The organism is Streptomyces sp. NPDC005202 (assembly GCF_040608235.1).
In the GTDB taxonomy this organism is placed as follows: Bacteria; Actinomycetota; Actinomycetes; order Streptomycetales; family Streptomycetaceae; genus Streptomyces.
The window spans coordinates 1-56,004 of record NZ_JBEXHW010000029.1 but is presented as its reverse complement, the minus strand read 5'-3'; the positions used below and the strand labels follow the sequence as shown (position 1 = coordinate 56,004).

50 protein-coding genes, 1 tRNA gene and 12 pseudogenes (1 of these 63 only partly in view) are annotated in these 56,004 nt (G+C 69.3%); 32 read left to right on the top strand and 31 right to left on the bottom strand.

The genetic code is table 11. The annotated features are described in order from the left end of the window. A protein-coding gene (locus ABZV31_RS29995) for a DUF6227 family protein (protein WP_355899905.1) crosses the window boundary here: on the top strand, positions 1-359 show its end. 391 nt of this gene lie to the left of the window's left edge; the window shows 359 of its 750 coding nt (coding positions 392-750); its start codon lies off the left edge, out of view; it ends in the stop codon at positions 357-359. A 70-nt stretch (positions 360-429) separates the two neighbouring features. On the opposite strand, the gene ABZV31_RS29990 is transcribed toward ABZV31_RS29995, so the two are convergent. From ABZV31_RS29990 to ABZV31_RS29970, 5 genes are all read right to left on the bottom strand, one after another. Next, on the bottom strand, positions 430-684 hold the full coding sequence (locus tag ABZV31_RS29990) for a hypothetical protein (protein WP_355899904.1): 255 nt from the start codon (positions 682-684) through the stop codon (positions 430-432). Between the two features lie 104 nt (positions 685-788). Continuing rightward, positions 789-2,984 carry a fructose-specific PTS transporter subunit EIIC gene (locus ABZV31_RS29985; RefSeq protein WP_355899902.1) on the bottom strand — a complete coding sequence of 732 codons (2,196 nt, stop codon included), beginning with the start codon at positions 2,982-2,984 and terminating at the stop codon, positions 789-791. 217 nt (positions 2,985-3,201) lie between these two features. Next, complete coding sequence (gene pfkB / locus ABZV31_RS29980) at positions 3,202-4,149, bottom strand: 1-phosphofructokinase (protein WP_355899901.1); 948 nt, start codon at positions 4,147-4,149, stop codon at positions 3,202-3,204. Next, complete coding sequence (locus ABZV31_RS29975) at positions 4,146-4,907, bottom strand: DeoR/GlpR family DNA-binding transcription regulator (protein ID WP_355899899.1); 762 nt, start codon at positions 4,905-4,907, stop codon at positions 4,146-4,148. The genes pfkB and ABZV31_RS29975 overlap by 4 nt, the downstream gene beginning before the upstream one ends. A 239-nt stretch (positions 4,908-5,146) precedes the next feature. Continuing rightward, positions 5,147-6,583, bottom strand: coding sequence for an MFS transporter (locus ABZV31_RS29970; RefSeq protein ID WP_355899964.1), 1,437 nt, complete (start codon positions 6,581-6,583; stop codon positions 5,147-5,149). Between the two features lie 320 nt (positions 6,584-6,903). On the opposite strand from ABZV31_RS29970, the gene ABZV31_RS29965 reads away from it, so the two are divergent. After that, on the top strand, positions 6,904-7,869 hold the full coding sequence (locus ABZV31_RS29965) for a YafY family protein (RefSeq protein ID WP_355899897.1): 966 nt from the start codon (positions 6,904-6,906) through the stop codon (positions 7,867-7,869). Positions 7,870-8,072: 203 nt separating this feature from the next. On the opposite strand, the gene ABZV31_RS29960 is transcribed toward ABZV31_RS29965, so the two are convergent. Then, the gene (locus ABZV31_RS29960; RefSeq protein WP_355899962.1) at positions 8,073-8,678 is read right to left on the bottom strand and encodes a TetR family transcriptional regulator; all 606 of its coding nucleotides are present in this window, start codon (positions 8,676-8,678) and stop codon (positions 8,073-8,075) included. A gap of 360 nt (positions 8,679-9,038) precedes the next feature. On the opposite strand from ABZV31_RS29960, the pseudogene ABZV31_RS29955 reads away from it, so the two are divergent. Then, a pseudogene (locus tag ABZV31_RS29955) lies at positions 9,039-9,113 on the top strand (IS5/IS1182 family transposase); the annotation flags it as partial. Positions 9,114-9,408: 295 nt separating this feature from the next. Here the strand turns inward: ABZV31_RS29955 and ABZV31_RS29950 are convergent. Together ABZV31_RS29950 and ABZV31_RS29945 are read right to left on the bottom strand one after the other, a co-directional pair. Further along, positions 9,409-10,407 carry a sigma-70 family RNA polymerase sigma factor gene (locus ABZV31_RS29950; RefSeq protein ID WP_355899895.1) on the bottom strand — a complete coding sequence of 333 codons (999 nt, stop codon included), beginning with the start codon at positions 10,405-10,407 and terminating at the stop codon, positions 9,409-9,411. 446 nt (positions 10,408-10,853) lie between these two features. Further along, positions 10,854-11,645 carry a class III extradiol ring-cleavage dioxygenase gene (locus ABZV31_RS29945; protein ID WP_355899893.1) on the bottom strand — a complete coding sequence of 264 codons (792 nt, stop codon included), beginning with the start codon at positions 11,643-11,645 and terminating at the stop codon, positions 10,854-10,856. A gap of 107 nt (positions 11,646-11,752) precedes the next feature. On the opposite strand from ABZV31_RS29945, the gene ABZV31_RS29940 reads away from it, so the two are divergent. Next, positions 11,753-12,286 (top strand): MarR family transcriptional regulator, encoded by a 534-nt coding sequence (locus ABZV31_RS29940; RefSeq protein ID WP_355899891.1) that lies wholly within the window; start codon positions 11,753-11,755, stop codon positions 12,284-12,286. A gap of 95 nt (positions 12,287-12,381) precedes the next feature. Here the strand turns inward: ABZV31_RS29940 and ABZV31_RS29935 are convergent, their stop codons facing one another. Together ABZV31_RS29935 and ABZV31_RS29930 are read right to left on the bottom strand one after the other, a co-directional pair. Next, on the bottom strand, positions 12,382-13,917 hold the full coding sequence (locus ABZV31_RS29935) for an MFS transporter (RefSeq protein WP_355899889.1): 1,536 nt from the start codon (positions 13,915-13,917) through the stop codon (positions 12,382-12,384). A gap of 347 nt (positions 13,918-14,264) precedes the next feature. Beyond that, the gene (locus tag ABZV31_RS29930) at positions 14,265-14,909 is read right to left on the bottom strand and encodes a TetR/AcrR family transcriptional regulator (RefSeq protein WP_355899887.1); all 645 of its coding nucleotides are present in this window, start codon (positions 14,907-14,909) and stop codon (positions 14,265-14,267) included. A gap of 272 nt (positions 14,910-15,181) precedes the next feature. Between ABZV31_RS29930 and ABZV31_RS29925 the strand changes: the two genes are divergently transcribed. From ABZV31_RS29925 to ABZV31_RS29915, 3 genes are all read left to right on the top strand, one after another. Further along, positions 15,182-16,468 carry a M6 family metalloprotease domain-containing protein gene (locus ABZV31_RS29925; protein ID WP_355899885.1) on the top strand — a complete coding sequence of 429 codons (1,287 nt, stop codon included), beginning with the start codon at positions 15,182-15,184 and terminating at the stop codon, positions 16,466-16,468. 232 nt (positions 16,469-16,700) lie between these two features. Then, positions 16,701-18,419, top strand: a complete 1,719-nt coding sequence (locus tag ABZV31_RS29920) for an IclR family transcriptional regulator C-terminal domain-containing protein (protein WP_355899883.1) — start codon at positions 16,701-16,703, stop codon at positions 18,417-18,419. Positions 18,420-18,499: 80 nt separating this feature from the next. After that, positions 18,500-18,572: transfer RNA gene (locus ABZV31_RS29915), tRNA-Arg, on the top strand. Between the two features lie 71 nt (positions 18,573-18,643). On the opposite strand, the gene ABZV31_RS29910 is transcribed toward ABZV31_RS29915, so the two are convergent. From ABZV31_RS29910 to ABZV31_RS29860, 11 genes are all read right to left on the bottom strand, one after another. Then, positions 18,644-19,795, bottom strand: coding sequence for a site-specific integrase (locus ABZV31_RS29910; RefSeq protein WP_355899881.1), 1,152 nt, complete (start codon positions 19,793-19,795; stop codon positions 18,644-18,646). Further along, a complete protein-coding gene (locus tag ABZV31_RS29905) occupies positions 19,795-19,977 on the bottom strand; it encodes a helix-turn-helix domain-containing protein (RefSeq protein WP_030250171.1) in 183 nt (60 codons plus the stop codon). Before ABZV31_RS29905 ends, ABZV31_RS29910 begins: the two co-directional genes overlap by 1 nt. Further along, on the bottom strand, positions 19,970-21,283 hold the full coding sequence (locus ABZV31_RS29900) for a replication initiator (protein WP_355899879.1): 1,314 nt from the start codon (positions 21,281-21,283) through the stop codon (positions 19,970-19,972). Before ABZV31_RS29900 ends, ABZV31_RS29905 begins: the two co-directional genes overlap by 8 nt. A 139-nt stretch (positions 21,284-21,422) precedes the next feature. Continuing rightward, positions 21,423-21,668, bottom strand: coding sequence for a SpdD protein (locus ABZV31_RS29895; protein WP_355899960.1), 246 nt, complete (start codon positions 21,666-21,668; stop codon positions 21,423-21,425). A gap of 25 nt (positions 21,669-21,693) precedes the next feature. Further along, positions 21,694-21,888, bottom strand: coding sequence for a hypothetical protein (locus ABZV31_RS29890; protein WP_355899877.1), 195 nt, complete (start codon positions 21,886-21,888; stop codon positions 21,694-21,696). A 12-nt stretch (positions 21,889-21,900) separates the two neighbouring features. Next, on the bottom strand, positions 21,901-22,092 hold the full coding sequence (locus ABZV31_RS29885; RefSeq protein ID WP_355899875.1) for a mobile element transfer protein: 192 nt from the start codon (positions 22,090-22,092) through the stop codon (positions 21,901-21,903). Between the two features lie 2 nt (positions 22,093-22,094). Then, entirely contained in the window at positions 22,095-22,280 is a 186-nt protein-coding gene (locus tag ABZV31_RS29880) for a hypothetical protein (RefSeq protein ID WP_355899873.1), read from the bottom strand. Positions 22,281-22,283: 3 nt separating this feature from the next. Beyond that, positions 22,284-22,937 carry a DUF2637 domain-containing protein gene (locus ABZV31_RS29875; RefSeq protein ID WP_355899871.1) on the bottom strand — a complete coding sequence of 218 codons (654 nt, stop codon included), beginning with the start codon at positions 22,935-22,937 and terminating at the stop codon, positions 22,284-22,286. Between the two features lie 89 nt (positions 22,938-23,026). After that, a complete protein-coding gene (locus ABZV31_RS29870) occupies positions 23,027-24,403 on the bottom strand; it encodes an FtsK/SpoIIIE domain-containing protein (protein ID WP_355899870.1) in 1,377 nt (458 codons plus the stop codon). After that, a complete protein-coding gene (locus ABZV31_RS29865; protein WP_355899868.1) occupies positions 24,403-24,759 on the bottom strand; it encodes a hypothetical protein in 357 nt (118 codons plus the stop codon). Before ABZV31_RS29865 ends, ABZV31_RS29870 begins: the two co-directional genes overlap by 1 nt. Before the next feature lie 166 nt (positions 24,760-24,925). Beyond that, a complete protein-coding gene (locus tag ABZV31_RS29860; protein ID WP_355899866.1) occupies positions 24,926-25,714 on the bottom strand; it encodes a GntR family transcriptional regulator in 789 nt (262 codons plus the stop codon). A 107-nt stretch (positions 25,715-25,821) separates the two neighbouring features. Here ABZV31_RS29860 and ABZV31_RS29855 point away from each other — a divergent pair, with 107 nt between their 5' ends. The 8 genes and pseudogenes from ABZV31_RS29855 to ABZV31_RS29820 all read left to right on the top strand — a co-directional run bounded on the left by ABZV31_RS29855 (position 25,822) and on the right by ABZV31_RS29820 (position 30,385). After that, entirely contained in the window at positions 25,822-26,229 is a 408-nt protein-coding gene (locus ABZV31_RS29855; protein WP_355899865.1) for an NUDIX hydrolase, read from the top strand. 46 nt (positions 26,230-26,275) lie between these two features. Then, positions 26,276-26,704, top strand: a complete 429-nt coding sequence (locus ABZV31_RS29850) for an ATP-binding protein (protein WP_355899863.1) — start codon at positions 26,276-26,278, stop codon at positions 26,702-26,704. Positions 26,705-26,838: 134 nt separating this feature from the next. Further along, positions 26,839-27,045, top strand: coding sequence for a hypothetical protein (locus ABZV31_RS29845; protein ID WP_355899862.1), 207 nt, complete (start codon positions 26,839-26,841; stop codon positions 27,043-27,045). 173 nt (positions 27,046-27,218) lie between these two features. Next, positions 27,219-27,527 carry a transposase gene (locus ABZV31_RS29840; RefSeq protein WP_355899860.1) on the top strand — a complete coding sequence of 103 codons (309 nt, stop codon included), beginning with the start codon at positions 27,219-27,221 and terminating at the stop codon, positions 27,525-27,527. 52 nt (positions 27,528-27,579) lie between these two features. Continuing rightward, a pseudogene (locus ABZV31_RS29835) lies at positions 27,580-28,535 on the top strand (IS3 family transposase); the annotation flags it as partial. A gap of 29 nt (positions 28,536-28,564) precedes the next feature. Beyond that, positions 28,565-28,840: pseudogene (locus tag ABZV31_RS29830) on the top strand (hypothetical protein); the annotation flags it as partial. A gap of 516 nt (positions 28,841-29,356) precedes the next feature. Beyond that, positions 29,357-29,779, top strand: a complete 423-nt coding sequence (locus ABZV31_RS29825) for a hypothetical protein (protein WP_355899858.1) — start codon at positions 29,357-29,359, stop codon at positions 29,777-29,779. 63 nt (positions 29,780-29,842) lie between these two features. Beyond that, complete coding sequence (locus ABZV31_RS29820; protein WP_355899857.1) at positions 29,843-30,385, top strand: DUF4231 domain-containing protein; 543 nt, start codon at positions 29,843-29,845, stop codon at positions 30,383-30,385. 393 nt (positions 30,386-30,778) lie between these two features. On the opposite strand, the gene ABZV31_RS29815 is transcribed toward ABZV31_RS29820, so the two are convergent. Then, positions 30,779-31,456, bottom strand: coding sequence for a GAP family protein (locus ABZV31_RS29815; RefSeq protein WP_355899855.1), 678 nt, complete (start codon positions 31,454-31,456; stop codon positions 30,779-30,781). Positions 31,457-32,530: 1,074 nt separating this feature from the next. Between ABZV31_RS29815 and ABZV31_RS29810 the strand changes: the two genes are divergently transcribed. The 3 genes from ABZV31_RS29810 to ABZV31_RS29800 are packed head-to-tail and all read left to right on the top strand — an operon-like array spanning position 32,531 to position 34,904. After that, positions 32,531-32,947: a hypothetical protein gene (locus tag ABZV31_RS29810; RefSeq protein ID WP_355899853.1), complete on the top strand. Its 417-nt coding sequence runs from the start codon at positions 32,531-32,533 to the stop codon at positions 32,945-32,947. 51 nt (positions 32,948-32,998) lie between these two features. Further along, complete coding sequence (locus tag ABZV31_RS29805) at positions 32,999-34,387, top strand: Dyp-type peroxidase (RefSeq protein ID WP_355899852.1); 1,389 nt, start codon at positions 32,999-33,001, stop codon at positions 34,385-34,387. Positions 34,388-34,424: 37 nt separating this feature from the next. Next, on the top strand, positions 34,425-34,904 hold the full coding sequence (locus ABZV31_RS29800) for a hypothetical protein (RefSeq protein WP_355899850.1): 480 nt from the start codon (positions 34,425-34,427) through the stop codon (positions 34,902-34,904). Positions 34,905-35,789: 885 nt separating this feature from the next. On the opposite strand, the pseudogene ABZV31_RS29795 reads toward ABZV31_RS29800, so the two are convergent. Beyond that, positions 35,790-36,122, bottom strand: a pseudogene (locus ABZV31_RS29795) (tyrosine-type recombinase/integrase); the annotation flags it as partial. A 64-nt stretch (positions 36,123-36,186) separates the two neighbouring features. Between ABZV31_RS29795 and ABZV31_RS29790 the strand changes: the two are divergent. The 3 genes and pseudogenes from ABZV31_RS29790 to ABZV31_RS29780 form a co-directional block, all read left to right on the top strand. After that, positions 36,187-36,435 (top strand): annotated as a pseudogene (locus tag ABZV31_RS29790) (DUF3631 domain-containing protein); the annotation flags it as partial. 191 nt (positions 36,436-36,626) lie between these two features. Continuing rightward, positions 36,627-37,277, top strand: coding sequence for a plasmid mobilization relaxosome protein MobC (gene mobC, locus ABZV31_RS29785; RefSeq protein ID WP_355899958.1), 651 nt, complete (start codon positions 36,627-36,629; stop codon positions 37,275-37,277). Further along, positions 37,277-37,759: pseudogene (locus ABZV31_RS29780) on the top strand (mobilization protein); the annotation flags it as partial. The gene mobC and the pseudogene ABZV31_RS29780, both read left to right, overlap by 1 nt. 12 nt (positions 37,760-37,771) lie before the next feature. On the opposite strand, the pseudogene tgmC reads toward ABZV31_RS29780, so the two are convergent. Both tgmC and ABZV31_RS29770 read right to left on the bottom strand, forming a co-directional pair. Then, a pseudogene (gene tgmC / locus ABZV31_RS29775) lies at positions 37,772-38,833 on the bottom strand (ATP-grasp peptide maturase system methyltransferase); the annotation flags it as partial. Continuing rightward, positions 38,823-39,560: an ATP-grasp ribosomal peptide maturase gene (locus ABZV31_RS29770; RefSeq protein ID WP_355899956.1), complete on the bottom strand. Its 738-nt coding sequence runs from the start codon at positions 39,558-39,560 to the stop codon at positions 38,823-38,825. The gene ABZV31_RS29770 and the pseudogene tgmC, both read right to left, overlap by 11 nt. An 81-nt stretch (positions 39,561-39,641) precedes the next feature. Here ABZV31_RS29770 and ABZV31_RS29765 point away from each other — a divergent pair, with 81 nt between their 5' ends. Both ABZV31_RS29765 and ABZV31_RS29760 read left to right on the top strand, forming a co-directional pair. Then, a complete protein-coding gene (locus tag ABZV31_RS29765; RefSeq protein ID WP_355899848.1) occupies positions 39,642-40,250 on the top strand; it encodes a hypothetical protein in 609 nt (202 codons plus the stop codon). Beyond that, entirely contained in the window at positions 40,235-40,762 is a 528-nt protein-coding gene (locus ABZV31_RS29760) for a GNAT family N-acetyltransferase (RefSeq protein WP_355899847.1), read from the top strand. Before ABZV31_RS29765 ends, ABZV31_RS29760 begins: the two co-directional genes overlap by 16 nt. 295 nt (positions 40,763-41,057) lie before the next feature. Here ABZV31_RS29760 and ABZV31_RS29755 read toward each other — a convergent pair whose 3' ends face one another. Then, positions 41,058-41,735: a GAP family protein gene (locus ABZV31_RS29755; RefSeq protein ID WP_355899845.1), complete on the bottom strand. Its 678-nt coding sequence runs from the start codon at positions 41,733-41,735 to the stop codon at positions 41,058-41,060. A gap of 505 nt (positions 41,736-42,240) precedes the next feature. Between ABZV31_RS29755 and ABZV31_RS29750 the strand changes: the two genes are divergently transcribed. The 3 genes from ABZV31_RS29750 to ABZV31_RS29740 all read left to right on the top strand — a co-directional run bounded on the left by ABZV31_RS29750 (position 42,241) and on the right by ABZV31_RS29740 (position 45,511). Then, on the top strand, positions 42,241-42,828 hold the full coding sequence (locus tag ABZV31_RS29750) for a hypothetical protein (RefSeq protein ID WP_355899843.1): 588 nt from the start codon (positions 42,241-42,243) through the stop codon (positions 42,826-42,828). Between the two features lie 117 nt (positions 42,829-42,945). Then, the gene (locus ABZV31_RS29745) at positions 42,946-44,298 is read left to right on the top strand and encodes a Dyp-type peroxidase (protein WP_355899841.1); all 1,353 of its coding nucleotides are present in this window, start codon (positions 42,946-42,948) and stop codon (positions 44,296-44,298) included. Between the two features lie 55 nt (positions 44,299-44,353). Next, a complete protein-coding gene (locus ABZV31_RS29740) occupies positions 44,354-45,511 on the top strand; it encodes a catalase family protein (protein WP_355899839.1) in 1,158 nt (385 codons plus the stop codon). Between the two features lie 447 nt (positions 45,512-45,958). Here ABZV31_RS29740 and ABZV31_RS29735 read toward each other — a convergent pair whose 3' ends face one another. Continuing rightward, a complete protein-coding gene (locus ABZV31_RS29735; RefSeq protein WP_355899954.1) occupies positions 45,959-47,362 on the bottom strand; it encodes a tyrosine-type recombinase/integrase in 1,404 nt (467 codons plus the stop codon). A gap of 15 nt (positions 47,363-47,377) precedes the next feature. Further along, a pseudogene (locus tag ABZV31_RS29730) lies at positions 47,378-47,767 on the bottom strand (Arm DNA-binding domain-containing protein); the annotation flags it as partial. Between the two features lie 73 nt (positions 47,768-47,840). Between ABZV31_RS29730 and ABZV31_RS29725 the strand changes: the two are divergent. From ABZV31_RS29725 to ABZV31_RS29715, 3 genes and pseudogenes are all read left to right on the top strand, one after another. Continuing rightward, positions 47,841-48,853 (top strand): annotated as a pseudogene (locus ABZV31_RS29725) (transposase); the annotation flags it as partial. 198 nt (positions 48,854-49,051) lie between these two features. Further along, positions 49,052-49,728: pseudogene (locus ABZV31_RS29720) on the top strand (haloacid dehalogenase-like hydrolase). 57 nt (positions 49,729-49,785) lie between these two features. Further along, positions 49,786-50,751, top strand: a complete 966-nt coding sequence (locus tag ABZV31_RS29715; RefSeq protein ID WP_355899837.1) for an FAD-dependent oxidoreductase — start codon at positions 49,786-49,788, stop codon at positions 50,749-50,751. Positions 50,752-51,148: 397 nt separating this feature from the next. Here the strand turns inward: ABZV31_RS29715 and ABZV31_RS29710 are convergent, their stop codons facing one another. Together ABZV31_RS29710 and ABZV31_RS29705 are read right to left on the bottom strand one after the other, a co-directional pair. Then, complete coding sequence (locus ABZV31_RS29710; protein ID WP_355899835.1) at positions 51,149-51,679, bottom strand: hypothetical protein; 531 nt, start codon at positions 51,677-51,679, stop codon at positions 51,149-51,151. A gap of 7 nt (positions 51,680-51,686) precedes the next feature. Beyond that, positions 51,687-52,427: a DNA/RNA non-specific endonuclease gene (locus ABZV31_RS29705; protein ID WP_355899833.1), complete on the bottom strand. Its 741-nt coding sequence runs from the start codon at positions 52,425-52,427 to the stop codon at positions 51,687-51,689. A 105-nt stretch (positions 52,428-52,532) separates the two neighbouring features. Here ABZV31_RS29705 and ABZV31_RS29700 point away from each other — a divergent pair, with 105 nt between their 5' ends. The 3 genes and pseudogenes from ABZV31_RS29700 (at position 52,533) to ABZV31_RS29690 (ending at position 55,629) form a co-directional block, all read left to right on the top strand. Beyond that, a complete protein-coding gene (locus ABZV31_RS29700; protein ID WP_355899831.1) occupies positions 52,533-53,963 on the top strand; it encodes a phage tail tape measure protein in 1,431 nt (476 codons plus the stop codon). Next, positions 53,909-54,289: pseudogene (locus ABZV31_RS29695) on the top strand (MFS transporter); the annotation flags it as partial. The gene ABZV31_RS29700 and the pseudogene ABZV31_RS29695, both read left to right, overlap by 55 nt. Positions 54,290-54,432: 143 nt before the next feature. Continuing rightward, the gene (locus ABZV31_RS29690) at positions 54,433-55,629 is read left to right on the top strand and encodes a TIGR03118 family protein (protein ID WP_355899830.1); all 1,197 of its coding nucleotides are present in this window, start codon (positions 54,433-54,435) and stop codon (positions 55,627-55,629) included. Between the two features lie 33 nt (positions 55,630-55,662). Here the strand turns inward: ABZV31_RS29690 and ABZV31_RS29685 are convergent. Beyond that, positions 55,663-55,812 (bottom strand): annotated as a pseudogene (locus ABZV31_RS29685) (GNAT family N-acetyltransferase); the annotation flags it as partial. Between the last annotated feature and the right edge of the window lie 192 nt (positions 55,813-56,004).

Here is a 56,004-nt window from a genome sequence, read left to right as displayed (position 1 = left end):
CGACGATCCCCGAGGCACGGCACGCGTACGTACCGGACGACTCGGCCGACCACGCGCGCCGGCTACTGCGGCGGGCGGAGAACCCGGACCGGCCGGGCACGGACGTCGCCTCCCTGCTGGCGACGGCGTCCGCCCACCAGATCACCCAGGCCTTCGGCCGCCCCTGCCGCGCGGGCCGCGCCCCGGGGCTGTGCTTCTCGCTCTACGAGCACGCGTTCCTGCTCTGCGACGGCATGGAGATCTCCCTCTGGGAGGTCGAGCACACAGCGACACCGGACGGACGCCACATGTGCGAGGTGTACACGACGGAGGACGCGGCCCGGGACGCGATGGAGCGCAGGGCGGCGCAGGTCTCCTGAAAGACTGTTGCGCCCTGAGGGCCTGTTGCGCCCTGTGAGCCTCCCTGTGGGCCTGTTGCGCCCTGTAGGCCTACCGACCGTCGCTCAGCTGCCGTACCAGGCCCGCGAACGCGTCCCTCTCCGCCGGGGTCAGCTCCACCGACTCCCGTCGCGGGCCGGACAAAGGCTGGGTCGGGAGCGCCGGGAGGGCGGGGGTGGGGTGCCACTGAGCGGTCTCGAGCCGACTACGGTGCCGGATGCGGGCCAGAACGATCATGGAGGCAACGGTCAGCACGGCGGGGACGGCCACGCCTATCCACATGAGAGTCGGGACATGCTCGGGCATGTTCTCCGGTACGACATCACGGTCCGGGACAAAAGTCCCGGACCGTGATGTCTCTCGCAGGTGCCGTGAACAACTCACAGCACTCTAAAGGGACGAGGCGCCGCTCACGCCGCCACCGGCTGCTTCGTGTCCGCCGTCGGGGCCTGCGGGCCCTCGCCCGTCCCCTGGGCCGCCGCATCCGTTGCCGGCTTGCGCAGGGCCTTGAGGGCGACCACCAGAGCCGTCGTCACGCAGACGCCCGACGCGATGGCGATCAGGTAGAGGAACGGGTTGCCGATCAGCGGGACCACGAAGATGCCGCCGTGCGGGGCGCGCAGGGTGGCGCCGAAGGCCATCGACAGGGCACCGGTGACCGCGCCGCCCACCATCGAGGACGGGATGACGCGCAGCGGGTCGGCCGCCGCGAACGGGATCGCGCCCTCGGAGATGAACGAGGCGCCCAGCACCCAGGCGGCCTTGCCGTTCTCGCGCTCGGTCCGCGTGAACAGCTTGCCGCGGACCGTCGTGGCCAGGGCCATCGCCAGCGGCGGGACCATGCCCGCCGCCATCACCGCGGCCATGATCTTCATCGCGGAGTCGCTCGGGTTGGACACCGCGATGCCGGCCGTGGCGAAGGTGTACGCGACCTTGTTGACCGGGCCGCCGAGGTCGAAGCACATCATCAGGCCGAGCAGGGCGCCGAGCAGGACGGCGTTGGTGCCGGTGAGGCCGTTGAGCCAGTCGGTCAGGCCCTTCTGCGCGGAGGCGATGGGTTTGCCGACCACCACGAACATCAGGAACCCGACGACCGCCGAGGCGATCAGCGGGATCACCACCACCGGCATGATGCCGCGCACCGCCGCGGGGATCTGCACCTTCTGGATCGCCATCACCACACCACCGGCGAGCAGACCGGCCACCAGGCCGCCGAGGAAGCCCGCGTTGATGGTGAGGGCGATCGAGCCGCCGACGAAGCCGGGCACGAGGCCGGGGCGGTCCGCCATGCCGTAGGCGATGTAGCCGGCCAGGACCGGGACCAGGAAGCCGAAGGACACCACGCCGATCTGGAAGAGCAGCGCGGCCCAGCTGTCGGCCTGGGTCCAGATGAAGTGGTCCATGACCGACGGCGCCTTGTTGATCTTGTAGCCGCCGATCGCGAAGCCGAGGGCGATCAGCAGACCGCCCGCCGCGACGAACGGGACCATGTAACTGACGCCGGACATCAGCCACTTGCGCAGCTTGGTGCCGTAGCCCTCGCCCGCGTCGCCGGCCCGCTCGACCGGCGTGCCACCGGGAGCCGCCGCCGCGGTCACCTCGCCGCGCGCGGCCTTCTGACGCACCTCGGCGATCAGTTCGCCGGGGCGGTTGATGCCCGCCTTCACGCCGACGTCGACGGTCGGCTTCCCGGCGAAGCGGTCCTTGTCGCGTACGGGGACGTCGTGCGCGAAGATCACGCCGTCCGCCGCCGCGATCACGGCCGGGTCGAGCCGGGTGTAGCCCGCCGAGCCCTGCGTTTCGACGGCGACCTCGACGCCCGCCTCACGGCCCGCGTTCTCCAGCGACTCGGCCGCCATGTAGGTGTGGGCGATGCCGGTCGGGCAGGAGGTGACGACGACGATCCGGAACGGACGCTCGCCGGACGCACCGGACGCACCGGACGGGGCGCCCGGCGCCGGGGCGGACCCGTCCGCGACGGTCGCGCCCGGCGCCGGGGCCGCGCTGCCCGCTGCGGCGTCGGCGGAGGCCGCCCCCGACGCCGCAGCGGTGTCTTCTGAGGCGCCCGCGGACGCCTTCGCGCCGGCAGCGGCGCCCGACGCGCCCTTGGCACCCTCGGCCACCTGGGCACCCTCGGCACCCTTGGCACCCTCGGCCGCCGGGGCCTCGTCCCCGCGGATCAGCGCGGCCGCGGCCGCCGCGTCGTCCACCGACCGCAGCGCGGAGGTGAACTCGGCGTTCATCAGCTGCCGGGCCAGCGACGACAGGATCGTCAGGTGGGCGTCGTCGGCGCCGGCCGGCGCGGCGATCAGGAAGATCAGGTCGGCAGGGCCGTCCGCGGCGCCGAAGTCGATGCCGGCGGCGCTGCGGCCGAAGGCGAGCGTCGGCTCGGTGACGTGCTCGCTGCGGCAGTGCGGGATGCCGATGCCGCCGTCGAGGCCGGTCGGCATCTGCGCCTCACGTGCGGCCACGTCGGCGAGGAAGCCCTCCAGGTCGGTCACCCGGCCCAGGGCCACCATGCGTTCGGCGAGGGCGCGCGCCGCCGCTTCCTTGGTATCGGCGGACAGGTCGAGATCGACCAGGTCCGCGGTGATCATGTCGCTCATCGCGGGCTCCTTCGCACGCGTATCGCCCGGGGAGTGGGGTGGGCGGGAGTGGGGACGGGGGTGCTGTGGGGGTGCGGGGGTGTGGGGGTGCGGGGGGTGTGGGGGGCGTGGCCACAGGTGGCGGGTAACGAGGGGCCTCGCCACCTCCGGGCCGGTTGGAGGAACCTCGGCGCCGGTTCGGGAAACGCCCGGTGAGACGTCGTACGAACACGAACGGTCATGACACCGGCTCCTTCAACACGCGGTTGGCCGGCACCTCGGCCGTGACCGTCACCGCTGCCGGGTCCAGGTCGTCGGGCGTCGGCATCACGCTGCCCGGCAGCTGGACGGCGGCTGCACCGTGCGCGACGGCGGAGGCGAGAGCCTCCGGGCCGCTGCCGCCGGCGATCAGGAAGCCGGCGAGGGAGGAGTCGCCCGCGCCGACGTTGCTGCGGACGACGTCGACGTGCGCGCTGCCGAACCAGGCGCCCGCGCCGTCCACCAGCAGTTGCCCGTCGGCGCCCAGGCTCGCGAGCACGGCGTGCGCGCCCCGCTCGCGCAGCTCCTCGGCCGCCTTCACCGCGTCGCCCACCGTCACCAGGGGGCGCCCGACGGCTTCGGCGAGCTCCTCGGCGTTCGGCTTCACCACGTCAGGGCCCTCGCGGAGCGCCTCCAGCAGCGCGGGCCCCGAGGTGTCCAGCGCGATGCGTACGCCCGCGGCGTGCGCCCGCGCGACCAGGTCGGCGTACCAGGACGGAGCCAGGCCCCGCGGGAGGCTGCCGCAGCAGGCGATCCAGTCGGCGTCGCGCGACTGCCGCCGCACGGTCTCCAGGAGCAACTCCTGCTCCCCCGCGGAGAGTTCGGGGCCCGGCGCGTTGATCTTGGTCAGGACGCCGTCCGCCTCCGCGAGGGCGATGTTCGAGCGGGTGGCCCCGGCGACCGGGACCGGCGCGACCTCGATGCCCTGCGCGTCGAGCAGGTCGGCGACGAGCGCCCCCGGCGCACCGCCCAGGGGCAGCACGGCGACCGTGCGCCGCCCGGCGGCGGCGACGGCGCGCGAGACGTTCACGCCCTTGCCGCCCGGGTCCATGCGTTCGCCGGTGGCCCGGATGACCTCGCCACGGTCGAGCGACGGGACCTCGTAGGTGCGGTCCAGGGACGGGTTGGGGGTGACGGTGAGGATCATGCGCGCACTACTTCCGTGCCGCCGCGCTCGATGGCGGCGGCGTCTTCGGGGCTCAACCCGCTGTCGGTGATCAGCAGGTCCACGTCGCTCAGGCCGCCGAAGCGGGCGAAGTGCTCCTGGCCGTGCTTGGTGGAGTCGGCGAGCAGCACCACGCGGCGGGCGGCGGCGATCGCCGCGCGCTTCACCGCGGCCTCGGCGAGGTCGGGGGTGGTCAGACCGTGCTCGGCGGAGAAGCCGTTGGCGGCGACGAACAGCACGTCGGCGCGGATCTCGCCGTAGGCACGCAGTGCCCAGGCGTCCACGGCGGCGCGGGTACGGTGCCGTACGCGGCCGCCGACGAGGTGGAGCTGCATGCCCGGGTGGTCCGCGAGGCGGGCCGCGATGGGCAGGCTGTGCGTGACGACGGTGAGCGACGCCTCCAGCGGCAGGGCGGCGGCCAGGCGGGCGACCGTCGAACCGGCGTCGAGGATCATCGTGCCCTCGCCCGGCAGCTCCGCGAGGGCCGCCTTCGCGATGCGGTCCTTCTCGTCGGCGGCCGTCGACTCGCGCTCGGCGAGGTCCGGCTCGAAGTCGAGGCGGCCGACCGGGATGGCACCACCGTGCACCCGGCGCACCAGGCCGGCGCGGTCGAGGGCCTTGAGGTCCCGGCGGATCGTCTCCGCCGTCACCTGGAACTCCTCGGCGAGCGACACGACGTCCACCCGGCCGCCGTCACGGGCGAGCCGGAGGATCTCCTGCTGTCGCTCCGGTGCGTACATGTCCGTTCGCCTCCGACTGATGCCCGAACTTGTGGTTTCACTCGAGACTACGCCCGGATTTCTGGAAAGTAAACAGGTTCGGACTTCAATCGGGCATGAACGGACTTTCCGTCACCTCCGAGGTGTCCGGGGACGGCACGGCACTCGGACCGCCATCGACCATCGAGTACCCGGATGGACCCGGATACGGCGAAGGGCCCGGCACCTCGACCGGTACCGGACCCTTCGACGGCTCGCGCTCAGGCCACGAGTTCGCGTTCCCGCTCCTTGGCCGGGAACTGGTCCTCGGCGCCCTCCACGTGCTGCGCCGACCGCTTCGGCAGGGCGGACATCAGGACGAAGACCAGGCCCATCACCGCGGCCACCCAGCCCAGCGCGTGCTGGAAGGCGTGCACGAAGGCCGGGCCCACCTCGGCCGGAGTCAGCCGGTCGCCGATCACGCCGAAGAACACCACCGACACCAGGCCGAGTCCCAGCGCGTTGCCCATCTGCTGCACGGTGTTGATCAGGCCCGACGCCGAACCCGAGTGCTCGCGCGGCACCTCCGACAGCACCGCGTCCGTCAGCGGGGCGACGATCAGGCCCATGCCGGCGCCCATGACGACCAGCGGGAGCGCCATCTGCCAGGAGGCGATGCGGAGGCCGTACCGCTCGGACTCCCAGATGTAGAGCAGGACGCCGGCCGCCATCACCAGCGCGCCCGCCTGGAGCACCTTGCGGCCGAAGCGCGGGACCAGCTTCTGCACGGACATTCCGGCCGCCGTGGAGACCGCGATCGAGAACGGGACGCCGGTCAGCCCCGCCCGCAGCGGGCTCCAGCCCAGCCCGACCTGCATGTACAGCGTCCAGACGAGGAAGAAGACGCCGAGCGCGACGCCGAAGACCGTCTGTACGGCGATGCCCGCCGCGAAGCTCTTCACCCGGAACAACGACAGCTCGACCAGCGGGGACCCGTCCCGGGCCGCCTTCCGCTTCTCGTACGCCACCAGCGCCGCGAAGACCACGAGCGCGCCCGCCATCGACGCATGGCCCCACAGCGGCCAGCCCAGCTCCCGGCCCCGGGTCAGCGGATACAGCAGCATCAGCAGACCCAGCGTGACGAGGGCGACCCCCACGAGGTCCAGCTTCAGCGCCCGCGGGGCCTTGGACTCGGTGATGAAGCGGCTGCCGAGGAAGAAGGCCGCGATGCCGACCGGGAGGTTGATCAGGAAGATCGGGCGCCATTCGAGGCCGAACAGGTTCCATTCGGTGAGCAGCGCGCCGAGCAGCGGGCCGGAGACCGCGCCCAGGCCGACGATCGCGCCGAACAGGCCGAAGACCTTGCCGCGTTCGTGCGCCGGAAAGGTGGCGTGCACGATCGACAGCACCTGCGGGACCATCATCGCCGCCATGCCGCCCTGCAGGATCCGGGAGGCGACCAGCATCTCCGGGTTGGCGGCGAAGCCGCACAGGGCGGAGGCGAGCGTGAAGCCTCCGATGCCGACGAGGAACAGCCGCTTGCGGCCGTGGATGTCGCCGAGACGTCCACCGGTGATCAGCCCGGCGGCGAAGGCGAGGGCGTAACCGGCGGTGATCCACTGGATCTGGCTGAAGGACGCGCCGGCGTCCCGCTGAATGGAGGGGATCGCGATGTTGACGATCGTGACGTCCACGAGGTCCATGAAGGCCGCGGTCATCACGATGGCGAGGGCGAACCAGCGGCGACGGTCGCCTGCGGCGGGCTGAGCAGCCTCGGCCGGGGCCCACTGAGCAGCCTCGGCCGGGGCCCGCTGAGCAGCCTCGGCCGGGGCCCGCTGAGCAGCCTCGGCCGGGGCCCGCTGAGCAGCCTCGGCCGGGGCCCGCTGAGCAGCCTCGGCTGCGGCCGGATCAGCGGCGGCGGCTGCGGCCGGATCAGCGGTGAGGGTTGGCGTGGTCTCGGTCTCGGTGGAGGTCATGTCTTCAAGCTAGGAGCCCATTAGGTCGGATCATGTCCTAGTTCTGCGGCATCCTCGGATTCATGACGACGGACACTCCGGCCCGGCTCCTTCAGCTCCTCTCCCTCCTGCAGACGCCCCGCGAATGGCCCGGAGGTGAGCTCGCCGAGCGGCTCGGGGTGTCCCGTCGTACCGTGCGGCGGGACATCGACCGGTTGCGGGAGCTGGGCTATCCGGTGCAGGCGACCAAGGGGGCCGACGGGGGTTATCGGCTGGTCGCGGGGAAGGCGATGCCGCCGCTCGTGCTCGACGACGAGGAGGCGGTGGCGATCGCGGTCGGGCTGCGTGCGGGGGCGGGGCACGCGGTCGAGGGGCTGGACGAGGCGTCCGTGCGGGCCCTGGCGAAACTGGAGCAGGTGCTGCCGTCCCGGCTGCGGCACCGCGTCTCCACGCTTCAGGCCGCGACGACGCCGCTGACCAGTGGAGACGGGGCGAGCATCGCGCCCGAGACGCTGACCGTCATGGCGTCCACCGTGGCGGCGCGGGAGCGGTTGCGGTTCTCGTACCGCGCCGGGGACGGGACCGAGACGCGGCGCCTGACCGAGCCGTATCGGCTGGTGTCGACCGGGCGGCGCTGGTATCTCGTGGCGTACGACCTCGACCGCGCGGACTGGAGGACGTTTCGGGTCGACCGGGTGAGCGAGCCGTGTGCGACCGGGGCGCGGTTCGCTCCGCGGGAACTGCCGACGGGGAGTGCGGCGGAGTATCTGCGGCAGTCGGTGTACCGGCGGCAGGAGACGTACGCGTTCACGGTGACGTTCGCGGAGTCCGCCGAGGTGGTCGGGGGGCGGTTGCCGGCGTGGCTCGGCGCTCCCGAACCGCTCGGCAGCCGTGGCTGCCGCCTGCATGCGACCACCGGCGACCCCGTGCAGTGGCTGGCGGTCCGGCTGGCGATGCTGGGGTGCGAGTTCACGGTGGAGGAACCGCAGGAACTCGTGGAGTGCGCAAGGGAGTTGGGCGCACGGCTGACGCGGGCCGCCGGCGGGTGAGCCTGCGCCCACGGGGGCGTGCCGGGTGGCCGTGGGGGTGGGTTGCCTCCGGCGGTTGGGCCGGTGCGCCTTTGGGTGCGCGGTGGGTCGGGCCGACCTGGAGCAGCCCCAGGGGCGGCGAGGGAGGCGCGGGCGGCACGTCGTCGGCACCGGGCTGCGTGCCCCCTCGGCGGCCGCGGGGATCATCGGGGCCCGGCCGGCTGTCAGCCCGGCCCGGTCTGCCAGGTGAAGTCCCGCAGGGCTGCGAGGTTGCGCAGGGCGAGTGCGGCTGGGCCGTCGGGGCCGTCGGCTTGGGCGTCCGAGGTTGCCCAGGCCTCGACGGCCACCCGGATTGCGGCACTCGCCACGGCGGCGGCGAAGCGGAGTTCCGGGGTGATGGGGGGCGCGTCGGCAACGTTGTCGTCACGTTGCGTGGCCCGAGTTGCCAGCACCTCCGCCAGCGTCCGCTCCGACGCCTGGCACACCCCCGCCCACACCTTGCGCACTGCCGGACTCGTGTCCGCCAGGCGGATCAAGGTGCGGGCCCACTCCCAGGACGCCGCCGAGACGCCGGGGCCGGGGGTCAGGGTGTGGCGTACCGCGTGCTCCAGGGCCTGGGGCACGGGGAGGTCGGCGGGGGCCGCGCGGACCGCTTCCGTCCAGCGTTGGGCGCCCGCCGTGTAGAGGGGGGAGACCGCCTCCTCCTTGGTGGCGAAGTAGCGGTAGAAGGTGCGTGGGGCGATGCCGGCGGCCTGGGCGATGTCCTCGGCGCGGGTGGCGCGCAGGCCCTGGGTGACGAAGAGGCGGGCCGCCGCGCGGGCGATCTCCATGCGGGTGGCGGCCTTGCGGCGCTCGGTCAGGGAGGTCGTCGAGGGGGTTTGCTTACGGGCGGGGGTGGAGCTGCTCACATCGGCAGGCTATGCCTCTGTGGCACAATCTGCCATCTGGCGGGCCACCCCGGGGTTCAGGTCCGGGGTGCCCCGCCTTCTCCACGTGCCTGCGCGGAGCGCAAGCAACGCGGAGCGCAAGCAACGCGGAGCGCGGAGCGCAAGCAACGCGGAGCGCGGAGCGCAAGCAACGCGGAGCGCAAGCAAACCCCGCGCGCTGCCCGGCCGGACCGCCGACATCAGGCTCATCAGCGCCTGGCGGCCGCAGGTCAACCGTCGCCACCGGGTCCCGATCCGGCGGCAGTGGCCCATCTGCGCTGCGGCCACACGTTCGCACAGCTCGCGGCCGGGTTCGGCATCGGACTGGCCACCGCCCACCCACGCGGAGCGCAAGCAACGCGGAGCGCAAGCAACGCGGAGGGCAGGCAAAAAGGAACGCAGGCAAAGCGGAGCCGGGCTCCGGCGCTCGGGGGAAAGGCGCCGAAGCCCGGCTCGGGGAGAGTCCCGGCGCCGGGGGGATTGCGTCGGGACGTGGTTCAAGGAGTCTCGGGGGACATGGCCCCGGAGTCGAACTCCTGGGCCCTGAAGGTTTGTTCCCAGGGCCCCGTCGATTGAAGCGGCGGTACATCGCCATGTTTGCGCGGGCTTTCGCCACCGGGCGTACGCGGTCGCGTCACGCCGCCGCGTCGAAGCCGGTGTCGCGGGCCAGCTTCTTCAGTTCCAGCAGTGCGTGCTTCTCGATCTGGCGGATGCGCTCGCGCGTCAGACCGTGCTCCTTACCGACCTCGGTCAGCGTGCGCTCGCGGCCGTCCTCGATGCCGTACCGCATCTTGATGATGGAGGCCGTGCGCTGGTCGAGGCGGCTGATCAGGTCGTCGAGCTCCTCGCTGCGCAGCAGCGTCAGCACCGACTGCTCGGGCGACACCGCGGAGGTGTCCTCCAGGAGGTCGCCGAACTGGGTCTCGCCCTCGTCGTCCACCGGCATGTTCAGCGAGACCGGGTCGCGCGCCCAGTCGAGGACGTCCGAGATGCGCTCCGGCGTCGAGCCGAGCTCGGCGGCGATCTCCACGGGCTCCGGTTCCCGTCCGTGCTCCCGGTTGAACTCTCGCTGGACGCGGCGGATGCGGCCCAGCTCCTCCACAAGGTGGACGGGCAGGCGGATCGTGCGGGACTGGTCGGCTATCGACCGCGTGATCGCCTGGCGGATCCACCAGGTGGCGTACGTCGAGAACTTGAAGCCCTTGCGGTAGTCGAACTTCTCCACCGCGCGCACCAGGCCGGCGTTGCCCTCCTGGATCAGGTCGAGCAGGGGCAGGCCGCTGCGCGGGTAGCGCCGGGCGACGGCGACGACCAGGCGGAGGTTGGAGCGGATGAAGACGTCCTTGGCCCGCTCTCCCTCGGCGACCAGGCTTTCGAGCTCCTCGCGGGTGGCGTCCGTCCTGGACTCCTCGAACCCGTCGAGGATCTGCCGAGCGAACACACCCGCCTCGATGATCTGGGACAGCTCGACCTCCTTGGCGGCGTCGAGCAGCGGTGTACGCGCGATCTCGTCGAGGTACATGCCGACCAGGTCGCGATCGGCGATCTCGCCGTCATGGGCGCGAACACTGCTTGCCACGTCGACCGTCTCGCCGTTGGCGGACTGACGACGGGCGACGGCACGGGTTGCCATGCGTGCTCCCTTGCGATGGTGGGTCAGCGGGCGGTCCTTGGGACGCTTGGCACTCTCCTCGGGACTCTCCTCGGGTGCCCCGCGTCCGACGGAAACAACGACTGGAATCCGGACAGAATTCCCAACCCGCCCCCCAATTTTTCTGATCATGCAGTACCCTGTGGCGCCGCAGGTCGCCGTGCGTTGCCGTCGACACCTACGGAGTCGCAGGTCAGGGCGGGAGTCGAGAGCCCCCACAGGTCCTCACGGTCCCCCGCGACCACTCCGTACATGAGACGCCCGTCACACTCGACACCGCCGTCCCCACCGCGGGAGAGCGTCGCCCTCGGCCGATCTCCCACCCTCAATGACGGGGCGTACCGGCGGAAGGTTGCCGCAAACCCGGACTCTCAGGAGATTCCCAGACTCTCCACACCCAGGTCTTACGCATCCCGCGCGCGCACGTCTCAGCCGAACTGCAGCGACCGCTTCGCCATTCCCATCCAGAAGCCCTCGATCACGGACTTCTGCGCGTCCAGCTCGCCGCCGGCCTCCGCCGCACCCATGGTCACGAACAGCGGGGCGAAGTGCTCGGTGCGCGGGTGGGCGTACCGGCCGGCCGGGGCCTTGTTCAGGAAGTCCAGCAGCGCGTCCCAGTCGCGGGCCTCCAGGGCGCGCCGGCCCCAGTCGTCGAACTCCGACGACCAACTCGGCACCCCCTGGCCGGCGTGGCGCAGGGCGGCCAGGTTGTGAGTGAAGAAGCCGGAGCCGACGATCAGCACGCCCTCGTCGCGCAGCGGCGCCAGCCTGCGGCCGATCTCCATGAGCTTCACCGGGTCCAGGGTCGGCATGGAGATCTGCAGGACGGGGATGTCGGCGGCGGGGAACATCTCGACGAGCGGGACATAGGCACCGTGGTCGAGGCCGCGGTCGGGGATGTCCTGCACCGGCATGCCCGGGGCGCGCAGCAACTTCCGTACGCTCGCGGCGAGTTCGGGGGCACCGGGGGCGGCGTACTTCACCTGGTAGTAGTGCTCCGGGAAGCCCCAGAAGTCGTAGACGAGGGGGACTGTCTCGGTGGCGCCCAGGGCGAGCGGGGCCTCCTCCCAGTGGGCGGAGACCATGAGGATCGCCCTGGGGCGGGGCAGGGCGGCGGACCAGGCGGCGAGTTCGCCGGGCCAGACGGGATCGTCGGCGAGCGGCGGGGCGCCGTGGCTGAGGTAGAGGGTGGGCATGCGCTCCTGGGTGGCGGCGGACATGGCGGCGACTCCCTGCGGATCTATTGCTTGAACTCTAAAGCTTTGTCCTCACGAGAGTACGTCCGTTTTGTTTAATATTCAAGGAGCAGGCTCGTACAGTGGAATGCATGAACACGGCACCCGCACCCGCATCCGCACCCCACTCCGCTCCCGCCGAGGCCCACCGCTGGCTCACCGCCGAGGAGCAGCGCGTCTGGCGCTCCTACCTGCACGCCACCACCCTCCTCGAGGACCACCTCGACCGTCAGCTGCAGCGCGACGCGGGCATGCCCCACATCTACTACGGCCTCCTCGTCCAGCTCGCCGAGGCCCCGCGCCGCCGGCTGCGGATGACCGAACTGGCCATGAACGCCAAGATCACCCGCTCCCGCCTCTCGCACGCGATCGCTCGCCTGGAGAAGAACGGCTGGGTCCGCCGCGAGGACTGTCCCTCCGACAAGCGGGGCCAGTTCGCGGTGCTGACCGACCAGGGCTACGACGTGCTGCGGCGCACCGCGCCCGGTCATGTGGCCGCCGTACGCCAGGCGCTGTTCGACCGGCTCACCCCCGAACAGCAGAAGTCCCTCGGCGAGATCATGCAGATGGTCGCCGAGGGACTCCAGCCGAACGAAGCAGGCGCGGACCTGCCCTGGCTCCGCTGAGCGGGAGCCGGGGCAGGTCCTGGGGGCGTACATCCGTAGGGCGTTCCCGCCCCTCCTGGACGTACGCGGTGGCCCGAAGGAGTACGCCGGGAGCGTCAGTGGGCGACGACCGGCACCGCCACCTCGTCCTCGACGCCCTCGCCGGAGCCGGAGCCCGTGACGGTGGTGCTGCCCGGGCGGCCGGCGCTCACGAAGGTCACCGCGATCACCGCGGCGAGGACCAGGATGCCGACGGCGAACCAGATGGCGTTGGTGTAGCCGTGCACCATGCCCTCCAGCTGGACCAGCTGCCGCTGCGGCTTGGTCGTGGCGGTCGCGATGTGGTCCTTGATGTACGCGGTCGTCGCGGAGGCGGCGATCGTGTTCAGCAGTGCCGTGCCGATGGCGCCGCCCACCTGCTGCGAGGTGTTGACCATCGCGGAGGCCACACCGGCGTCGCGCGGCTCGACGCCCTGGGTGGCCAGGGACATGGCCGGCATGAACGCCGTACCCATGCCGAGGCCGAGCAGCAGCATCGACGGCAGCACGAGCGAGGCGTACGACGAGCCGATCTCGAGCTGCGTCAACAGGAACATGCCGGCCGCGGCGACCAGGAAGCCCGGGCCCATCAGCAGCCGCGGCGCGACGCGGGTCATCAGCCGGGTGCCGATCTGGGTGGAACCGGTGATCATGCCCGCGATCATCGGCAGGAAGGCGAAACCGGTCCTGATCGGCGAGTAGCCCTTGACGACCTGCAGGTAGTAGGTCAGGAACAGGAACGTGCCGAACATCGCGATGATCGCGAGGCCGAGGGAGAGGTAGACGCCGCCGCGGTTGCGGTCGGTGACCACGCGCAGCGGCAGCAGCGGGGCCTTGACCCGGGCCTCGGTGAGGACGAAGGCCAGCAGGAGAACGGCCGACGCGACGAAGAGGGAGACGGTCACGGAGTCGCCCCAGCCGTCGGACTCGGCGCGGGTGAAGCCGTAGACCAGGGAGACCAGACCGAGGGTCGACAGCAGCACACCGGGGATGTCGAGCGGGGAGCGGTTGCGGCCGCCCTCCGGCTCCCGGATGACGAAGTAGGCGCCGGCGGCCGCGACGATCGCGAACGGGATGTTGACGAAGAACGTCCAGCGCCAGTCTTGGTACTCGGTCAGCACGCCGCCGAGGATGAAGCCAACGGCGCCGCCGCCACCGGCGATCGCACCGTAGATGCCGAACGCCTTGGCGCGCTCCTTGGCGTCCGTGAACATCACGGCGAGCAGGGAGAGCGCGGCGGGGGCGAGGAGGGCGCCGAAGACGCCCTGCAGGGCACGGGCGCCGAACATCATCGCGCCGGTCGTGGCCGCGCCGCCGAGCGCGGAGGCCGCGGCGAAGCCGGTCAGCCCGATGACGAAGGCGCGCTTGCGGCCCCACAGGTCGGCGATGCGGCCGCCGAACAGCAGCAGACCGCCGAAGGCCAGGGCGTAGGCCGTGACGACCCACTGCCGGTTGCCGTCGGAGATGCCGAGGTCCTGCTGGGCGGAGGGCAGGGCGATGTTCACGATGGTCGCGTCCAGGACGACCATCAGCTGCGCGAGCGCGATGAAGACAAGGGCTTTCCAGCGGCCCGCGTCGGGAGCGCCGTAAGCCTTCGAGGCTGTTTCAGACATGGGGGTACCCACTTCGGGACTTCGTGACGGAAAAAGGGTGAGAACAAGGGACGGCGCGTCGGCGGTGACGGCCGTGAAGTCTGTCGTCGGTTCGGACGGGTGGACTCAGTGACGCAGCGACTCACTGACGCCGTGGCTCAGTGACGCAGCGACTCACTGACGCCGTGGCCCAGTGACGCAGCGACTCACTGACTCAGTGGCTCATGACGGAGCGACTCGCCACTCAGTGGGCTGGCTCAGTGGCTTGGTTGCTCCGTGGCTCGGTTGCTCCGTGTTCCGTGGCTCGGTTGCTCAGTGACTCAGCGACTCAGCGACTCACTGACGCAGTGGCTCAGGGACGTAGTGGTTCAGGATTGGCGCAGGTCCTCCATGGTCGCGGCCGTGCCCGGCAGGACGGAGCGGGCCGGGGCCCGCAGCCCGTCCAGGAACAGCTGCAGGTGTCGGTGGACGAAGCGGTCGATGCTGCCGCAGCCCGTGCCGGCCGGGGGCCGGGAGAGCTGGGCCACGGCGACCATGACGTCGCCGACGCCCACGTCGGGGCGGAGCTGGCCGGCCGCCTTGGCCCGGTCCATGACCTCCTCGACGAGGTGCTCGATCCGCTCGCGTGCGGCTTCCAGATCGGGGTGGTGCTGGTCGAAGGTTCTGGCGACCATCGGGCACAGCGCGCTGATCCGCTCGTCGGCGGCGGCGTGCACGAAGCGCTCCAGGGCATCGAAGGCGTCGCCGGTCTCCGCGAGCGCCTGCTCGGCCGCCTGCACCGTACGGTCCATAACGGAGCAGACGACCTCGCGGACGAGGGCGTCGCGGTCCGGGAAGTTGCGGTACACCGTGGCGTTGCCGACACCGGCCCGGCGGGCGATCTCGTCGAACGGCACGTCGGGGCCGTACTCGACGAACATCTCCCGGGCGGCGGCGGTGATCCGCTCCCGGTTGCGCAGGGCGTCGGCGCGCGGCCGGGCCACCTTGCGTTGCGCGGGGGTCGCGGTCTGCACGACGTACTCCTGGTGTCGGTCGACTGTCGTTGCTCTGCTCTCGCGATCCGGGGAAGGAGTCCCCGTTTCGCTCGGACACAGGGCTAAACGGGGAAAGGATCCCCGTTTATTTCCCACCCCCGAAAAGATTCCCTGTGACCTGAGTCACACCCTTCCGGGCCGAGGGTCCCACGATCGGTCGGCTCCAGCGCGCGCCCAACGCCCCGTCGACACAGGGTGATCGAAAGGGTGCAGCCAGAGACCGGCGGCTGCCTGGAGCGAAAGGTCCACGCATGCAGCCGCAGCCGACCCGCCGCCGGATACGCAAGCGCCGTGCGGCAGCCCTCGCGTCCGTGGCCGCACTGACCCTCGCGGTCAGCACCTCGGCGGGGACGGGGCACCTCACGGCCGGCTTCACGCGGGCCGACCCGGGATCGACCGCCCTGGCCCGCTCCCCCGCCCTCAACCCTTGCATGATCAGCGGCGCCCCGGCCGTGCAGATGTCGGAGGGCATGCCGACCCCGGGCGCCTACGCCCGCTCCACCGGCACCGTCCACGCCCTGACCGTGATGGTCGACTTCTCCGACGCGCCCGGCCAGGGCAGCGCCCTCGACCGCTACCACGAGTTCTTCCCGCAGACCCAGGAGTGGTTCCGCACCGCCTCCTACGGCCGGCTGGACTACCGCCCCGAGACCCCGATCCCGCAGTGGCTGCGCATGCCCAAGCCCTTCAAGGCGTACGGCATAGAGCGCGGCGCCCCCTTCGACCCCGGCTATCGCCGGCTGGTCCAGGACATCGTGGCGGCCGCCGACCCGACGGTGGACTTCCAGGACTACGACCTGCTGAACGTGCTGATGACCCCGAACGCGGGCCCGTCCGCGCTGGACACGGTCCTGTCGGTGACGTTCGCGGGCAACACGGAGGCCCCGGTCGCCGACGGCATCTCGGTGGCGAACGCGTCCTTCGTCTACTCCCGCCAGGACGACGGCTCCGGCTCCTACGCCCGCACCGGCTACCGGGTCCTGCCCCACGAGAACGGCCACGTCTTCGGCCTGCCCGACCTGTACACCCAGGAGGGCGGCGGCGCGGTCGGCCACTGGGACATCATGAGCGAGGACTGGGGGGCCAACAACGACCTGCTCGGCTGGCACAAGTGGAAGCTGGGCTGGCTGGACGCCTCGCAGGTGAGCTGTGCGGCGGCCCGGGGACCGAAGGAGTACACGCTGACCCCGCTGGAGCGCGCGGGCGGTCCCAAGCTCGTCTTCGTCCCCGTCGACGGCCGTACGGGGTACGCCGTCGAACTGCGCACCCGCGGGGGCAACGACGAGACCGTGTGCCAACCGGGCGTCCTGATCTACAAGGTCGACGCGGACATCGACACCGGCCGCGGCCCGATCACGGTCTACGACGCCCACCGCAACTCCGGCGGCTGCACCCGCAGCCCGAACGTCCACGCGGAGCTTTCCGACGCGCCCTTCGCGCCGGGCGAGTCCTTCAAGGACCCGCGGTCCGGAATCCGGATCGACGTGACGAGTGCGGACCTCGCGGGGAACTACCGGGTGCGGGTGACGCGGGGGTAGGGCGTAGGGGGGTGGGGGACGCGGGGGTGCGGGTGATGCGGGCGCAGGGGGCGCGGGGGATGCGGGGATGGGAGTGCGGGGGACACTGGGGGGAAGGGGTGGGTTGGGTGGGTGCGGGCGACACGGGGGTGGGGCGAGAGCCGTACGACCCGGCGAGGGGCCGGTTCCGGCCGCTGGCAGGGGCCGCCCGGGATTACCGTAGGCCTGCTGCGACCGCCGTACCGGAGAACCGATGCCCTCGAACACCACGACGGATGCCCACGGGGCTGCCGGCGCCGACTCCCCCGAGCAACCGGCCGCACCGGCCGTACCCGCCGAGGCGGTCACCCCGCTGATGCGGGGCGTCGCGGTGCTGCAGCAGCTGACGGAGGCCGGCGGAACGCTGAGCCTGAGCGGCCTGGAGCGGGCCACGGGCCTCGCACGCTCCACGGTGGACCGGATCGCGGCGACGCTCGCCCGCATGGGGTACGTCCGTCTCGACGGCCGGGACGCCGTGCTCACGCCCCGCCTGATGGAACTGGGCAACGCCTATCTGGCCGCCCTGCGCCTTCCGGCGCTGCTCGACGCGCGCGCCGACGCCCTCGCCGACGAGCTGGACGAGTCGGTGTCGCTGGCGGTCGGCGACCGGGACGGCATCCGCTTCATCCACCAGGCGGCCCGGCGCCGGGCGATGTCCCTGAGCTTCCGCATCGGCGACCTGCTCCCCGCGGAGCGCACCGCGCCGGGCCCGCTGTTCGCGACGGAGTGGACGGACAAGGACTGGCGGCGGTGGCGCGACCGGCGGGCGGCGGACCCGGAGGACAGGAGCTTTCCGGCCATACCGCCGCGGGTGCCTTCGGGGGCGTCGGCGGGTTCGGTGAGCGACTTCGAGCAGCGCACCGCACAAGCCCTACGCGAGGACTGGTCGTTGGACGACCAGCTGATCGAACCGGGCCTGGTCGCCGTCTCCGTCCCCGTACGAGACCCGGACACGGACCGGATCGCGTGCGTGGCGAGCGTGGTGAGCAACACGAGCCGCCACTCGGCCGAGGACCTGCGCGACACACTGCTGCCGCGCCTGAGGGCGACGGTCGCGGCAATGGAACGGGACCTGCGCGAGGCCCCGCCCCCGGAACCGGCGCCGCCCCCCTCGGACCTGGCGACCTGGACGGCCGCGTCGAAACAGGAACTGGGCCGGGAGTTCGTCGAATCCCTGGCCCGCGGTCTGACCGTGCTGACGGCCTTCGGCGAGGGCAGGGCCGCCCTGACACTGGCGGAGGTGGCCAAGGCGACGGGGCTGGCGCGGGCGACGGCGCGCAGGGCGCTGATCACGTACGAGCATCTGGGCCTGGTGACGCAGGAGAAGAACCATACGTTCACGCTCACTCCCCGGCTGCTGTCCCTGGGCTTCCCTCCCCTGTCCCGCACGTCGCTCCCCCGGATCGCGCAACCGCACCTGGAGGACCTGGCCGCGCGCGTCCACGAGTCGGCGTCCCTCGCGGTGCTGACGCCCTCCGGCGAGGAGATCCAGTACACGGCCCGGGCGGCCACGAGCCGCATCATGAGCGTGAACATCACGGTGGGGACGCGCCTGCCGGCGTACGCCACGGCACTGGGCCGGGTCCTGCTGGCGGACGTACCGGAGCCGGAGCGCGCCCTGGGCACGGTGTCCCCGCTCACCCCCCGGACGACGACGGACCCCGCGGCACTGTCCCGCGCCCTCGCCGAGACGGCGGCCCAGGGCTACGCCCTGGTCGACGAGGAACTGGAAGAGGGCCTGCGCTCCCTCGCGGTCCCGATCCGTGACCGAGCGGGCACGGTGGTGGCCGCGGCGAACGTGGCGATGCACGCGGCCAGCCACACACGCGAGCAGTGCGTCGAGGAGCTCCTCCCGGCCCTGCGGTCGGCGGCCACCCGCATCGAGGCAGACCTCCACATGGCCTCCCGCTTCACCCACGTCCCCCTGACCTGACCACCGACGTCCCCCACCTGCCACCGCCCGGATCCGGTACGCTGACGCCTGTGGCCCACACGGCCACGATCCGCCTTCGCGCCTTCGTAGCTCAGGGGATAGAGCACCGCTCTCCTAAAGCGGGTGTCGCAGGTTCGAATCCTGCCGGGGGCACAAGGGAAAGGGCCCCGGACCGATCATGGTCCGGGGCCTTTGACATCTACTTCTGACATCAACGCCGGTGATTACTGACGACCGGGGCGTCTCCTGAGCAGGCGGTCCATGTGGCTCATGGCCTCGCGCTGGGTGTCCTGCACGACGTGCGTGTACACGTCCATGGTGATGCTGATCTGGGAGTGCCCGAGGATCTCCATCACGACCCGGGGAGCGACCCCGGCCGCGGTAAGGAGGGTGGCCGTGCCGTGGCGCGCGTCGTGCAGCCGGATCACACGGAGGCCGGCGGACTGGGCGATGCGGGTGAAGGAGCGGTAGACGTTGCGCGGCTCGACCGGGCGGCCGGTGCGGGTGGTGAAGACGTAGTCGGAGTCCTGCCACTTCTCCCCCGCCTTCGCGCGGGCAGCTGCCTGCCGCATGCGGTGCCAGCGCAGGGGCGCGATGCAGAGAGCAGGGAGCGGGACAGCACGGCGACGGCGGCTCTTCGGGTCGTCGTCGTAGAGGACACCACGGCGGCGCTGCGTCTGCTGGCGGACGTAGAGGACGCGGTTGTCCAGGTCGAGGTCAGTCCAGCGGAGGCCGACGATCTCTCCCCGGCGGAGGCCCATGGCGATGGCGAGCACGAAGGCCGCGTAAAGCGGGTCCTTACGGGAGGCGGCGAGGAAGTCGAGCGTTTCGTCCAGCGTCCAAGGCTTCAGCTCACGTGTGTCCGTGCGAGGCGGTTCGACGAGCTTGGCGACATTCCGCGTGATCAGCTCCTCGCGGCAGGCCGAGGACAGCGCCGAGCGGAGAACTCGGTGCGACTCCTTGGCGGTTGCCGCCGTGGTCTCCTTCTCCAGGCGGACGAGGAAGCGGCGCACATCGGCAACGCCGAGAGATTCGAGCCGCTTGGCACCAAGCAGAGGCACCAGGTAGAGCCGCACGTGCGTCTCGTACTTGTCGTACGTGCTGAGCTTGCGCCGAGGCTTGATCACGTTGTCCAGCCAGTACGGCAGCCACTCGGAGAGCTTTGCCGACTTGGTGGGCACGGGCACGCCCTGGTCCACCTTGTCGAGCAGCTCACGGCGCTTGGCGTCGCACTCGGCCCAGGTCTTGCCGTAGGCGAACTTGCGGGCACGGGTGCCGTCCGGCTGGAGGACGTAGACCGCGCACTGAAAGCGGCCGTCCTTGCGCTTGGTGATGGTGCCCGCGCCGTTGGGGTTCCGCTTGCGTTGCTGGGCCATCAGGCAGCCGCCTCCAGTTCGTTGGTGATGTACTCGCGGACAGCCCGTGCCGGGATACGGCGGCACCGGCCGATGGTGATCGAGGGCAGGCGACGAGAGCGGATCAGGTCGTAGACCGTGGACCGGCCGAGCTTCAACCGCGCCATCACGTCGGGCACCGTCAGCAGCTCGTCGTCATGCATGGGTGGGCTCTCCTTCCGTTCCGGGGGCGGGTTCGAGGGATGCGGCAAGCCAGGCTTCGGCGGACGACAGGCCGGTTCCGGCGAAGACCCAGTGCGCGAGGACGTACGTCGTGTCGGACTCGGGTCCGTTGGCCGCCGCCGCTTGGGCTCGGCGCCATTCGGCTCGGGCGTTGCGGAGGGCGCCGAGGGTGGTGGAGTAGCGGCGGGACTTGGTGGAGAAGTGGCCGCGGAAGCCGAGCATGTGGGCCCAGGCGCGCAGGCGGAGGTGTTCGAGGTCCTTGCGTGCGCCAAGGGTCCATGCAGTCCGGATCAGGCGGCGGGCGTGGTCGCTGATGTCGAGCTGGGCCAGCTCGGCGACGAACTTCAGCGGCCGGTCGAGGGCGCCCGTCGCTGTCTCGGCGCCCTTGGTGGCGTACTTGGCGATGTACGCGGCCACGGCCCGCTCGGTCAGCTCCTGGCCGCCGCTGAAGTCGGCACCACGGATGGTCCGGACGTCGAGCTGACGGCCGAAGGTGAACGCGTGCGCGCGTCCGTCGATGACCGGCCCGTCCACGCGGACTTTGGCGTTGGCGGCGCGGATGGCGTCCGTCAGCAGCTCGGCGGTCGCCCAGGCCGGTGGCGGGGTGTCTCCGCCGCCGGGACCGTCGAGACGGATGACGGCGTGGAAGTGGACGGCGCCGCGCTTCTGGTACTCGGCGACCTTGGCGAAGGACACGCGCGCGTGGTCGCGGAACCTCCGCTGTGACAGCCCCGCGCGCTTGGCGACCTCTCGGCGCAGGTAGACCGAGAAGCGGCGCCAGAGCGCACCGGCGTGCGCGTTCCACAGAACGGCCGCTTCGTAGTCGTACGTGTCCGGGTCCAGCGGGGTACCGAGGTCGGCGTCGTCCTGGTCGTGGAGGGCGCCGCAACGGCAGGGGCGAACGGTGCCGGCCGGGCCGGTCGGGCGGTTGTGCACCGGGCCGAAGCTGGGGGCGGTGAAGGTGGCGAAGACGCGCGGGTGTGCGGCGACGTGTTCGGGGACGCCCTTGCCGCCGCGCAGGCCGGAGGTGATCAGGTGGAAGGTATCGCGGCGGTAGACCTCGGCGCAGGCCGGGCAGCGGGTCGTGCGGCGGTTGTTGCAGCGGACCAGGAGCTGACCGACAGGGAGGGCCGACGAGTTGAGGTGCTGGAGGACGCGGCCGATCTCGCCGGTACGCGTGTCCACGTCGTACTCGGTGCGGTGGCCGTCGAGGCGGATCGGGTTGGTGCAGCCGCCGAGCCCGGAGAGCTGCCGGAGGATACCCGGCAGGGTGCCGTGCTGGGCCATCCTTGCGAGTTCCGGGAGCGGGGGCGGGGTGGTGCGGGTGAAGATGGCTGTCTCCTTCTGACTGGCTCGGTCGAGAGGGATGGGCCCCGGGGCGGCGGATGCTTGGTCGTGTCGTGCCGCCCCGGGTGTCAGGCGCCGGTCAGCGCCGGTGGTGTTCGCGGAGCAGGGAGCGCAGGACCACGGCGGCTATGTGCACGGAGATGGCCGAGACGGCGACGGCGGCCAGGAGCGCGGTGAGGACCACGCCGCCCGCGACCACGGTGGCAACCGCGCCGGTGCTGACGGAGATCGGCGGGAGTGCTCGGCGTACGGGTGCCGGATCGGCGGGTGTATGGGTGTGCGCTGGCGGCGGGGTGGGGTTGTCGGGGTACTTGGGCAGGAACACAGCGAAGCTCTCCTCATCTACTCGTCTAGTCATGTGTGCCGTTTATGACGTCCACGCCGGAGCGGGTGCCGGATTTGATGGCGGGCGCCATGAAGGTGTGCGAGAGCCAGAAGCCGAAGAGGGCGATCACGACGACGATCCATGTGCGGACGCCGAGGAACTTGACCGCTCCCCAGGCGAACAGGCCGAGGACGAAGACGAGCGGCAGGCTGACGGTCAAGGGACGTTCCTTTCAGCGCACGGGGCAGCGATGGGTGCGGGCGGCCAGCTCGGCGGCGGCGCGGCTGTCGTAGTCGGCGGAGAAGCCGCAGCGCGGAGCCGTGCAGGCGGCGGTGTGCTTCTCACGGCCCCTGCTGTCGTTGAACGTGCCGACCTGTACGGGGCCGATGCGGGTGACGTCGCGGAAGCGGCGGTTCGCGGTCACTGTCAGTCCTCCAGTCGCGGGTTCGTGGCGGGGAAGTCGTTGAGGATCCGGGCCGCTTCTGCGGGGTCCGAGGTGAGCTCGGCGGCGGCTTCGGCGAGGAGCCGAGCGAGTGCCGTCCGGCCGCTCACGGCCATCTGGCGAGCCGCGTCGAGGTAGTCAGAGGCGGTGTTGAAGTTGAAGAGGGGCACAGGTCAGCTCCCTGTAGGGGTGAGGTGGGTGGCGATGGCTTCGGCCATGGGCGCGGGGACGCCGAGCCGGGCGCGCAGGGTGGGGACGTCGATAGGGGTTCCGGTGCGGGTGCGGTGTTCGTTGGCGACCTTGCGGGCGTGTTCGACGAGGGCGGCCGGGACGGGCACGGCGGGACGCTCGGGCGGTAGCTCTACGGGAGCCGGTTGCGCAGGAGGTTCGGGCGAGGCTTCGGGCGCGTCCTCCTGGTTCTCAATGTCCTTGGGTGCCTCGGCATTGGGCTCATCCGTCGTCGTCGGCGCGGTGTGTGCGAGGAGGGTTCCGCCGAGGAAGGCGACCGCGGACCAGCCCGCGACGAGGATGCGCAGCCAGGCCGGCACCTGGTGCATGTCGAGCAGTCCGGCCGTGGCGACGTTCGCGCCGAGGGAGGCGGCGAGCGCGATGACGAACCAGCACCACCCGGCCGCTTTCGCGTCACTGGCCCGCAGCCGACGCCAGGCGGCGACCAGCAGCAGGTCAACTGAGATGGGATAGGCCCACGCTTTCCAACCGTCCTGCCCGGCCGCCGAGGCGATGTCGTGCAGGTGGGCGAAGGACAGCGCTGCGGCAATGACCGCCTGGACGAGCACCGCGTCCACGCGGGCCAATTGGGCGCGCACGATGCGGCTCCTTCCGGGTTCAGGCATGGGAGGGGTAGGGACTTGGCGTGAGGCGGTCACGCCGACCGAGGGCGGGACAGGTGGGAAGGTCAGTCGGTCACCGGGAGCGGCCGGGCAGCCGGAGCCGCCTTCTCGACCGGTCGCGCGGGCACGTAAGGCCGGAACGGCTTGAGGGAGGGCACGTCAGGCACGAGGTGGGCCGAGTCCTGGCACATCTCGGCGGCGTCGCCGAGGGAGAGATACGGCGTGCGGATGCGGGACCAGCCACCGGAGGTGTCTCCCGCAACGGCCAGGCCGGGGCGCTCGGGGGCGATGGCGCAGGCAGCCATGACCGCCTCGGGTGCGATGTCGCCGAGCGCCATCTTGGCCGACGCCTCATCGTTCACACGGTGGCAGACACGGCCGGTCAACTGGGCCCGGAGCATCGTGGCGCCCTTACCCAGTTCGGCGCCGAAGCGCTGCCCGCACACTTCCAGATAGATGCCGGCGGCGCGGCCGAGCTGGGCGAGACGGATGAGCTGGGTGACCATATCGTCGCGCCGTTCTTCCTCCTTCTTCGTGGCGACGAGGAACAGTTCGGCTACCTCGTCCACGAACAGCACAATTGGAACTGGGCGTTCGCTCTCGGGCAGTCCCCAGATGTCCGAGGTGATCTCCTCCTCCGGAGTGTCCGGCGCAATGCCCTGCCGGGCCTTGATCAGGTCGTATCGGTCTTCCATCTCCTTGACGAGCGCGGGCAGCAGTTCGGCCGCTTGTTCAGGGTCGGTGGCCAGGGCCGAGAGCCGCGCGGCGAACGGCGCCAGCTCCACACCCCGCTTGCAGTCGACGCCGACCAGGGCGACCGGTTGCCGGGCGAGTCCGGCGATCAGGTGACGCAGATACATGGACTTGCCCGACAGCGTGGCCCCAAGGGTCAGTTGGTGCGGGATGGTCCGGTAGTCGCGCACGAATGGTGTGGCATCCTCCCGCAGTGCCACCGGCACCTTGAGGAACCCTTCCTCGACCTTGCGGGGCATCCGGACCTTGCGCAGGACGTCGAAGCCGACGAGCCGCAGTTCGACCACGCCCGGCTTGATGGTCGTCACGTAGACGGCATGCACTCCCCAGGCGTGCCGCAGCCGTTCAGCCGAGGCGGCGACATCGGCGGGTTCCTGTCCCGGAGCGAGCCTCAGCCGAAGCCGCAGCCCGGTCGACGTGGGCCGGATGATCCCCCGACGCGGCGGAACGGGACGGACCTCCCGCCGGGTGGTGGCCTTGACCGCGAGGACCCGCAACCGGGACGGCGCCACGGTCAGCCCGCACGCCTCCATGACAGAGCTGTACGAGCTGAGCAGTCGGACCGTTGATATCGGCAGACCGATCGTGGACCAGTAGACGCCCGGGTGTCGGGCCCGGGCGTAGGCGGCCCCGCCGCCAAGCGCGGCGACAGGACCACCCACCTCCAGAAGCGTCGTCAGGTTGGTCATCAGGCAGCGGCCCCCGATGCGGCCGGGAACGCGGCCGGAGTCACGGCGGCGGCGCGGAACGCGATGCCGTGCCGCTGCTGCCCGTTGAAGACGCTCTCCCACGGCCGGGCCACCAGTCCCGGCAGCGAGACCGGCGCCCCCAGGGTCAGCCCTTCCGAGATGCCGCCCTCCGGGACGGTGACCTTGATCAGCGACGACTCGCCGTCCTCGATGTAGACGACGCCGATCGTCATCAGCGCCTCACCGCTGTTCGCGTCCTTGGCGATCTCGCCGGTCTGCCGGTCGCGGACCTTGGGCTCGGGCGCCTCGGTCAGCAGGATCGTTGCGGCCGAGGTCTCCACACGGATGGTGCGCAAGGCACACTCCTATCTACTCGTCTATACATGATGCGTTGTGCGGACCCGATCTCCGGGATCGCGCGACTACCTTGCCACACAACTTGCCCACTCGTCTATACGAGTAAGCGTGTTGGGGTGTACGAGTTCGAGGAAGCAGTCCCGCGCACCACCGTCGCTCACGCGATCACGTCGCCGGGAGCTGGTACGACAGGACATACGCGTCCGCCGCCATCACCGTGTCGCAGACCTCCACGGCCCGCCCCTCGGTGTCGAAGGCGGTCCGGATCAGGTGGATGACCGGCACGCCGGAGGCCAGCCGGAGCGTCTTGACCTCAGCAGGCGAGGGCATACGAGCCCGGATCTCCTCTTCGAAGTGGTCGAGCCGGTGACCCAGCTCTTCGAGACGGGCGTAGATGCCGCCGGGGCCGGGGTTGGGCTCGGCGATCGGCGTACCGCGTGCGATGTCGAGCGGCAGATACGACGTGGCGAACTCGACCGGCCGTCCGTCGAGCAGGTACCGGCGCCGACGGGCGAGTACCCGCCGGACGGAGCCGAGGCGGGCGGAGACGTCTTGGCTGGCCTTCTCCTCCTTGACCTCCAGGCTGTCGACCTGCGGGTGACTGCCGGCGGCGTTGGCCTCCACGATGAACGCGGACTTCCCCTGCTCCCTGTGTCGCCGGGCGAACCGGTCGGAGGCCAGACGCCGCACGGGCGGCCGTGGTCGCACGAACACGCCCTTGCCGTGCTCGGCGTGCACCAGGCCCTCGCCCTGGAGGATGGAGAAGGAGTTCCGGACCGTCATACGGGAAACGCCGTAGTGCTCGACAAGGTCAGCTTCGGAGGGCAGCTTGTCGCCCTCCTTGAATCGCCCGCGGTCAATGGCCTCGCGCAGCTGGTCGGCGATCTGCCTGAAGACCGCACGATCGCTCGTAGGGTCGAGATCGCCGAGGAGGCCGGAAGGGAGAGGGCTCACGAGTACTCCTTTAGGTATCTAGACGAGTGGCTGAGTCTTGTTGCTACGGTGGAGAGCCTAGCCATCCGAGAGGGCAGAGGAACGTGACCACTGACCGTCCGCACTCCGTGAGCGTTGCCGGAGTCGTCATCGACGACCAGGGCCGGGCCCTCTTGATCCAGCGCCGTGACAACGGCCACTGGGAGCCCCCGGGCGGAGTCCTCGAACGCGAGGAGACCATCCCCGAAGCTCTCCAGCGCGAAGTCCTCGAAGAGACCGGAATCAAGATCGCGCTTCCCGCGACCCTGACCGGCGTCTACAAGAACATGAAGGGCTTGATCGTCTCGCTGGTCTTCCGCTGCGAGGCCGCCGACGGCAGCCCCACCACGGGTGACGAGACCCGCGCACTGCGTTGGGTCACCCGTGAAGAGGTCACCGAGCTTGCCGACGAGGCGTACGCGATTCGCGTCCTGGACGCCATGGACGCGGCGTCTCCGCCCGCTATCCGCGCCCACGACGGCGTGAAACTCGTCTAGCCCGAACCCGCTGCACATGGCGGCCTATCAGCACGAAGGAACTTGTATGCACGAGTATACGAGTCAAATTCGGACTTGGGGACTCACTTGCCCAGGTTTTCCGGAAGAGGTCAGCCGGGCCCGCCGCTGGACGCGGGACATCCTGCGCGGCTCACCCCTGGCCGACGACGCCGAGCTGATCGTCAGCGAGCTGAGCGCGAACGCGATCCTGCACACGGCGAGCGGCCAGGCATCCGGCCGCTTCCACCTGGCGCTCGCTGTCTCACCGCAGGTGATCGCGCTGTCGGTCACGGACGACGGCGGGACGGACTCCGCCCCGAAGGTCGAGCACCCCGGGGAGGACGCCGTGCACGGCAGAGGCTTAGGGATGGTCAGCGCGATCGCACACCGGGTCGTCGTCCACGACAGCCACGGCGGCTACACGGTCACCGCGGAACTCTTCACGCAGCCCAGGCCAGGAGGACGCCCGTGCTGACGTCGACCAGGGCTGAAGAGTCGACCGCAGGCGGACAGCACGCCTCATACCGATGCTGGGCTGCCGCCTACCCCCTGCACGAGATCCGATCCATCTCACTGGGATCGCACCGCGCCGCAAGCCCCCGCCTGGCATTGCGCTGGCTCCGGGAGCGCACGAGCCACATCACGGACCAGCTCGACACCGCATACGCCAGGCCAGGCCGCCACTGGCTCAGCGACGAACCGGAGCAAGAACGAGCCCTCGCGTACCTGGCCACCGGAACGGCCTACCAGCTCACCCTGTACGACGACAGCACCCGCTACGTACTCGTGGCCAACCTCCGAGGAACGGCATCGTGAAGGGCCCCGTTCCCGGCTACTGGTGCGAATGCTGGACGGAAGATCTCAGCGACGAGCGGCCGCCGGCACTCCTGGCATCCTTCGACGCCTACTCGGCACCGCAGGGGTCTGCTGCACGATCGGGTGACATCTGAACTGGCTTGCCCTGCGGGGCGGGTGGGAAGGATGTCGCTGTGCCCAAGCCTTATCCGGAAGAGTTCCGCGAGGATGTCGTACGGGTCGCGAGGAACCGCGGCCCGGGCGTGACGGTCGAGCAGGTGGCCGCCGACTTCGGAGTACACGCGATGACGCTGTGGAAGTGGATGCGCCGCGCGGACATCGACGACGGGACAAAGCCCGGAACGTCCAGCCAGGACAACGCGGAACTACGCGAAGCACGTCGGCGGATCAAGCTGCTGGAGCAGGAGAACGAGGTCCTGCGCCGGGCCGCGGCCTACCTGTCGCAGGCGAATCTCCCGGGAAAAGGATCTACCCGCTCGTGAAAGAGCTGGCCGTGGACGGGGTGCCCGTCACGGTGACGTACGCGAAGCACGTCGGCGGATCAAGCTGCTGGAGCAGGAGAACGAGGTCCTGCGCCGGGCCGCGGCCTACCTGTCGCAGGCGAATCTCCCGGGAAAAGGATCTACCCGCTCGTGAAAGAGCTGGCCGTGGACGGGGTGCCCGTCACGGTGACGTGCCGGGTCCTGAAGCTCGCCAGACAGCCCTACTACCGCTGGCTCGACAAGCCGGTGACCGGTGCCGAGTTCGAAGAAGCCGCTCGAGCCAACGCGTTGTTCGACGCCCACCGCGAGGACCCGGAGTTCGGCTACCGCTTCCTGGCCGACGAAGCACGCGGCTTGGGGGCTGGCATGGCGGACCGGACCGCGTGGCGGATCTGCCGGGACAACCGTTGGTGGAGCGTCTTCGGGAAGAAACGCGGCCGGACCAAGAAGGCCGGTCCTCCGGTGCACGACGACCTCGTCCGCCGTGACTTCACCGCGACCGGTCCGAACCGGCTGTGGCTCACCGACATCACCGAACATCCCACAGGGGAAGGGAAGTTGTATCTCTGCGCGGTCAAGGACGTCTTCAGCAAGAGGATCGTGGGCTACTCGATCGACGCGCGGATGAAGTCCCGTCTTGCCGTCGCCGCGCTGGACAACGCCGTGGCCCGCCGTAACCACGTCGCCGGGTGCATTCTGCACAGCGATCGCGGATCGCAGTTCCGGTCCCGGAAGTTCGTCCGGGCGCTCAACGGCCACCAAATGACCGGTTCGATAGGGAGGGTCGGGGCGGCCGGCGACAACGCGGCCATGGAGTCCTTCTTCAGCCTGCTGCAGAAGAACGTCCTCGACCGCCGGCAGTGGGCCACCCGTCAGGAACTGCGGATCGCGATCGTGACCTGGATCGAGAAGACCTACCACCGACGCCGCAGACAAGCCTCGCTCGGCCGGCTGACCCCCGTCGAATTCGAGACCGTCATGACCACACCGGCCCTCCAGGCCGCGTAACCACACCTGTCACCCAACCCTGCAGCAGACCCCAGGCCGACAGATGGGTCGCGGTCGCACTCCGCACCATTTCTCCAGCACTCGACCCCCACGCCTCCGACGAGGCATGGACCTGGCTATACGAAGGCCGCATCCAGACCAGACGAGCCCTCTTGCGCGCCGAGCCCTGCACCATTTCCATCATCCAGGCCAGCACTCGGGTCACATGGGCCATCCGACCGGCGCTCTTCCTTCCTCTCGCCCACCGCGGGGGCGCCGAACTGCCAGCCTGCGCCTACGAGTTCAAGCCCCGACCAACAGACTGAGTTACAACTTTCTCTACGGGTTCAAGGCACCCGGCTGCGCTGCCGCTCCGCCGGGCGCGCTTCCCGGCTCCGCTCCGCGCTGCGCTCCTGCCTTCGGCCCGCTCCGCGCGCGCTGCGCCGACGCGCGCCCACGTGTGGATAGGACCGGAGGCCATGAGTCGAGCACCGCAGGATGCGGCCACGGTCAGAACGTGCCTCCGGCGGGGGCGCTCAGGCTCCGAGATGGATGGGGCGCCGTCTGCGAGTGCCGGCCGCGGAGTGGCGCGCGCGGGGAGCTCCCATCCCGCCTGCCATCGACCCAGGCAGAGCCGAGCAGACGCGGCCCCTGGCGTCCAGGTCGTTCGTACAGTGGCGCGCTCCACCTGGACGCCAGGGACCACGCCCGCTCCACGGTGTGTGGGTCGACGGCAGACGGGATGGGAGCTGGGGAGAGTGGTTGGTTAAGGAAAGTGGCTCCAGCGAACCGCTCCGGGGTGAAGACTGACCAACAGAACCAGTCAGGGTGGGGAGGCCAGCATGCCCACGGCAACCTTTCGCATCGGCGGTACCGAGATCCTTCACGAGGACCGCAAGCGAGCGATAGCCCGCCTAGCTGGAGACCTTCAACCGCTCGGTGTCGAGTGCCACCTCAACTACAGGCCGCCGGAACCGGGACGACGTGGGGTTACCTGGTTTGAGGTCCTCTACATCTACTTGGGCACGAAAGCACTCGAAAGCCTCACGAGCTACGCATTCGATGCGCTGGCAGAGCAGACGCTGGGACGCGTGATCAACTGGGCGAAGGATCGGTTCCGGCGGGGCGAGACCACTCGGCCGCAGTCGATCACCGTCTATGGCCCGGACAACAATCCCTTGATCACCGTAAAGATCCGCAGCGCCGAGCAGATCGAGATCGAGGATCACCGTTCGGCACCATCTGACGACGAGGTTGAGCAGTGACGGCGCTCCAGGGCTGAGCTGCCGAGTTGACTGCATCATTCGACCACCGATGTACTTCCAAGCATGTCAGGAACGGATGACGGTCAGTCACTCGAAGCTCACCCCGCCGTCTCCCGGCCGGTGGTCGCGGCGCAGAACTACGTGGAGGGAAGGCTGACTCGGTACCAGAAGTGGTACGACAAGAAGGCCGTTAAGACGAAGGCGATGCATCTCCGGATGAGGACGATATCCGTCGTCGGAGGAGCCTTGGTCCCCGTGTTAGTCAACCTTGACCTGTCATTCGCGAAACTTACGGCTACGGTGTTGAGTTTGATCGTTGTCGGCTCCGTCTCCTTGGAGAGCGTGTACCGCTACCGCGAACAGTGGAAGAACTACCGGTCGACCGAACAGCTCCTTGGGCATGAACGGATCTACTTCGAAACCAAGGTGGGGCCGTACTCAGGGCTCTCGGAGAACGAAGCCTTCACGACCTTGGTCGCCCGTGTAGAGAGCGCGATCGCCAACGAGAACTCTGCGACCCTCAACGTGATGACCTTGGGCGGCCAGGTAAGCGCTGACGTTCAAACGCCGCCCGGTATCCCAGGTGCCCGGCGAGAGCTTCAGTAGACCGGGCGTGCCACTCGTGCGCCAGAACAGGCGGGGACGCACGGGGGACCGTGGTACGCATTGTGAGGACTGGCCGCAAGGCGAGGTGAGTGAGTCTGTCAAGACCCCCTCGACCTTCTGACACCAGCGTCTGACACCAACAAGGGCGAACGGGAGCGATCGACGCTGAACCTCTACGCACTGTCCGTCGAGCTACTGCACGGGATGCGCGACATCGGCGTCCACCAGTGATCGACCTGATAGGGATGAGGCCAGACCTCAAAAGTTGGGTACCGCGCGGGGCGCCACCTTCAGCCGAGGGCTGGCACTCGGCCAACTTGACTCGGTCATTGAGACACCGCCCACCTTGTGACTTCGTCTCCCACACTCGTGTGGGACTGAAAGTGCAGGTTCTCAGGTGGCGAGGATGGTGATTCCGTCGCCGAGGAGCTTGAGGCCGAGTACGAAGAAGAGGACGGCCATGACGGCGACGTTGTGCTGCCCGGCCCAGTCTCGCCAGTTGGTAAGGATGCCTTTGGCTCGGTCGCCCATGAGCAGGTAGACGGCGAGTGGTGCGAGTACGCCGAGGGAGGCGATGACGACGAAGATCGCGAGTGTGCCGATCTGCTGTGGCACGGAGATCCCGGCGGAGCTGATCGAGGCACCTGCGGCGATGGTCAGTGGCGTGTTCTTGAGGTTGGCAGCAGAGAACAGCAGCCCCAGGCCCAGGATCTTCATGGGGGTGAAGCGGTCGATCGCACCCATCCACTTCGGGAGCTGTGCCTGTGAGGGATCTTTGGGGCGACGGTGCCATTGGCGGGCGCCGAAGAGGGCGAGAAGGGCACCCAGGGCGAGTTTGAGGGCTCCGACCCAGGTGGCTGGGTGCTTGTCAGTTGAGGCGCCGCCTGAGCCACCGATGGCCAGCATGAGCGCGCCGAGCGCGGCGAGCCCCAGAACCCAGCCGAGGGCGAACAGCAGCCCGTTGAGGCGTCCCTGCGGGGTGGCCAGGATGAGGATGATCGCCACGATCGGTAGTGGGCTGACCGCGACACCGGCAGCCAGGCCCAGCACATCACCGACAGCGTGTCCCACGACTGCCTCCAGGGAGACGGACGGATGATCCGGAGCGGACTGCCCCGGGTCGGCCGGCTCGCGGCTGGCATGACTAGAGGGGGCGCGGTCCTTCTTCGCCATCGTGGGGGTACCCGAGCCCGGCGGCCATCGACCGGCGGCGAACGGGTGACCTGACCAGGCGGGATGTCCGGGGGCGGGTCTTCAGCGCGCGTGGAGTGTTGGCCTGTGCCTACGGTGGTGTGTGAGGCGGCACCCCGGCTGCCAGCGAGGTTTCGAGACGGCCGGTGCTGCCATGGCAGGCGGCTGAAGACTGACGCGGATGTTTCAGCCGCGTAGGCCCAGAAGGTCCGTACGACGAGCGCAGCATGCCTCTCCCGGCTGCTCAGAGCAGAAGTGATTTCTCATGTCGCCGCAATTCGTTGAATACACGCCGGATGTGGAAATCCTGGAGCCTGGCTTCGATGAGAGCGTAAAGACGATCGCCGCCAGGACTGAGGAGTACATCACTCAGTCGGTGAGCGCCGAAGGCATCGGTCAGGCAGTGCGGGACGCCCACGCCAAGGGCTACGGACTGGTCAGGGGCGAGGTGGAGATCCTCGGCGGGCTGCCCGCCGAGTACGCGCAGGGGATCTATGCGACGCCTGGCCGGCACGACGCTCTGGTGCGATTCTCCAACGGCTCACCCCATGCTGGCGCCGACGCCCGGCTGGGGCGCGCGACGGGCCTGGCGCTGAAGATGTTCGATGTCGACGGCCCGACCCTGCTGGAGGACGAGCCCGACAGCCGGACGTTCGACTACAACACGATCAACGCCCCGGTCTTCTTCTGCAACACCGCGCGGCACTACATCGTCATCCAGGAGTTGTTCCTCAACGCCAGGGCCTATTTCGCCGAAGGCAAGCGCGGCCGGCACCGCTTCTACCGCGAGTATTTGACCGGCAAGGGCACGCTCAACGCGGACGAATGGGCGTGGGAGGAGTTCTTGACGTTCCTCGTCGTCGCGCAGCGGCCCTTGGTCAACGTCCTGCTGGCGACCTACACCACGATGGGGGCGGTCCGGCACGGCGACCGGCGGGAGTGGTGGAGCGACAGATGGACACCTCGTCGGCGAGTGAGGTGTACAGGCCCGCGCTTGTGGCCGAGCTGCGCGCCCGCCCTTACACCTTCGACCTCCAGGTCCAGCTGTGTGCCGACCTGGAGCGCATGCCGGTGGAGGATCTCACCGTGGAGTGGCCCGAGAAGCTGTCCCCGTACGTCACGGTCGCCAAGCTCCGCTTCGCGCAGCAGGACATTTCCGGGGAGGACAACCTGCGGCGGATGGACGGGCTGTCCTTCACTCCGTGGCGGGTGACCGAGGCCCACCGGCCTTTGGGCAGCATGATGCGGGCCCGCAAGGAGGTCTACCGCGCCTCCTCCGTCCTGCGCCACCAGCTGAACCACCAAGAGCGACGCGAACCGCGCAGCGCCGATGACGTGCTGCCGCTGACGCCTGTCCCCCCACACCACTGACGGACGCGCTGCCGGGCAGACATCCACAGGAAGGCACGGTGACAGACCGCGATGGCAGAACAGGCGAGCAAGGCCGAAACGCAGGTGCTGGACCTGGACGACATCCAAGGCACCCTGCTCAGGCAGCGGCCGACTCCCTTCGCCGGGACCTTTGTCCTCCTGCGTATCGACGACGCCGCGGACGGCCGCCGGATGCTCGCGCGCCTGCTGCCCTACGTCGCTTCGGCGGCCCGCTGGTGGGACCCGCCGAGCCAGGCGTGGCTGACTGTCGCCCTCAGTCATGCCGGGTTGCGCGCCCTGGGGGTGCCTCAGGCGTCCCTGGACAGCTTCCCGGAGGCCTTCCGTGAGGGTATGGCAGCCCGCGCCGACCGGCTCGGTGACACCGGTGATAGCAGCCCCGAGCACTGGGATCCGCCGCTGGGCAGCAGCGACGTTCACCTTGCCGTTTCGGTCTTCGCCCGGGATGCCGAGGGACTGGAGTCCCTGCTGGAGACCGGGCGGGAAGCCCTGCGCGGGCTGCCGGGCGTGCAGGTGATCTACCGGCTGGACGCGGCCCAGCTGCCGACCAAGCGGACCCACCTGGGCTTCGTGGACGGCATCGGCGAACCCGACGTCGAAGGCGCGGGCGTGGCCAACATCTTCCAGGCAAAGGGCCAGGACTACGGATATATGCCCGGCTTCGGCCCCACCATCAAGGCCGGCGAGTTCGTCCTCGGCTACGAGAACCAGCTGGGTCGGCTTCCTTCGATGCCACAGCCCGACGTACTGGGCCGTAACGGTACCTACGTGGCCTTCCGCAAGATCTACCTGAAGGTCGCCGACTACCGCCGCTACCTCCACGACAACTCCTCCTCCGCGGAGGAGGGGGAACTCCTTGCGGCCAAGATGGTCGGGCGCTGGCCCAGCGGCGCACCCCTGGTCCTCGCCCCCGACCACGACGACCCGGAACTAGCCGGCGACCCCACCCGTGTCAACGACTTCGCCTACGGTGACCAGGACCCCGCCGGTCTGCGCTGCCCCGTGGGCGCGCACATCCGCCGCATGAACCCGCGTGACTCCCTCGGCGACACGCTCGTGGACGTACGCATCCACCGTGCGCTGCGTCGCGGCGCACCGTACGGCCCCATGCTTCCCGAAGGACAACTGGAGGACGACGGCGTCGATCGCGGCATCGTCTTCTTCTTCATGGGTGCGGAACTGGTACGGCAGTACGAGTTCCTCAAGGCCCAGTGGGCCAACGACGGTGACTTCGTCGGCCTCGGCACCGAAAAGGACCCGGTGGTGGGCGACAACGACGGGACCGGAACTTTCACGATCCCGCGCAAGCCCGTACGACGCCGGCTCCAGCAACTGCCCCGCTTCACTGTGACCAAGGGAGGCGAATACCTCTTCATGCCAGGCCTTCGTGCCCTGACATGGATCACTCAGCTCGACACCTGATACGGACTGCCGGCCGTCTCCCAGAAAGGCACCCGAGATGACCACCAACGTCGACAAGCCAAGCCGCCCCGGTCTGAGTTCCGGCCGGACCAACGAATTCACCCTCATCTTCGACGTGAAGCCAGGGGAGGGGCAGCAGATCCGCGAGATCTTCCAAAAGCCTGGCTTCAAGGAACGCAGCAGGGAGCTGGCGGCTCGCGTCGGCACGCTTCACGACCTGCGCTGGGTCCTCTTCGATGACGACAAACGCCTGTTGTTCGCCACGAACTTCGACGGCGACTGGGACGCCTACATCGATGACTTCGGCGCCCAGGTACCCGAGGTCTTCGACGCCATCCTGGGGCACGTCGTGGATTACCCCGGTATCAAGGACCCCAGCATCAAGGACTTCGTCGTCGCCCACCAAACCACGGCCGTCGCCTACTTCCGCTCCACCCCTGACGCCACAACCAAGGAGATCCAGAAAGCACTACGCGTACAAGAAGCCTTCCAACACCTGCTGGACGAAGCGAACTGACACGTTCAGGGCCGCAGCACAGCGTGGCTGCGAGTGCAGCGGCGCCGGAAGCACGCCGCCAGGGAAACATCACCAGTACTGGCTTGGGCATCCAGGGCCTGCCTGCAAGCAAGGGAAGCTGCTCTACAGTCGACGAGAGCTGCCGATTGAGCACCTCTGGGTCCGTGAAGTAGTCGGTCTCTGACATCCACGGCTGACATCAACGACGCCGGACTGGGGTGTACACCAGCGGCTGTGTCCGGCCGTCGCACCAGTCGACGACAGCCGCCGGAACGAGCTGGAATCGAACTCCTAAAGCGGGTGTCGCAGGTTCGAATCCTGCCGGGGGCACAGAGAAACACCTGGTCAGAGGCCCTTCCGTCCATCGGACGGGAGGGCCTTCGTACTCGCAGCACACATATGGCACACATGCGGCTGCGGGCAGAGGTGGGGAGCTGTGCGAGATGCCCGCGAACGACGAGCTGGCCCGGCGCCGGTACGAGAAGCTGGTCGAGCGGCTTGAGTCGCTGATGCGGGCCGCTCTGAAGCCCGAGTACGAGGGCTACTACGGACAGCTGATCCTCGGCGCGGACGATCTTGCGGAGATGGGCGACCTCAAGGACGTCCGGCGTGCCGCCAGGGAGGCGGGACGGCGTCTCGGCTGGAAGACGACCACGCGCCTCGTCGGTGGGAGGCTCTTCGTCCTCGACGAGCGGGAGGTGCCCGAGAGGATCGAGCGGTTGGCTGGGGATGCGGCCGCTGCTGCGATGGACCGGTTCTGGGAGGAAAGCCGCCGGCCGCGACTGACCTGCTCCCCCGTGGGACGCAAGGGGCTACGCCACCGCGTCAGTGCGGTGGGGTGGCCCCCATTTCAGTTACGGCTCCCCGGCACGGATCAGGCACACATCACGCGGCGGCTTCCTCCAGGACGGCCACCGCCTCGGCGGCCTCACGGGCGTTCCTCTCCGCCTTCTCCAGCTTGGCCTTCGCCTTGGCCAGCTGCTTGGCGCGGCGCTTGTGCATCTTCTTCGAGACCTCGTCCAGGCGGTCCGGGAAGAGGTGCCCGTACGTGTCCAGGGTCAGCGTCGCTAACTTGTGGCCCAGCATCGTCTGTACGACGTTGACGTCCGCGCCACTGGCGATGGCGAGCGAGGCTGCCGTATGGCGCAGCTTGTGCGGGGTGACCTTGAGGTCCCCCAGCCCGGCCTTCACGACCGCCGGCGCGATTTACCGGCGCCGAGCGTGACCATCTGGCCACCCCCGCCGACGTGGCCGCGTACCTCGGGGTGCCGGTGAAGACGGCAACCTGCTGCGGGACTTCGGCATCCGCCCCGCCAACTACCGGTTCGACAAAGGCAGGCAGGCCAAGGCGTACGCCCGCAACCGGTTCCTCGACGCCTGGGCCCAACACTGACCCGGTCTCGCCGAGGCGGCGCCCGAGCCCGACGCCACGCCCGCGCGCCCGACCCAGGGAAAGCCGCCGACCGCCCCGGCCGGCTCGCTGCCCATCGGCCCGCCCGGCGCCCTCGCTGGACCCAAACGCGCCCGCTAGCCCACTCCCCCTGGGATCCGTATCACTGCGTCGCGTCCGTCCCCGCGCAGGTCAGCGCGGGGACGGACGTCCTCGCCGGGACGCACTTCTCCGTACCTTCCCGGATGTCCGTACCTGTGCTGACCAGGCATGCAACGGACGCCACGGACGTGACACCGCGCCGCCCCACCCAACCGCCGGAGAAACACCCCATGCGTGAACAGCACCAAAGGCTCCCTACAACTCAGCAGCAGATACCCATCACCTCAGCCCCAGAAGGCGCAGCAAGGTATGCCGCTGGACCGTCCAAGGACGGCCCCATCGGGTACACCTCCGCCCCGGGGGTGGCGGAGGCACTCGGGCACCAGGGGGCGCCCGAGCAGGAACAGCCTGCCGACACCGCCGCCGTGCCGATCCCGCGCGCTGCCGAAGCCGCCGCCCTCTACCGTGTCGCCCGACGCCGCCGACGCGACCCTAACGGCCAGCGCAAGCAGCGCGTCGACGCCCGCTACAGCGTCGACGAAAAGGCCGACATCCTCGCCTTGGCCCGCTCGCTGAACATCGCCGGCGCCCACTACGTCGGCGCCGTCGTCATGGCCCACATCCACGGCGACCTCGCCCTGCCCGGCCAGCGCACCCAGCTCGACGACTACATCGACGAGCTGACCGCGCTGCGTGGCGAGGTCGCCAAGATCGGCCACAACGTCAACCAGATCGCCAAGAAGCTCAACTTGGGCGGCCATCCACACCCTGGGGATACCGAACTCCTGACCCAGGCCGAGTGCACCCTGACCACGGTCGCCGCCACGGTCCGCGACATCGCGTCCGCAGCCAACCAGGCCCTCGCCAAGAAGGCGGCCTGATGATCGCGAAGATCAGCGGCGGCAAAGACACCGCCGGTCTGATCCGGTACCTGTTCGACACCAAGAAGGCCAAGGACCATACCGACCCGCACCTGGTGGCCTCCTGGGACGGCTACGCCCCCGACCCCGGCCGCACCGACGACTTCGACGCCACCAAGAGGCTCCTCGTGGCCGACCTCGACCTGCACGTCAAACAGGCCCGGCGACTCGGTCGCGCGCCCGAGAAGCACACATGGCACTGCTCGGTCCGGGCCGCCAAAACCGACCGCATCCTCAGCGACGAGGACTGGGCCGACATCGCCCGCCGCATCGTGGCCGCCACCGGAATCGCTGCGAACGACGACCCGGACGGTTGCCGCTGGGTCGCCGTCCGCCACGCCCCCGACCACATCCACATCGCCGCCACCAGGGTCCGGGCGGATCTGCGCACCGCACGGCACTGGAACGACTACCTCACCGCCGACCGCGAACTCGCCGCCGTGGGTGGCGACCGCCGACTCGATCGCGTCCCAGAGGCGGCGGGGGCCGCCCTGCCGGACCTCCCAGCCGCTGTCGGTAGCGGTGAGTACGGCGAAGGAATCGGTGACGCTGTCCAGTACGAATGTGCTGAGCGGGCCGCCGTCGACCGCCATGGAGAAGAAGCGGGCGTCCGGCGCGGCCAGCTGCGCCATGAACGCCGGCCCGGCCTCGGTGAGTACCTCCGGTCCGTACGTGGCGTTCCGCGCCGTACCGTCGCCGGGTCCCGGAACCATGCCGAGGCTCTCCGGCGCCTCCTGCTGGCGGGCGATCATGAAGCTCGGATCATCCTCGCTGAACCAGCCGCTCGCGCTGTCCCCGGCGGCGATGAGTTTGACCAGGCCGAGGGAGCGCATCCAGCCGCGCAGGGTGGTGAGGATGACGCCGCCCGGCCGCACCTGCTCCAGCCAGGAGGGTGGGATGTTGCGGAAGCCGCAGGTGGCGATCAGCCGGTCGTACGGCGCACCGTCCCGGTGGCCGGCGCGGCCGTCCCCCACCAGCAGGTGAGGGCTGTAGCCGGACTCGGTGAGAGCCTCGCGGGCGCGTCGGGCCACGCCCTCGTCCGTCTCGATCGAGGCCACGTGCTCGCTGCCGAGCCGGTGGCACATCAGAGCCGTCGAGTAGCCGGTGCCCGTACCGATCTCCAGCACGGTCATGCCGTCCTGCACATCCAGGTCTTCGAGCATCCGAACCACAAGGCTGGGCAGGGTGGATGACGAGGTCGGGGTCGCGTTGCTGATCGGCTTCGGGTCGGTCCAGTCGATGTCGTGTCCGTCGAACTGGGTCATCCATGTCTCGTCGGTGTAGACGAGCCGGAGCCACTCGTCCTGGCCGATGATCTCCGGCGTCACGGGTTCCCAGGTGGTGACGCCGGGTGCGTCGCTCTCCCGGTAGAAGCGCGGGAGGAACAGGTGGCGCGGCACTGCTTCGACGGCGGCTCGCCACTGAGGCGACCGCAGCCGGCCGTCCTTCTCCAGCCGGCGGGCGAGCCGTAGCCGTAGGTCGGCTGCGGTCGTCTCGATATGAGGCTCACCAGCCATGGATACCTCCTTCCAGGAGATCGGCGAGTGCGGCGGTCATAGGCAGGCCGGTCGGAGGCTCCATCCATGCCCACTGCCCGGAAGGATTGCACTCGATGAAGACCCACTCACCGCGGTCGGTCAGGGCGAAGTCGAACGCCCCGAAGACGAGCCCGAAGTGCTTCAGGTAGGCGCGCATCGACTGTTCCACCGCGGGCGGGGCCGCAAGCGGCGTGTACATGTGAGTGCTGTAGTCCGTACGCCAGTCGAGGAGACCGGAGTCGATCCGCACCGCGAAGATCTGCTCGCCGATCACCGTGACCCGGATGTCGGCGACCTTGTCCACACGCTTCTGGAAGAGGTGCATGGTGCCGGTGAGGGAGTCGTCGATCTCGTCGGCGCTCACCTCTGTCACCGGGACGGTCTGAGCGTGGCCGTCGACCAGATAGAGCGGAACCGAGATCGGCTTGAAGATGGCCGGGCCATGCTCCTTGATGAAGGCTCGTGCGTCGTCGGGGACGTTGGTGATGAGCGTGGGCGGCACCGTGAAGTCGGCCGCCGCCGCTGCCGCGAGACCGGCGGGCTTGTACTCGGCGTCGCCGATGCGGTTGGGGTGGTTGACGTACAGGCAGCCAGGCAGAGAGGTCAGGATGCCACCGAGCCCGTAGCGGGCCTGGGCCACGGCGAACCGTTCGTCCTGCTTGTTGAGGTGGGGGAACGCGAACCCGGAGGGCCGCCGGTAGTACATGGACCGCACGGCGCCCAGGCGCAGAAGTACCTGAACCAATCCGCGACGTACGCCGGCCTCTCCCAGGACGGTCCCACGGAGATGCGTGTGTGGGTCAACCTCTCCATGCTCGCCTACCAGCGTCAGAACTGGCCCGAAGCACTCGCGGCGGCACAAGCCGCGCAAGCTTCCTACGCAGCTCGCCGGGACCCCTTCTTCGACTCGCTGGGCCGGATCCGCATCGCCCTCGCCTACGCGGCTCTCGGCGACGGACGGGCGGGCCTGCGCTCCCTCGGCTCCGCCCAAAGCACCTACACAAGGGTGGAAGAGCGCGAACGTCCGCGCTGGACGGCCTTCTACGGTCAGGCCGAACTCGATCACCTCGCCGCCATCGTGCAGTTCAACAGCGGACGCCCCGCCCACGCCGAGGCCATGGCCCACCGCGCCCTGGCCAAGATCCCGGCAGCCTTCCGGCGCAACAGGGCACTCGCCACCGCCCAACTCGCACTCGCCCAGCTCCACCAAGGCGACGCCGAACAAGCCACAGCCACCGCCACCGACGTCTTCGCGATCATGGACGGCGACCCCCTGCCCGGCCGCATGCGCACGCTCATCGGCGACTTCCACCGGGGCCTGTTCGTCCGAGCTCCCTCCACCGCCTACGCACGAGACTGGGCAGACCGCATGCGAACCGAATGGAGCCGAGCGTGACCGACCTGCGTCACTTCCAGCACGGAAACCTGCCCGAGGGCTTCCGTCAGATGCTTATCGACGTACACGCCGACGCCTACGCCGACCAGATGGACGATCCCTTCGACCAGCGCTTCGCCTGGTTCGCCGACCACTGGAGCGGCATGGAGGGCTTCTCCTGCGTGGTGGCATACGACGCAGGAAAACCGGTCGGCTTCGCCTATGGAGCCCCCCTCACCCCAGGCCGGGAATGGTGGCGCTCCACCGCGTACGAGCCGAACAACGGCTACTCCTCCACCTACGCGGTCTCCGAGGTGATGGTGCGCCCGCGCTGGCGTAAACAGGGCATCTCCGAACGCCTCCACGAAGCCCTGCTGAAGGAGCGCACCGAAGACCTCGCCGTACTCCTGGTCGACGTAACCCACCCCAAAGTCCAGGCACTCTACGAGGCATGGGGCTACGCCAAGGCCGGAGAACAACAGCCCTTCGCCGACTCACCGGTGTACGCAGTCATGGTCAAGGACCTCAGGTGATCGACGTGTGCCCCAGCCAGCGCACGCGAGACCTCGGCGTCGTCCAGCATGACGCCGGCATCCTCGCCGAACCGGCCCGTGCCTTCGACCTGCCGACCAAGCCGAACACGCGTGGAAAATGGGGTCTCGCCCCGCCTCAAACGCGTAGGGGCAGACGTGTCCGGCCGTCATTCGGGGTGACGGGGGGCAGTTGGGCTCCGTGTCCGGTAGCCGGCCCCCGCACCGCGATGGTGAAACTCGCCTCGGTGGCCTCACGCGATTGGTGACGGTCCAGTTGTCATCGGCTTCTCGCCTGTCAGGAGACGAGAATGGAGATGCCGTCTCCGAACAGTTTCAACCCGAGAACGAAGAAGAGGACAGCCATCACGGCGACATTGTGCTGAGCCGCCCAGTCCTTCCAGTTGCCGAGCGTGGTCTTGGCCCGCTCTCCCCCGAGGAGGAAGACTCCCAGCGGAGCCAGGAGGCCGAGGGTGGCGATAAGAACGAAGATTGCGAGCGATGCGATCTGCTGCCCGACCGGTAGTCCGGCTGAGCCGATCGTGGCGCCCGCGGCGATGGTCAGCGGGGCGTTCTTGGCGTTGAGCGCGGCCAGGGCCAGCCCGAGTGCGAAGATCTTGACAGGCGTGAGGCGGTCGATCGCACCCATCCACTTCGGCAGCTGGGCTTGCGAGGGATCCCTCGGGCGCCGGTGCCATTGCCGGGCGCCGAAGACGAGGAGGAACAGGCCCAGAGCGAGCTTCAGAGCTCCTACCCAGGTGGCCGGCTGATGGTGGGTGGAGGCATTTGCGGGGGAGGCGATCCCCAGCATTATCGCGCCCAGTGCCGAGAGTCCCAGGATCCAGCCGACGGTGAAGAGGATCCCGTTGAGACGGCCCCGAGGGGTGGCGAGTATCAGGATGATCGCGATGATCGGGAGCGGGCTGACCGCGACGGCGGCCGCGAAACCCAGTACGTCACCGAGGACTTTGCCCATGGTTGCCTCCGTGTGGGGGTCAGGGTGGCGATCCGGTTGAGCAGGGTTCGGCGGAAGGGAGAGCCACGACCGCCTGGGCGCCGCGACGATTGCTCCGTGACCGGCTGCGCCGCTGTCTTCACGGCCGCGCGGAGGCGGCCCCGAGAGGGGGGACAGCGACGTATACGGCGTCTCCAGTTCCATCGTCCTGCGCCTTGCCGTATCTGTCCTCGGGAGCTTCTCAGGAGGCGAAGCCCCCGGCATTGCTTAGCCGCGCCCGCGCTGCCGACGTCCCCAGGACCGGTCGGCAAGCCGGCCCGAGGCCGCATTCGCCCCTCGCTCCGCCAGGGAACAGATGCACACGGAGCGTAATCGACCATGGTGTCCAACCCAGGTGACCACACTGCCCAGGGGCCGAGATGCGGGACAGCGCACCGGCAGTGAGGATTGACGTGAGAGGGCGATGGCGCCTCATGCTGGGGCGCTTGGCGACCCTCGCACCGATCCGCGGCAGGAGAGCTTCGCGATGACTGCGACAGGTGCGACCCAACCGGCTCACCCTGAGCACCCAGGCAGGACGGACGGGGTCTCTAACGAGTTCACCGTTTTCACCAAGATCAAGCCGGGCGAGGCCGATGCATTGCGCGAGGATCTTACCTGGCTCGGCGACGCGGCGAATGACGAGAATGTCCATGCGGCGCTGCGCCAGATCGGCACACTGCATGACGCACGGCACGTCATTTTCGACAACGACACCAGGTTCATGTTCGCCAGCGTCTTCGACGGCTCCTGGGACACCTACATCGACGACTTCGCCAAGACGGTAGTCGGGGCCCGCTTCGACAAGGTCTTCGCACACAGCGAAGGGTTCCCCGGCATCAAAGATCCGGGGGTCAAGGACTGGTTCCTCGCCCACCAGGAGCCCGCAGGGGTCTTCGTCAGCGCCTACCCCGAATTGACCGTTCAGCAGATCTACAAGGACCAGCGCGTGGACGACGCGTTCCAGGAGGTGCTGGACACCCCCGAGTTCCGAACGGCGCTGGAGAACCCGACCAACGCGGAATTGGTGGCAACGCCCGCCTTCCAGAAGCTGATGGAGGAAGCCTCGGCCTAGACCCCGGACACACCCGACCCGCAGAGCCGACCCGGCTTCGGCGGACTGCGTCGGCGGGCGCGCACCAGTCGCTGCAGGGCTGCCCGGGGAGAGACCGATGTGGAGGCACAAGCGATCATGAACACCCCGGACAGCGGCAGCACGGCCGACGTGAGCGTGGAGATCGACGACATCCAGAGCGGAGCCCTGCGCCCGCGCCCTGTGCCCTACGCGGGAAAGTACATCTTCCTGCGCGTCGATGACCGCCACGCCGGCCGTGCTTTGCTGCGGCGGCTGCTCCCGCTGACCTCCGGCGGCCTGCCCGGTGCCGACCGGAGCCAGGACACCTGGGTCGCGGTGGCGTTCACCTATCAGGGGCTGAGGGCCCTGGGGGTGCCCCAGGAGTCGCTGGACAGTTTTTCGCGGGCGTTTCGTGAGGGCATGGCCGCTCGCGCGGAGCTGATCGGAGACCTGGGCGAGAGCGCACCGGCTCACTGGGAGGCGCCGTTCGGAACCGGGGAGGTCCACATCGCGCTGAGCGCCCTGTCCTCCGATACGGAGCAGCTCGGCCAGGAGCTGGAGCGGGCCCGCGCCGCCTACGAGGACATGCCCGGTGTCCAGGTGGTCTGGCAGCAGGAGGTCCGTCAGCTCCCGACCGGGCGCACCACCTTCGGTTTCCGTGACGGCATCAGCCATCCGAACATCGAGGGAGTCGGACTGCCCGGCTCCAACCCGCAGGAAGTCCCCATCAAGGCCGGCGAGTTCATCCTCGGCTACCCCGACGAAACCGGCAGCCTGCCGCCCATGCCCAGCCCCGACGTCCTGGGCCGCAACGGGACCTACGTGGCCGTGCGCAAGGTCCACACCAACGTGGCCGCCTGGCGCAGGTACCTGCGCGCGAACAGTTCCAGTGCCGAGGAGGAGGCACTGCTGGCGGCGAAGATGGTCGGGCGCTGGCCCAGCGGGGCGCCACTGACGCTGTCTCCGGAGCACGACGACCCGGAGCTGGCGGCCGATCCGCACCGCGTCAACAATTTCCTGTACCGGGAGAACGACGACCGAGGGCTGCGGTGCCCCGCCGGTGCGCACATCCGGCGCACCAACCCCCGCGACGCCACCATCATCGGCGACGCACGGATGCACCGCCTCATCCGCCGCGGCACCACCTACGGGCCACCATTGCCCGAGGGCGTGCTGGAGGACGACGGCGCCGACCGCGGCCTGGTCGGAGCATTCATCGGAGCCCATCTGGAACGACAGTTTGAATTCATCAAGGCCGAGTGGGTCAACGACGGAAACTTCATCGGCTACCCTGGCGAGAAGGACCCGGTGGCCGGGCATCACGGCGGCACCGGCAGCGTCACCATCCCCGAGAAGCCGGTCCGGCGCCGTCTGCAGAACCTGCCCAGCTTCGTGGTCACCCGCGGCGGCGAGTACTGCTTCCTGCCGGGCCTGCGTGCCCTGCGCTGGCTCGCGGAGCTGGAGGGCTGAGGGCGGTTCCTGCCTCCTGAGACCCGGCCACGGTCATCGAGGAGAGGTCGAAGTCATGGCAGCACAGTTCGTCCCCTACACGCCTGACGTCGAAGACGATGACCCGCACTTCGACCAGAACCTGAAGACGGTGATCGAAAAGACCGAGAGCTACATCGCCGAGTCGGTCAGCGCCGGTGGCACCGGGCAGGCTCTGCGCGACGCCCACGCCAAGGGCTACGGGCTGGTCCGAGGGGAAGTGGAGATCTTGGACGGGCTTCCCCCCGAGTACGCCCAGGGCATCTACGCGACCCCGGGAACCCACGACGCACTCATCCGCTTCTCCAACGGCTCGCCGCACGCCGGAGCCGACGCGCGACTGGGCGCCGCCACCGGACTGGCACTGAAGATGTTCGACGTCCCCGGCCCGACCCTGCTGGAAGACGAACCGGACACGGGCACCTTCGACTATGCGAACATCAACGGGCCGATCTTCTTCTGCAACACGATCGAGCACTACCTGTTCATCCAGGAACTGTTCTTGAACGCGCCGGCCTACTTCTCCCAGGGCCGACCCGGCGCACATCGTTTCTTCACCGAGTTCGTGACCGGAAAGGGAACGCTGGACCAGGACCACTGGGCGTGGGACGAGTTCCTGGCCTTCCTGCGCCTGGCGAAGACCCCTCCGGTGAACGTGCTGCTGTCCAGCTACTGGACGATGGGCGCCGTCCGGCACGGGAACTACATCGCCAAGGTACGCATCACCCCCGACCCGACCTTCGCCGCCGCAGTGGTCCGACGCACCATCGACCCCACCTCGGCGCCGGAAGTCTTCCAGCCGGCCCTGGAAGCCGAACTGCAGGAGCGGCCTTACGCCTTCGACATCCAGGTCCAGCTCTGTACCGACCTGGAGCGCATGCCGGTGGAGGACACCACCGTGGAGTGGCCCGAACAACTCTCGCCGTCCGTCACCGTGGCCAAGCTGCGGCTGCCGCGGCAGGACATCTCCGGCCCGGAGAACCTCGCGAAGATGGACGCGCTTTCCTTCACGCCGTGGCGGGTCACCGCAGAGCACGTACCCCTCGGCAACATCATGCGGGCCCGTAAGGAGGTCTACCGACACTCCTCCATCGAGCGCCACAAGCTCAACCAGCAGCCGCGTACGGAGCCGCGCAGCGCCGACGAGGTACTTGGTCCCGTCCGCCACCGCGGCGATGCGCCAACCAGTGCATAGGGCCCTCACAGCTCGACGCCGTCCCGGGCCTGAGGGCCGCGCCGTCTCCAGGACGGCCGCATCCCAAGAACCTCACTGGGCCCGACGGCAGCGGCAGCCGTCGCACAAGCGTTGATCTCTCCGTCGGACAGGCACCAGCGCGGAACGGATCCAGCACACATGAGGCCGGGAAACCCCAAGAACACGTGAGAACCACGGAGGGGTGTCTTCCCAGGTCAGGCACTCACCAGCCGACATTTCCGCAGGTCACAGCCCCGCCCAGGGAAAACTCCTAAAGCTCGCAGGTTCGAATCCTGTCGGGGGCACCAGGTCTGAACAGGCACTATGAATCGAACAGTCCCCTCGGAGTGATCTCCGAGGGGACAGTTTCGTGCCTGGTGGGGACAAGGTGGGGACACGCTGTGTGTGCCGGATGCGTGCCAGGCCCGCTATGGCCTGCGGGGCTGGCTACGCGGCGGGCTCCTCTTCGGAGGCCGGGGCCGCGGGCTCTGCCAGACTGACCATGGGGTGCATTGCGGCCTCGGCGTCGCCGGAGCTGCGCTCTGCAGGGGCTGAGCCCGCAGTGGCCTCGGCGGACGCCGGGACGGGCTGAGGGCCTTGCGGTGTGCCGTCCCCACCCTGCCCGGGCTGCTGCGTCGCTTTGCGCGGCACGAGCGCTACGGGCGCATCCGCGGCCTCGAGTTCGAGCTGCGGGAGGACGCTGGTGTACGTGTCGGCGGTGAGCTTGAACGAGGAGTGTCCGAGCAGGACCTGAATGGCCTTCATGTGGACGCCGGCCGCGAGGGACAGCGTGGCGGCGCAGTGGCGCAGGTCGTGCAGGCGGATCGGGGGCAGGCCGAGCTTCTGAACGAGCCGGTGAAAGACCTCAAAGAGGTACTCCGGGTGGTACGGGCGACCGTCCTCCCAGGTGAAGACGCGCCCGGAGTCGACGTACGGGCCGTACTTCTTCGGCTCGTTGCGGTGCTTCTCCTCCCACTGGGCGCGCTCGAACTGCTGGCGGCGCCGCCAGAACAGCAGGAGTTGGTGGGTCTGGCTGTCGAGCCGGATGGTGCAGGCGCCGCTGTCTCTCTTCGGGGTGTCCTCCCAGACGTCGCAGGAGGCTGCGACGAGCTGTTCGCTGATGTGGACGGTGCCGACGGTCATGTCGGTCTCGTGTCGGTCTCGTGCCATGGCAGGCCGCAGGACTCGCCTCGACGCGTCCCTCGGAACACCATGAGGTGGAACATCGGGTAGAGCCGGTGTTCCCCGCCGTCGAGGAAGGCGCCGGTCTGCTCCGCCGTCCAGACCATGACGGGGCCGGGCCTCTTCCCCGTCTCCTTCCACCGGGCGACGCGTTCGTCGGTCCCATACGAGCGGCTCGGGCGCGGTGTACTTCGGCAGGACCAGGTCGTAGGTCCAGTTCTCACTGATGAGCTTCTCGGTGTCCTTGGCGTAGTCGAGCGCGGCGCTGAGCTCGTTCTTCATCTTCAGCTGCACGCCGGGGCCAGTGATGTGCCGCGGCTTCCTGCGGGCCTCGCGGAGCCTCTGCCTGGCCTCGTTCCAGCGCTGGCGCAGCGCGGGCGGGCGCGGCTTGGTGGCCTGCTTCCAGGCCCGGTGGGCCGCCTCGCACTCGACCTTGGCCAGCTCCGCGGCGTCGCGGTTGGCGGCATGCTCCTCGTTCCTCCGCCAGATCTCCTCGAACATCTCCTGGATGTGCCGTGTGCGCAGGTCACGGAGCTTGAGGCGGCCGAGAGCGGGGATGAAGACCCGGTGGATGTGGTCCTCGTACGTCCTGCGGGTCGAGCGCTTCAGGTCCACGCGCTTCTCGAACCAGCGGAGCAGGAACTGCTTGACGGTCTCGTCGGACAACACGTCGACGCCGTTCTGGGCCTCGTTCCAGAGCGCCTGGGCTTCCTCCTCGGCCTTCTTCTTGGTGACGAAGCCGCCCTTCCTCGCACGTCGGCGCTTGCCGTCCGGGCCGACGGGCAGTTCGAGGTAGAAGTACCAGAGGCCGTGGTCCCGCTTGGCCAGGTCAGGGCAGTCAGCGCCGAGCTGTCTCTCAGCTTGGGCCGCCCGTCGGCGTCGAGGACCGGCTGCCCACCCTCCCCGGTGACCGGCCCCTTGCAGCCGCAGCGCTTGTAGACCGAGCCCTTGAACACGTCCCCTCCGTCCTATGTGGAGGCGAACATCTGTCGTCCCGACACCTTGTGCCTGGAGAAGCCCAGGGAGCCCCGCGCGGGCCGGACAGTTCCCAGTGAAGGTGCACCAGCTCGGCAAAGGAGTCCGAGGCGTGCTGACCTCCGACCTCCAGGAGGCACTGGGATTCGGGCGACCCTGAGAGGTCCGTCCATTCGTGGAGGGGTTGACCGACAGGCAGGCTGCTGAGGCGGTACGGGCACGGATCGACTGGAAGTTCGCGCTGGGGCTGGAGTTGACCGATCCCGGCTTCGACTTCTCGGTGCTCTCGGAGTTCAGGGACCGTCTGGTCGGCGGGGAGGCGGGGCGGGGTGTCCTGGACGCGATCTTGGTCGCGGCTCAGGAACGGGGGCTGGTCGCGGCCGGCGGGAAGGCGCGGACCGACTCCACGCATGTGCTCTCCTCGGCGCGTGAGCTGAACTGGCTGGAGCTGGTCGGCGAGACCTTACGGGCGGCGCTGAACGCGGTGGCCCAAGCTGAGCCGGACTGGCTCAGTGCCCGTGCTCTGCCGGACTGGTTCAGGCATTACGCGACCCGAATCGAGGACTCCCGCTTCCCCAAAGCCCACACCAAACGGGTTGAGGTGGGCCGCCGCATCGGGGCGGATGGCATGTGTCTGCTGCGTATGGTCTGGGCTGACGACGCGCCTGCGGCCCTGCGGGCGCTGCCGCAGGTGGAGGTCTTGCGGCAGGTGTGGGTCCAGCACTTCCACCTGGTGGAGGGCGAGGTGGAAAGACGGGACCCAAAAGACCGCCCGCCGGGCGCGAAGCGCCTGGTCACCCCGTGTGATGTCGAGGCTCGCGGAAGCGTCAAACGCGACACGATGTGGGACGGCTACAAGGTCCACCTCACCGAGACGTGCGAGCCCGGCACGGTGCATCTGGTCACGAACGTGACCACCACCCTCGCCACCGTCTCCGACGACCGGATGGCCGCCGTGGTCCACACCGGTCTCGCCGCACGGGGCCTGCTGCCCGACGAACACTGGGTCGACGCCGGTTATGCCAGCTCCAGTGCCCTGGCCGCCGCCCGCAGCGACCACGGTGTCGCCCTCCACGGGCCACTGCTGGCGAGGGCACCTACGGACAGGACGCCTTCACCATCGACTGGGACAACCAGCACGTGACCTGCCCGAACGGGATCACCAGCACCCAGTGGCACCACCGCCGCTCGGGTTTACCGTTCTTCCGCCGGTAATGCTTGATCTGCCTGCCGACAGGAAGTCTTGGCGGGTTCACTGTCCGCCCCCTTCCCCGGGTTGACTCGTACCGTCAGCGTAGAGCGGACTGAGCGCGGCCACGCGGGATCAACGCACAGTCGCGTGACATCGTGTTACCCAGCGACACACGGGGAGTTGAGGCGAACATGGCGCGACTGGTCCTGTGGGACATCGACCACACCCTGATCGACACCGCGGGGTGGGCCGTGAACTGTCGGCTGCAGCATTCCTGCGGACCACGGGGCAACCCATGCGCCAGCAGGCCAAGATCGACGGCATCACCGAATCCGTCATCTTCCGGGAGACCGCGAAGCTGCACGGGCTCACGACGGACCGCGCCGACTTCGAGCGCTTCGCCCAGGCTCTGGCGGAAGAGCATGTGAAACGGGCTGCTGATCTCCGAGAGCGGGGCCACGCACTGCCCGGCGCCGCCGCTGCCCTCGACACGCTCGAGGCTGACGGTGTCCAGCAGACCATGGTCTCCGGAAACGTGCGCCCGGTCTCCGAGATCAAGCTCCAGGTGTTCGGACTCGACCGGCACATCCTGTGGGAGCTGGGCGCCTACGGAGAAGAGCACGACACGCGCGCCGAGCTCGTCAGGCTCTCCCTCGAACGCGCCGAGGCGACAGCCGCGGAGGCTGTCCTGATCGGCGACACTCCGGCCGATGTAGAGGGCGCACACGCCAACGGTGTACGCGTGATCGCGGTGGCGTCAGGACGCAGTGACGAGGCCGCGCTGCGGGACACCGGCGCGGAAGTGGTGCTTTCCGACCTCCGGGACACCGAGCTGCTCGTGAAGCTCGTACGAGGTGACGACCGGTAGGTGATCGCCCAGCTCAGCGGTTCTGGGTGATCTGGAAGTTGGCGGAGGCGGGAGGCCATGACGAACGGGGTCGGAGACAGCAAGACGGTCGTCGTGGTGGGCGGTGGGGTCTCGGGCCTCACGACGGGAGTCACACTCGTCGAAGCCGGGTACTCCGTGCGGCTGGTCGCCGAGGAGATTCCTGGACATACGTCGCTCGCGGCCGGCGCGATATGGGGGCCATACCTGGTCGAGCCCTGGGCGAAGGTCTGGGAGTGGAGCCTCGCATCGCTCGATTTCTTTCGGAGGCTGGCCCAGGAGGGTGGTGCTGGTGTCCGCATGGTGAGCGGGGTGGAGGCGGCCCGGCAGCCTGTGGAGACACCGCCGTGGAGCGAAGTACTCCCCGACTTTCGGCCGGCCGACCCCTCCGAGCTTCCCGGCGGCTTCATCTCGGGTCACCGCTTCACGCTCGTCGACATGCCGGTCTACCCCGGCCACCTGCGTCGCTGGTTCCTCGACCTCGGCGGAGAGGTCAAGCAGCGCTCGGTCCGCTCACTCGACGAGTTCACGGACGCGTCCGCCGTCGTGAACTGTGCCGGCATGGGTGCCGTTGCACTGGTCGAGGACGCCACGCTGCGGCCAATTCGCGGGCAGCACGTGGTCGTCGAGAATCCAGGCGTCACGGAGTTCTTCTCCGAGGACACGGGGCTGTCGCCCGATCTCGTGTGCTTCTACCCGCACGGGGAGACGGTTGTGCTGGGCGGAACCGCGATCGACGGCGACGGTGACCTGTCCGAGGACGCGGCCGCAGCCAAAGGAATCATCGAGCGCTGTGCCGCCATCGAACCGAGGTTGGTCGATACCCGGGTCCTCGAACATCGGGTGGGCACCCGGCCCACGCGCTCCGAGGTGCGGGTCGAGTCGGTCCGCCGCGGCGACGGTGCGCCTGTGATCCACAACTACGGGCACGGCGGTGCTGGGGTGACATTGTCGTGGGGGTGCGCACGGGAGGTGACGCGGCTTATCGCCGACGCACTTCGGTGAGTTGGTCACCAGCGCAACTGTATGGACGTACTTGCGGTCTGGGCCGGGCTCTTCGTCACGATGCGCCAGTCCGCGAGCGATGTGTGAAGGCCAGGCACTGCAACGTCCGGCGGGTGGCTCGATGTGCGGTAGCGCGTCCACATCGTCAGCGATCTCGTCGCTGAACAGGCCCACAGCGAGAAGGTCATCGATCTCGTCGATGACCGTGTCCAGGATCTCCGGCGTCCGGACCGCCTGACGCACGTACGCCTGCAGCGCCGGTCCTGCCTTTTCGGTGGTGTCGGTGAAGGTCCAGCCTGCGGAGGCATACGAGTCGAGCAGCTGGTGCAGTTCCGGGAAGCGCTCCTCCCATTCCGTGATCGACTCAGTAGGTGGCATAGGCACACGCCGACCCAAGTCAGATGTGCGGATTGCGCTCGTAGGAGGGCGCTTCGTCGGGGAAGTCGTCCGGGAAGACGTTGCTGACGATGTCCCGTCGGAGGACCCGCAGTAGGTAGCTGTCCACGGGGCCTTCGAAGAGGTCGTACTCGCTTCCGCGGCCGATGACCGTGAGCACGGCCCACTGGCGGTAGTCCTCGTGAGGGATCAGGAAGCACATATCTGCGTTGTCGGTTCCGCCCCAGCACACCAGCTGGGATGTGTCCGTTCCGCGTTGTGCCAACAACTCCTGGATGTGGGGACGGGTCGTGGCCATGGTCTTCCTGGCCCGGTAGGTCTGCGTGAGGAGATCGACGTTCAGGTTGTCGGCACCCGCACGGTACACGCGAAGGAAGTCGTCGAACTTGGCACCGCCGAACACGTCCAAGAAGCGCATAAAGGCAGAGGGGAAGGTGACGCCCAGTGCCGCCTCGACCCGCTCCCAGTCATTGGGCACCAAGCCCGTTTCACCGGTCGCCGGAAAGGCTGCCAAGAGTTCCAGGTCAGTCATGATCTGCCTACTTGTTGATGATGGTCTGGTCAATGTCGAGTCCGCCGCCCTTGGCGACGATCCGCACGCCTGCGGGGATGAGGTCGGTGGGGTTCTTGTAGAGAGGTGTCGCCGAATACTTCACATCGTGACCCGCATCGACAACCTTATAGATCTGCTCCTCCAGCTTCTCCATGACCTCGTTGTTCGCGGTCTTGTACATGATCACGATGTTCTCCGGAGCCGAGCCGTCGCCGCCCAGGGACCTTGCGAGCAGGTGTCCTCGCGTGTGGTCGGCGGCGTCCCCCAGCCAACCGGGAGGTTTGACCCGCCTGCTGGCCTTGCTCCCCGTGTTGAGCATCGACTTGGTGATCATCGTGTCGACGCCCTGGGCGCGCCCCAAGCCGTCGAGCGGTCTGCAGTACGGCGGCGGCTGGCGGACCGCACCGTAGCCACCTCCTTGCCCCGTACGAAGCGCCATGCCCAGGTCGTCGGCACTGGCAGCCAGGCCGCCGGGCAGCGCCACCTGAGGCGGCAGTCCGGGTACCTGTGCCCCCACCCAGCAGTTCCGTCCAGCCACCCGCATTGCGTGCAGCTCGGACCGCGGCACCCGCCCTCGTGCCGCGGCATCACCAAGATCTACTGGCTCAAGAGCGTCGCCGCGACGGGTGCGGGCCTCCTGCTGCACCCCCCAGGCCGCCTCCCAGAGGGCGTTCGCGTCCGGGGCCGACCACGTGTCCAGCAACTCCCGGGCCTCGGCCTCGGTCATCCCGTCGGCAGACGACGCTGAGATGAGGGCGGGGGCGCGGGGGCGCGGGGGCGGGGACGGCCGCTGGAGTGACCTGGACCGGGCCAAGGCCCTGGCCTGGCAGCAGTGACAGCGTGCCCTGTGCCCGGACTGCTGTACTCGGCTCGACGAGTGGGACCCGGCCAAGGGCGGAGACCGGCACGCGTACGTCACGGACACCGTCCGTTGCCCAGGCTGCGAGCTGATCGCCCAGGAGCGCGATCTCGTACCCGAGGGGCGGGCCGGGTACGGCGTCAAGATCACTCTTCTGCCGCGGGCGGCCTACGAGGCACTGCACCGCGACGAGCCAGAGGTGCCAGACCGCCCGTCCCACCAGGCCGACCCGGCGAGCGGGCGGTGAGCGGGTCGGATGGCGACGTACAACCTCACCGCGCGCAGGCCAACAGCCTCATCTCCGGGCTGCGTTCGGCTGCGGATGCCGCCCGGGCCCTGGGGCTGCGCACCCGCGAGGTCGACAGCCGCCTCGCGGCCCTCGACGCCTCCAGCCGACGTGCCGCCCGACAGGTCGACCTCCTCGGCGCACGGGCTCAGACCGCTGGCTCGCGGCTCGGCGCCCTTGGCTCCCGCGGCAGCCGGACGGGCAGCCAGCTGCGCCGCGCCGGCAGCGACGCCGGCACGCTGGAACGTTCACTCAGGAGCGTCGGCCGCCAGGCCACCGCCCTGAGCCGTCTCCTCGCTGGTGGCGCGCTCGTCCTCGGCACCGGCCAGCTCGTCGAGGAGGGCAACCGCTACCAGCGGGAGATGAACGCCTTCCAGGCGGTGACCGGGGCCACCGCCGGGCAGATGCAGCGCGCCGCCTGGATGGCCAACCAGCTCGGCATCGACCTCACCCTGCCGACCACCACCGCGGCCGACGCCGCCGAGGCCATGGTGGAGCTGGCCAAGGCGGGCTTCCTCACCGACCAGGCCATCACCGCGACCCGCGCCTCGCTCCAGCTCGCCTCCGCGGCCGGGGTCAGCGCGGCCGACTCGGCCCGCTACCTCGGCGACATCATGGACCAGTTCGGCCTCAGCGCCGACCAGGCCGCGCGTGCCTCCGACATCCTGGCCGCCACCGCGAACAACGCCTCCGGCGGCATCATCGACATCTACTACGCGATGCGGTACGCCGGGCCGGTCGCCGCCGGTCTCGGCGTGAGCATGGAGGACGCGGCCACCGCGGTCGGCATGCTCGGCAAGGCGGGCATCCTCGGCCGGCGAGCACGGCCTGGCCTGAGGTTCCCCCGTCGTTCGGGAGGTGCTGATCAGCTCCAGGGATGGACGATCTCGGCAATCGCACGGCAACTGGGCCGGAACCTCAAGGCGATCCGCGCCTATCTGAATGGCGAGAAGACTGCAGGTCACCGGCTTCAGGGACCGGACGCATTCGTGCCGTTCCTGGACTACTGCCGCCAACGGCTGTCGGACGATCGCATCTGTGGGCCACCACGCTGTTCGACGAGGTGGCCGGGCTGGCTCCTTCCTACTGGCTGTTCGCGCCGCTCATGGTCCCGATAGGCATCTTCGGCCCGACGGTCAACATCACGGCGAACACCGCGGTCCAGATGGGCACCGACCCGGCCATGCGCGGCCGGGTGATGGCCCTGTTCATGATGGTCTTCATGGGCGGTACGCGGCTGGGCGCGCGCCGGTCGTCGGCTGGATCACCGACACCTACGGCGCCCGGGTCGGCTTCGCCGTCGGCGGCATCATCTCGGCCGCCCGCCGTCACCATCGGCCTGGTCCTGGCCCGCGTCGGCGGCCTGCGCCTGTCGGTCCACCGGAACCACGGCCACCCGCACGTGCGGTTCGTTCCGAAGGAGCGGCTGGCCACGGCGGCGTAGGAAACGGCGTGACAGCGGCGTGAAATTCCGCCTGTCGATGACGGGCTCTGCGTGTCGTTGATGCATGTAGTTGCTGTCACATGAGATGACTTTTACCGGTTTGTCCCGCACTGGGGCCCGTACTGGAACAGGAGTAATCCGACATGGCATCACAGGCATCGGCCCGTAGACCCCGTCCCAGCCTGCGGCGGCTGACCGCGGTCACGCTCGCCCTGGGCACGCTCGGCGCGCTCGTCGCCGCGGCGCCGCCCGGGGCCGGGGACGCGTCGCGCAAGCCCGATCACGGCTTCCGGGAGCGCGATCTCGTGTCCGACATCCCGGGCAGGGCGGAGAAGACCGATCCGAACCTGGTCAACCCCTGGGGTCTGGCCCGCACGGCCGCCGGCGAGATCTTCGTCTCGGACAACGGCTCAGACAAGGCCACGACGTACTCGGGCGCCCGGGACAACCAGCCGGTCAACATCCTCCCTCGGGTCGTGTCGATCCCCGAGGGCGGCGCCCCGACCGGGGTCGTGCGCAACGACACCGACGCCTTCCGCTTCACCGACTCCGGGTCCGGGAAGTCCGGGGTCGCCCGCTTCCTCTTCGCGGGGGAGAACGGTGACGTCTTCGCCTTCAACCCGGACGTGAACCCGACGAACGCCGTCCGGGTCGCGCACGAGGACAGCGATGGCGAGACCGCCGTCTTCAAGGGCCTGACGATCGCGCCGGGCGAGAAGGAGCACGGGGAGGACAAGGAGCACGGGGAGGACTGCAAGAAGGGCGACAAGTGCCACGAGCCGCGCCTGCTGGTCGCGAACTTCCGTGACGCCCGCATCGACAGCTTCGACACGAACTTCCACCTCCTGCCGCCGGACGACCGGTTCCAGGACCCGAACATCGAAAGCGGCTTCGCGCCGTTCGACGTCAAGCTGATCGGCGACAAGGTCTTCGTGACCTACGCCAAGCAGGACGCCGACAAGCGCGACGACGTCGCCGGTCCCGGCAACGGCTTCATCGACGTGTTCAACACGGAGGGCAGGCTGCTCAGGCGCTTCGCGAGCCACGGCGTGCTCAACTCGCCCTGGGGCCTCGAAACGGCGCCCGAGAAGTTCGGGAAGTTCTCCGGTGACCTGCTCGTCGGCAACTTCGGAGACGGCAAGATCAACGCCTTCGACCTGAGGACCGGCCGGTTCGAGGGAACTCTGCTGGACCGCAACGGGAACCCGATCGTGATCCCCGGGCTGTGGGGCCTCCAGCGCGGCACCGACAAGTCGGGCGGCAGGGACAGCGTCTGGTTCGCGGCGGGAATCAACGGCGAGAACAACGGGCTTCTCGGCACTCTGCGCGCCGAGAAGTGATCCGTCGCCGCACCCCGGGTGCTCGCCGGGCGGCTACACCCGCCGGGCGAGCACCTGCCCCGGCCACGGCTGCTCGCCCTCGCCGACCGTGAAAGCCTGCGTCGCGGTGAAGCCCTGGCTCTCGTGGGACGCGACGAGCTTGCGGTCGTCGCCCGCGTAGCAGTCGACGCGGAGGAGCGAGACGAGCGGACAAACCACCCCATCTTCCCCGCCGTCAACCAGAGTTCATGCCCACCCACCCCGAACCAAAGCATCACGTTCGGAAAACGGATGGCTTCTGAGCTTGTTGTTTAACCTCGGCGGTTCACCTGACCCGCTGATCTTGGTTGCTTCCTGAGACAGCAGGGCGGCCGTTCTTCACGCTTCGAGGTGTCG

Coding starts and splice junctions, on each gene's coding strand:
- ABZV31_RS29770 (WP_355899956.1), bottom strand. CDS start 39,560: ATGTACTACCGGCGGCCCTCCGGGTTCGCGTTCCCCCACCTCAACAAG.
- ABZV31_RS29760 (WP_355899847.1), top strand. CDS start 40,235: ATGGAGCCGAGCGTGACCGACCTGCGTCACTTCCAGCACGGAAACCTG.
- ABZV31_RS29715 (WP_355899837.1), top strand. CDS start 49,786: ATGACGAACGGGGTCGGAGACAGCAAGACGGTCGTCGTGGTGGGCGGT.
- ABZV31_RS29850 (WP_355899863.1), top strand. CDS start 26,276: ATGCACGAGTATACGAGTCAAATTCGGACTTGGGGACTCACTTGCCCA.
- ABZV31_RS29920 (WP_355899883.1), top strand. CDS start 16,701: ATGCCCTCGAACACCACGACGGATGCCCACGGGGCTGCCGGCGCCGAC.
- ABZV31_RS29970 (WP_355899964.1), bottom strand. CDS start 6,583: ATGACCGCGGCCTTCATGGACCTCGTGGACGTCACGATCGTCAACATC.
- ABZV31_RS29690 (WP_355899830.1), top strand. CDS start 54,433: ATGGCATCACAGGCATCGGCCCGTAGACCCCGTCCCAGCCTGCGGCGG.
- ABZV31_RS29925 (WP_355899885.1), top strand. CDS start 15,182: ATGCAGCCGCAGCCGACCCGCCGCCGGATACGCAAGCGCCGTGCGGCA.
- pfkB (WP_355899901.1), bottom strand. CDS start 4,149: ATGATCCTCACCGTCACCCCCAACCCGTCCCTGGACCGCACCTACGAG.
- ABZV31_RS29810 (WP_355899853.1), top strand. CDS start 32,531: ATGGACACCTCGTCGGCGAGTGAGGTGTACAGGCCCGCGCTTGTGGCC.
- ABZV31_RS29820 (WP_355899857.1), top strand. CDS start 29,843: ATGTCAGGAACGGATGACGGTCAGTCACTCGAAGCTCACCCCGCCGTC.
- ABZV31_RS29870 (WP_355899870.1), bottom strand. CDS start 24,403: ATGACCAACCTGACGACGCTTCTGGAGGTGGGTGGTCCTGTCGCCGCG.
- ABZV31_RS29750 (WP_355899843.1), top strand. CDS start 42,241: ATGACTGCGACAGGTGCGACCCAACCGGCTCACCCTGAGCACCCAGGC.
- ABZV31_RS29765 (WP_355899848.1), top strand. CDS start 39,642: ATGCGTGTGTGGGTCAACCTCTCCATGCTCGCCTACCAGCGTCAGAAC.
- ABZV31_RS29965 (WP_355899897.1), top strand. CDS start 6,904: ATGACGACGGACACTCCGGCCCGGCTCCTTCAGCTCCTCTCCCTCCTG.
- ABZV31_RS29800 (WP_355899850.1), top strand. CDS start 34,425: ATGACCACCAACGTCGACAAGCCAAGCCGCCCCGGTCTGAGTTCCGGC.
- ABZV31_RS29905 (WP_030250171.1), bottom strand. CDS start 19,977: ATGCATGACGACGAGCTGCTGACGGTGCCCGACGTGATGGCGCGGTTG.
- ABZV31_RS29950 (WP_355899895.1), bottom strand. CDS start 10,407: ATGGCAACCCGTGCCGTCGCCCGTCGTCAGTCCGCCAACGGCGAGACG.
- ABZV31_RS29935 (WP_355899889.1), bottom strand. CDS start 13,917: ATGTCTGAAACAGCCTCGAAGGCTTACGGCGCTCCCGACGCGGGCCGC.
- ABZV31_RS29940 (WP_355899891.1), top strand. CDS start 11,753: ATGAACACGGCACCCGCACCCGCATCCGCACCCCACTCCGCTCCCGCC.
- ABZV31_RS29710 (WP_355899835.1), bottom strand. CDS start 51,679: ATGACTGACCTGGAACTCTTGGCAGCCTTTCCGGCGACCGGTGAAACG.
- ABZV31_RS29805 (WP_355899852.1), top strand. CDS start 32,999: ATGGCAGAACAGGCGAGCAAGGCCGAAACGCAGGTGCTGGACCTGGAC.
- ABZV31_RS29900 (WP_355899879.1), bottom strand. CDS start 21,283: ATGGCCCAGCACGGCACCCTGCCGGGTATCCTCCGGCAGCTCTCCGGG.
- ABZV31_RS29755 (WP_355899845.1), bottom strand. CDS start 41,735: ATGGGCAAAGTCCTCGGTGACGTACTGGGTTTCGCGGCCGCCGTCGCG.
- ABZV31_RS29825 (WP_355899858.1), top strand. CDS start 29,357: ATGCCCACGGCAACCTTTCGCATCGGCGGTACCGAGATCCTTCACGAG.
- ABZV31_RS29740 (WP_355899839.1), top strand. CDS start 44,354: ATGGCAGCACAGTTCGTCCCCTACACGCCTGACGTCGAAGACGATGAC.
- mobC (WP_355899958.1), top strand. CDS start 36,627: ATGCGTGAACAGCACCAAAGGCTCCCTACAACTCAGCAGCAGATACCC.
- ABZV31_RS29985 (WP_355899902.1), bottom strand. CDS start 2,984: ATGAGCGACATGATCACCGCGGACCTGGTCGATCTCGACCTGTCCGCC.
- ABZV31_RS29960 (WP_355899962.1), bottom strand. CDS start 8,678: ATGGAGATCGCCCGCGCGGCGGCCCGCCTCTTCGTCACCCAGGGCCTG.
- ABZV31_RS29910 (WP_355899881.1), bottom strand. CDS start 19,795: ATGGCCCAGCAACGCAAGCGGAACCCCAACGGCGCGGGCACCATCACC.
- ABZV31_RS29975 (WP_355899899.1), bottom strand. CDS start 4,907: ATGTACGCACCGGAGCGACAGCAGGAGATCCTCCGGCTCGCCCGTGAC.
- ABZV31_RS29705 (WP_355899833.1), bottom strand. CDS start 52,427: ATGACCGAGGCCGAGGCCCGGGAGTTGCTGGACACGTGGTCGGCCCCG.
- ABZV31_RS29745 (WP_355899841.1), top strand. CDS start 42,946: ATGAACACCCCGGACAGCGGCAGCACGGCCGACGTGAGCGTGGAGATC.
- ABZV31_RS29990 (WP_355899904.1), bottom strand. CDS start 684: ATGCCCGAGCATGTCCCGACTCTCATGTGGATAGGCGTGGCCGTCCCC.
- ABZV31_RS29945 (WP_355899893.1), bottom strand. CDS start 11,645: ATGTCCGCCGCCACCCAGGAGCGCATGCCCACCCTCTACCTCAGCCAC.